Source organism: Flavobacterium franklandianum, from assembly GCF_007097365.1.
Lineage (GTDB): Bacteria > Bacteroidota > Bacteroidia > Flavobacteriales > Flavobacteriaceae > Flavobacterium > Flavobacterium franklandianum.
The window spans coordinates 1-57,671 of the sequence record NZ_VJZR01000015.1 but is presented as its reverse complement, the minus strand read 5'-3'; the positions used below and the strand labels follow the sequence as shown (position 1 = coordinate 57,671).

Sequence of the window (57,671 nt, the reverse complement as noted above, 5' to 3'; positions counted from 1 at the left end):
GACCTCGATTTGCCTTTATTAGATAAAGAAAAAGTTTACGAAAGTTATACCACGACACAAATCCTAACTATCGGGCTTCCACTGCTTATTTTAGGGCTTTTTGGGCTAGTTTTTACCTTTCTTAGAAAGAAAAAATATGCTAAGTAATGTTAATAAAAAAAGTTTTATTCTTACGATAGTTTACGATATATTTGTAGACTGTAGCGTACTTTGAATATAAAGACAAAGTAAATACCAAAAAATAAAATAAATATAATCTTCTTATGAAATTTATAGTATCGAGTTCGTACTTATTAAAACAATTACAGGTTTTAGGAAATGTGATCAACAGTAGCAATACGTTGCCTATTTTAGACAACTTCCTTTTTGAATTGGATCATAAAACATTAACGGTTTCGGCTTCGGATTTAGAAACTACAATGTCCGCCACCTTAGACATCGATTCTACCAGCAAAGGAAGTGTTGCTGTTCCTGCCAAATTGCTTTTGGAAATCCTCAAAACTTTTCCGGAACAACCTTTGACTTTCACTGTTCAAGAAAATAGCACCATAGAAATTAGTTCTAATTCTGGAAAGTATGCTTTGGCTTATGCTCCAGGAGAAGAGTTTCCTAAAGCAGTAAACTTAGACGAACCATCAGTAACTTTAGTTCCTGCCGATGTTTTGGCAACTGCCATTAGCAAAACTATTTTTGCTGCTGGAAACGATGATTTACGCCCGGTTATGTCTGGTGTTTTCTTTCAGTTTTCTCCACAAGGTTTGATTTTTGTGGCTACTGATGCTCACAAATTAGTTAAATATGCTCGTACGGATGTAACGGCTTCTCAAGTGGCCGATTTCATTATGCCAAAGAAACCTTTGACTATTTTGAAAAATATTTTAGGGTCTTCAGATGCCGAAATAAAAATTGAATACAACGATTCGAATGCTACTTTTTCTTTCGATAATTATGTACTAATGTGTCGTTTGATTGACGGAAAATATCCAAATTATGAAGCGGTAATTCCAAAAGAAAATCCAAACAAATTGATGATTGACAGAACACAATTCTTGAATTCAGTTCGTCGTGTTGCGATTTTCTCTAACAAAACTACGCACCAAATTCGGTTGAAAATTGCGGGTGCCGAATTGAATATTTCTGCCGAAGATATTGATTATTCGAATAAAGCCGAAGAGCGTTTGACTTGTGATTATCAAGGCGACGATATGCAAATAGGATACAACTCTCGTTTCTTGACAGAAATGTTGACCAACTTACAATCTGATATGATTATGCTCGAAATGTCATTGCCCAACAGAGCCGGAATCCTAACTCCAGTAGATGGATTAGAAGAAGGAGAAACGGTGACAATGCTGGTAATGCCTGTAATGCTCAATAACTAAGTGAACTAACCAAACCAATTTATATTTAAAAAGCCACGATTTCAATTGAAATTGTGGCTTTTTTTTTATGGTTAAATGATATTATTCGTGCATTGCCAAAACTGGAATGTTCAATCTATTTGAAAATTTCTGAGTTAAACTTGGTTTAAATAATTCAACGAAAAAATTTCTTTTGTATGTAAGCATCGCTAATACATCAAGGTCTTTGAATAAAATAAAATCTAAAATGGTGTCATGCACATCGTCACTTGGAATGATTGAAAACTGAATCGGCTCCCCTTCAAATTCATCTTCCCATTGTTTTATGGTAGCGGATGAAACATCGGAATCATTTGTTTTTACATATAAACATTTTACTTTTGCGTGTGTTTTTTTGGCAATTTTCAGCACTTCTTTAAGGGCTTTTTTGTCTTTAGCTCTGTATCGAGTGGTGAAACCAATAGTTTCAATTTTCTTGAATTCTGATTCTAATGGAACACTCAAAACAGGCACATCGACAGCGGTCAAAACATTGCCCGTATTGGTTCCCAAGAAAAAGGCTTCCCAACCAGTGGCTCCAGAAGTTCCCATCACAATAAAATCTATATTTTCTTCTTCGATGGCTTTTTTGATGTTGAAAATCAAACTACCGTCCATCAATCTGTGGCTCATTTTTATATGATCGAGATTTCGCCTTTCGGCAATAGCGTGAAGCTTTGGGATTTCGTCTTTAAACATTTCAAATTCGGACAATTGAAGCGAATCAAAAAGGACATTGTAATTTTCAGGAAAAAATTGGTTGTCGTAAACAGGCAATTCAAAGGTGTGCAATAAAACGAGTTCGGCATTCACAATTTTAGCAAACTCCAAAGCGTGAACAAAAGCATTGTCTGCAGCTTCGGAAAAATCGGTGGGAAACAAAATCTTTTTCATCTTTATGAAGTTTAAGTGATTTTATTCCTTAAAGGTAAGTATAAAACGAAAAAAATCAATGCCTATTAGGAGATGTTTATGATAACTTTAATACTACAAAAAGTTTAAGAGTTCAAGAGTTTAAAATGGATTATGAGTATAGAAAACCAATTCAAAAGAATTTGATATTAAATAACGCCCATTTTCCTCATCAAGAAAGTAGCGCTTTTGTTTTTACAAATACCATCCCGCAAAACGAAGTCAAAATGCAAGTCGTTGTTTCTTATTTCGACTTCAAAACATTTATTGATTAGAATGTCTGGGAATTCGTTTGTAGTTAAGCAAACTTCAATATCGTGCGTTGCAATGGCACCAATGGCTTTATTGGCAATCACTTTTTTAATCACTTCGATGGTGCCGTTTCTTTTATCATCAGAATTGGTGCCTCTTAGGATTTCGTCTAATAAAACAAATGCAGGTTGGTGGTCGAGTTCGTCCATGATTTGTTTCAACCGCTTGATTTCGGCAAAGAAATAAGATTCGCTATCCGACAAAGAATCGGCGAGGCGCATTGAAACTAAAACAGGTATTGGATGCACCTTGGCCTTTGTAGCACAGACCGCTGCTCCCATTCCTGTTAAAACCATATTGATGCCCAGACTTCTCAGAAAAGTACTTTTGCCCGACATATTCGAACCGGTCAAAATCATAAAAGATTGTGGTTGAAAATCGATGTCGTTCCCTACCCTACTTTTTTTAGCAAGCAACGGATGGCTCAAATTCGAGAACGAAATTTCATAATGATCATTCAAAACAGGGAAAACAAAGTCGGGATTGTTATAGGAAACATTCGCCAAACTGTTGAGCATTTCGAATTCGCCAATCACCACCAACCAATTTTCAAGTACTGCGGCGTGTTGATTTTTCCATACGATCAAGGCTTTAAAGATTTGCAGATTGAATAAAAATGTTCCGTTGAATATAACTCCTGTTATTAAATTTTGAATCGTATCCATACTCGAAAACAAACTGGCTAACTGTTTGAGATGAACACTGGCCTTTTCCTTTTGATAAGTCAACTGCTTTTGCAAATGAATTAATTTATCTGCTTTAAAGTCTTCATTTTCAATTTTTTGAAGCAACAATCCGTAGTCCGAAATGATTGTATCAATATTAGAGGAATGGGCGATTTCGACTTGCATTCTTTTCATATACCGACCTAAAAAACCTAGATTAAATACAAATACAAAGCTCAAGAAGTTTAAATATATTACATTCGATGTAATCCAATAAGACAATGCAAAACCCAGAAATAGGAAAGGCGAAATAATCGAAATCCCAACACTTACTTTCGACAATGGTGTGCTGTTGTGTGTACTCCATTTCAATACCGTTTCATAGGCTTGTTTTGTGTCCTGACTTATTTTGGCCAAAGCCAAAAACTCCTGACGCCAATCTAATTTATCGGCCAACTCCATTATAGCTTGCTGATTGCGCATGATTTCTTCGTTCGACAGCAAGTGTACACATTGATGGGCTAATGTTTTCTTACCAATATAAGTGGCGGTTCTGTTGTAATTTTGAAATAAGGAATGATTCCCAAAAATATCCAAATCATACCCATAAGGATGTTGAAAATCAATAAACTCCTCCCCGTTTTCAAAAGGAAGTTGGTTGTTTTCTAAATAATCCTTTTCGTTGGAATTTATGGAACGCAAGGCCTCCATCATTTTTATTTGAAAAAGCAACTTAGAATGCCATCGCATCAAGAGGAAAAAAGCGACCAAAAAGGAAATCGCAAGTACTAAAAGCAACATATTGCTTTCTTTAATGTAGTAATAGCCCAAAATTAAAAAGAGCAGAATACTCGCCAAGCGCAGCAAACTTATGGTATTGTATTGGGTTTTGGTTTTGGTTAATTCCTGCGAATAAGTAAGAATTCTCGATTGGTATGGTTCCATTTTTTTCTAATAATATACAAATATAGGGATTGAGCGGTATAATACCCATAGTTTATAACCAATAGTCCTATTGCATTGTACTATTTTTACATTGGATGGATCGTAAAGCAGAACCATTTAGAACCTTTAGGGTATAATTATTAATTTTTTAGAAATAGTAAAATTGAAACGCATAGAATCATAGAAAAAAAAGAGTTGGATAGCCCATTAATGGGTTCACATAGCAATGATTTACTATAGTCAAGCGAAGCGTCTTACTAAAATTACTAAAAACTATGTTTCTATGCGTTTAAAAAAAATGAATTTATCTAGGGCGATATTTAGACCCAAAACAACGTATTCATGTAGCATTGGTTTACGCCCAAAATGCTTTCAAATATTTTAAAATAGAAACTTCTACAGATTTAGTACCTTTGCCCCCAATACGAAATACTATGTTACACAACGATTCTATAGTGGCGCTTGCCACACCCTCAGGAGCTGGAGCCATTGCCATTATTCGGATTTCTGGCGAAGAAGCCATTACCATAGGCAATACGGTTTTCAAATCCATTAAAAACAAAGATTTAACCCAGCAAAAATCGCATACTTTGCATTTGGGGCATATTATTGATCATCAAAAAACCTTGGATGAAGTGCTGGTTTCCATTTTCAAAGGACCTCATTCCTATACAGGTGAGAATACCATCGAAATTTCCTGTCACGGTTCTACTTATATTCAGCAGCAAATAATTCAGTTATTGCTTCGCAAAGGCTGCCGAATGGCGAACCCTGGAGAATTTACCTTACGTGCTTTTTTGAACGGTAAACTCGATTTGTCGCAAGCTGAAGCTGTTGCCGATTTGATCTCTTCGGATAATGAAGCGTCGCACCAAATAGCAATGCAACAAATGCGAGGTGGTTTCTCTAACGAAATTGCCAAACTAAGAGAAGAGTTATTGAATTTTGCTTCCTTGATTGAACTCGAATTGGACTTTGCCGAAGAAGATGTATCCTTTGCCGACAGAACCCAATTTCGTGAATTATTGAATCGGATTGAGTTTGTGTTGAAACGCTTGATCGACTCTTTTGCGGTGGGGAATGTCATCAAAAATGGGATTCCTGTGGCGATTGTGGGCGAACCCAATGTGGGGAAATCGACTCTCTTGAATGCTTTGTTGAACGAAGAACGTGCCATTGTTTCGCATATTGCGGGAACCACTCGGGATACTATTGAAGACGAATTGGTGATTGGGGGAATTGGCTTCCGATTCATTGATACGGCGGGAATTCGGGAAACGGATGACCATATTGAAAGCATTGGCATTCGGAAGACTTTCGAAAAAATAGAGCAAGCACAGGTCGTTATTTATTTATTAGACAGTAGTTTGCAGTCGGCAGATGGCAGTTTGCAAATGAACCAAATAGAAATTGAAAAAATTAAGAATCAGTTTCCGTTGAAACCCTTACTTGTTGTTGGAAACAAATCGGATTTGCTTTCTGAAAAAGAGGCGGAACATCTGAAATTTGAAATACTGAACCTTAACTTAATTTCCGCCAAAGAAAATATTGGCGTTGAAGCGTTGAAAGAGCAGTTACTTTCCTTTGTGAATACGGGTGCTTTGCGAAATAATGAGACAATTGTCACCAATACAAGACATTACGACTCATTATTAAAAGCCTTGGACGAGATTCAGAAAGTAAAATATGGATTGGAAACCAACCTTTCCAGCGACTTAATGGCAATTGATATTAAAGAAGCCTTGTACCATTTTGGAATGATTACGGGTCAGGTTACCAATGATGAATTGCTGGGAAATATCTTTGCTAACTTCTGTATCGGAAAGTAGTAAAACAACACAAAACAACAAATAAACGAGTTAAAATACCCTCTGGTGATCATCTTTGACGAGTGCCTACTTTAATTAGAATTCAGTTCGAAGCGTTTTCAATGCTGTTTTTCTTCCAATTGTAACAACGCATTCAATTTATTAATTCGGATTATTCCTCAAAACTGTAATTAGTTTGCATTTTAGCAAATCAACAACAAACGATATTCCCCTTCTTTTTCTATTGGTGCTCTGTGAATACAAGGGAGCACCTGTTGTTCTGGATGATCCACCGCCAGACGCCAAAGATGTCCTAATCCTAAATTAATAGGGGTTGAATGAGGTTGGGCTTGATAATGCAAATCGAAATAGTTTTCCTTCAAAAAGTCTTCCAATTCCTCCGCTGAGCCGTTGTGTAGTGCTGTCAGTTTTTTTCGGATTTCAGGAATTAGTATTTTTTGTTCCGTTTGGGCATTAGCAATTATATCACTTGCCGCTCCGTGGTAGGTACACAAAAAAGTATCCGTTGCAATGGGCGAACGATCTATATGAAACGAATACACATCGGTGGAGATGAAATCGAACTCCTCATCTCGTTCGTAACACTTCAATAAATTAAGAGATGGTGAAGCTCCGAAATCGGTTAATAATTGGAAATCATTTAAGATTATTTCCCTTGCGCTATTCCCCTTTTCGGATAGTTGGAGTGCCAATAGGTCTTTAGGAAATACTTCGGTTATGTTTTCTTTTAATTGCAGTTGCTCAACAATCGCTGCAAAGTCGCCTTCCAAATTTCGGTACCAGCAAAGGGCATTCATTGCTTCCTTAAAATCGGTATGTACCAGTTCAGAAAAAGTGGAGACTATTCCGATTTGGCTGTTGCCAGAAAATGTATTTCTCATAGTAGGTAATCAAGAAGTTGGTTGCTTGATGTGGTACAAAATTAAGGAATTGTTGGGAGTTATGTGTTAATTGGTTAATCGTAGGGAGTTGTAGGTTGTGGATATTCGAACGCGGATAATGCCAAGTTGAATGCGTGATGTGATTTCTGGCCACAGTTTGCACAGATTTGCGCGGCTTTTTGATGGTGAGTTGTGAGTTATTGCATTGTTGATTTTTCAAAACAATAGTCCTAGCTGTCACTTAAAATTTTGCTATATCAAAAAATGATTGTAGCTTTGAAAAAAACGATTCAACTGCAATACTACAGCCCTATTTTATGAAAAAATACTATCTACACAACGGAACTGAAAGCAGCGGTCCTTTTGATATAGAAGAATTGAAAGCTAAAAATATTACCAAAACCAGCCCTGTATGGTTTGATGGTATGCTGCACTGGAAAACGGCTGGTGAAATCCCTGAACTCAACCAACTTTTTACCGTAAATCCTCCGGCCTTTCCACTCTTTGAAACTCCCGAACTGGCAACTAAAGTGGAGACCAATAAAGAAGCACGCAAAATTCTAGGCTTGTCTAAAAATGCCTTTTTAATAGTTTGTGCAACTGTTGTGATATTGATTGGCATCTCAGTTTTGAAAACCATTGAAGAAAATAGAAGCCGAGAGTTGAAAATCAAAAATCATAAAACCGAAATTGAAAATTATCAATTGGAATTGAAACAAAAACAATTGGAAGAAGAAAAAATTCAGGCGGTCATACAAGAGCAAATTGATGCCCGAAGAATGGCTAATACGAAAAAAGAAACTGCCAGCAACAGGCTTACGAAAATTGAGCAACTTATAGTAGAGTACCAAAACAATTTGGATGAAACAGAGAAAAAACTACAAAAAGCCGCTGGTTTCAAGCTTTTGAGATCTGCCTCAGAAAAAAAGAAACAAATGGATTTCTTGCAAAAAAATATTGATTCTTATAAAAACATCATAAACAAACTAAAAAACGAATCCGATCAGTTGAAATTGGAAATGGAGAAAATACCGAAATAGACACGAATGCAATGTGATGTAATTTAGGATTTGAACTAATTTTTGATAGTTTAGCCACAGATTTCATATTTTTTTATAAATAGAAATTTACGGATTTTAGTCCATACAAAGAGGTGACTTTATGATAGCTATACAAAAATATGGGCCACGAATACACGAATTATCATAAATTTACACCTACTACAATTTTTGATAAAATAAAAAGACATCCAAAAGGTGTTACTCCTTTTTGAACTTTCTGTTTTTTGTGAAAAAGTTGTTTTATTAGCAAACTTGCTTGTTTTTAATACAATTTGATTCAATTTGCGTTATTCTCAATATCGAAACCTAGAAATATCGATTTGGAGTTATTTCTACACAAATACAATTAATTATTATCATATAAATTCGATAATTAGTGATTTTTTTTCAATATTTGTATCTATCAAATCATGTTATAAAAAACACTTCCTTATGTCCATAAAAATAGCCATTTCACATAAAACAGCTTACAAATTTGATCGGAGTGTAAAGCTATTTCCTCATATTTTTAGGCTTAGACCAGCCTCTCATTCTCGAACTGTTATTGAAGGTTATTCCTTTAAGATTTATCCTGAAAATCATTTTATCAATTGGCAGCAAGACCCTTTTGGGAATTATCAGGCGAGAGTTGTTTTTAACGAACCTACAACCGAATTAAGGGTCGAAGTAGAAGTCATTGCCAAACTGAAAGTGATTAATCCCTTTGACTTTTTTGTCGAAGAATATGCCGAAACCTTTCCTTTTAGTTATGATAACAATTTGTTTAAAGAATTATTTCCGTATTTAGAAGTAAAAGAAAAAGGGGATAAATTTGATGCTTTTGTGGCGCAATTGTCTCAAGTAAAAGACTTAAAAACAGTTGATTTTTTGGTTTATGCCAATCAATTGGTATTTCAAACCCTGAATTACAATATCCGGCTCGAAGTAGGTGTACAAACCAGTGAAGAAACATTGGAAATACAAAGCGGTTCCTGTCGAGATTTTGCCTGGCTGTTGGTTCAAGCTTTGCGTAGTATTGGCTTGGCGACTCGATTTGTTTCGGGTTATTTAGTACAATTAACTTCCGATGTGAAATCGCTCGACGGTCCATCGGGTCCCGAAAATGATTTTACCGATTTGCACGCTTGGGTCGAAGTGTATTTGCCTGGAGCGGGATGGATTGGACTCGACCCTACTTCCGGACTTTTTGCTGGCGAAGGCCATATTCCGCTGAGTTGTACTCCCGATTATGAAAGTGCCGCTCCCGTAACGGGTGCTACTGAAATTTGTCAAGTAGAATTTGAATTTGACAATACGGTAACCCGAATTTATGAAGACCCAAGAGTGACCAAACCCTATACTGAAAAGCAATGGGAGGACATTATGGAGGTAGGTAATGTAGTCGAAAAAGACTTGATTGAAGGCGATGTCCGATTGACAATGGGGGGCGAACCTACTTTTGTTTCTATCGATGATTTTGAATCCCCTGAGTGGAATTCTACTGCCGATGGCCCTTTGAAACGCAAACTCGCTTACGACTTGGCACTCCGATTGAAAGGTCGTTTTGCCCATGGCGGTTTGCTGCATTTTGGTCAAGGAAAATGGTATCCGGGCGAATTATTTCCGCGTTGGCAATATGCTTTGTACTGGAGAAAAGACGGATTGCCATTGTGGAAAAATGACGCTTTGATTGCCAAAGAGGACGGCAAAAAATTTACTTTTCACGATGCCGAACGTTTTGCCATTGAACTGACAAAATACTTGGGCATTGATACCAAAAATATAAATCCTACCTACGAAGACCCTATTTATTGGGCTTTGGAAGAAGGGAAATTACCTGTCAATTTAGATCCGCTAACTGTTAATCTCAAAGATTCTGTTCAGCGCCATACTTTGGCTAAATTATTGGAAAAAGGATTGAACAATCCTTCAGGGTTTGTGTTGCCCTTAAAATGGATTCACGAAACCCACAATTGGGTCAGTTGTGTATGGGAATTCCGAAGAGGACAATGTTATTTGATTCCCGGGAACTCCCCTGTTGGCTTGCGTTTGCCGTTGGAATCGTTGCCCAAAGTGTCTAAAAACAAAAGAGAACAACCCGTTTCGAGAAGTTTATTCGAAGAGTTACCTCCATTGGGCGATTATCATCAATCTTTGGAAGAACGTTATGGAACCACATCAGCTGCTTACAAAGCGCACGTTGCTCCAAAATTAGAGGACGAAGAAGAAGAAGAAGAAGAAGAAGAGTCACTATTATTTGAAGTAGAAACTTTTTCGACAGCCATGTGTGTGGAAGAGCGGGATGGCATTATTTATGTTTTCTTGCCTCCAACGGATTATTTGGAAACCTATTTGGACCTAATAGCCTCTGTAGAAACGACTGCCGAAAAACTACAAATGCCCGTTCGTATTGAAGGTTACCAACCCGAAACTGATTACCGCATCGAAAAAATGATGGTGACTCCCGATCCAGGTGTTATCGAAGTGAATGTGCATCCAGCCAAATCGTGGCAGGAAATTGTAGATCACACCTCCGCTTTGTATGAAGAAGCTTTTCTTTCTCGTTTGGGAACCGATAAATTTATGGTCGATGGACGTCATACAGGAACTGGTGGTGGAAATCACGTTACGCTTGGAGCTTCCAAACCAGAAGACAGTCCGTTGTTGAGAAGACCCGATTTGTTGCGCAGTTTGATTACCTATTGGCAACATCATCCGGTGTTGAGTTACCTTTTTGCAGGGCCTTTTATTGGGCCAACGAGCCAAGCGCCCCGAATTGACGAAGGTCGTGACGAGCGTTTGTATGAAATGGAAATTGCCTTTGAACAAATTCCGAAAGACAAAGAAATTCCTTTTTGGATGGTCGATCGAATTTTTAGAAATCTACTCACCGACATTACAGGAAACACACACAGAACTGAATTTTGCATCGACAAATTGTATTCTCCCGATTCCCCAACCGGACGTTTGGGAATATTGGAATTACGTGCTTTTGATATGCCGCCTCACAAACATATGAACTTGGTTCAAAACCTATTGGTGCGTTCCTTGGTCGCCAAATTTTGGGCAACTCCCTACGAAAAAAAACTAGTGCGTTGGGGAACTGAATTGCACGATAAATTCTTGTTGCCGCACTTTGCTTATCTCGATATGATTGATGTGGTGAATGATTTGAAAGACGCGGGTTATGATTTTGACATCTCGTGGTTTGATCCCTTTTTTGAGTTCCGGTTTCCGCATCACGGAGGCATTACGGTTGATAATATCCAACTGGAAATTCGTTTGGGAATAGAACCTTGGCACGTTTTGGGAGAGGAATTATCCAGTAACGGCACAGCTCGTTTTGTGGATTCTTCATTAGAAAGGTTGCAAGTTAAAATATCGGGGATTATTCCAGATCGTCATATTTTATTGTGTAAAGGCTGTAGAATTCCGTTGCGAAGTACGGGAACGAAAGGTGAATATGTAGCTGGAATTCGCTATAAAGCTTGGAATCCACCATCAGCATTGCATCCTAATATTGGGGTTGATGTGCCGTTGGTTTTTGATATTGTCGATACTTGGAACAACAAAGTAATTGGCGGTTGTACTTATTTTGTTTCGCATCCCGGAGGACGAAGTTATGAAACTGTTCCTGTAAACAGTTACGAAGCCGAATCGCGGAAAATCAGTCGTTTTTGGGATTTTGGACATACTCCATCGGCCACCAAGGAACAAAGTGCACCTGTTATTGATACGCCGACGGTATCGCGATTTGTGGCTGAAAACAAAACCAATTTAAAACCCGATACACCAATAGAATTGATTAATCCTGAATATCCGAACACCTTGGATTTAAGGCATTATTGGGTGGCTAAGAAATAGTTTTTCGACACAGATTGCACAAATTTACACAGATAAAAATGAATAAATACTAATTAGTGGAGGGTAAAGTATCTAAAAAAGTTGCAAAGGAGATAGTTTATTTAATAGGACATTCGCTTTTAAAATAGAATAAAACTGTAAAGAATAAAACGCCACAGATTCACAGATTTTAAATAATAAAAATTGGTTTTAATATTATAGTTTTAAGCGTTTTTTAAAACCAAGAATTCATCTCATAAATTAATTTCTCTTTAAAATCTGTGAATCTGTGGCTTACTTTTTAAAAGCGAGGGTCCGTTTTATTTAATAATTAATTGTTGTTCCATTAAAAACTAGTATTTTGCAAGGCTAAAAAAAGAAATTCATTAAGATTAACAAATGATTCAAGATAATTCATTGGGATTACTCCAAACCTATAAAGAAAGCATCAATACTTACGACGAAGTTCTTGACCAAAATGGTCAAGTAAAGCCCTATTGGCAGGGTCTTTTTGATACTTTAGAAGATATAGGCATAGACGAACTAGAATTACGCAATCAGGAAATTGTAAAGAAATTAAAGGAAAACGGAGTTACTTATAATGTTTATGGTTCTAATAAAGAGTCGAATCGTGCTTGGAAACTGGATCCTATTCCGTTTCTGATTCACGAATCGGAATGGAAAACCATAGAAGAAGGTTTAAAGCAAAGAGCACGATTGTTGGATTTGATTTTGAAAGATCTTTACGGACCTCAATTATTGATTAAAAACGCCATTATTCCAGCCGAATTGGTTTTTGACAACTCGGGTTTTCTCTTACCTTGTTTTGACATTAGACAAAAACACGACAAACAATTACTCAATTATGCCGTTGATTTAGCTCGTGGTCCTGATGGAAAAATGTGGCTATTAGACAATAGAACCCAAGCTCCTTCTGGGGCGGGATATGCTCTTGAAAATAGAATTGTAATGAGTAAGGTGATTCCAGAGCTCAATAAAAAAACCTATAGAAAGCGACTTTCACCCTATTTTAGTCAATTGCAACAAACGGTTGACTCCCTCGGAAACAATAGCAATGAAAATCCAAATGTCGTTTTCCTGACTCCGGGACCTGGAAACGAAACCTATTTTGAACACGTGTACCTTTCTTCTTATTTAGGATACACACTTGTGCAAGGAAACGATTTGTTGGTTCGAGATGGTTTTGTATGGCTAAAATCGATTGACCAACTGGAACGAGTGGATGTTATTATCAAACGTTTGGACGATGAATGGTGTGATCCACTAGAATTGCGTAGAGATTCTTTGCTAGGAATTCCGGGTTTATTACAAGTAATTCGTTTAGGAAATGTTGCGGTTATGAATCCTCCTGGAACGAGTGTTTTAGAAAATTATGGATTGATGGCATTTATGCAAAATGCCTGTAAGTTTTTATTAAAAGAGCCTTTACTAATGAGCTCGGTGGCTACCTGGTGGTGTGGTCAAGCCAAAGAGTTGAAATTTGTTTTAGAAAATTTACCCAAGTTAATCATTAAGAAAACCAATCGGAAACAAGGGTTTAGATCCATTTACGGACGCTTGTTGACTATAGAAAAACTCGCCGAATTAAAAAATCTGATTCTTGAAAGTCCAAAAGATTATGTGGCGCAAGAAGAAGTGAGTTTATCGACAACTCCCTCCTTTATCGATGGAGTCATAGAACCTCGTTTTGCAGCTCTTCGCGCTTTTTTGATTGCTGATGGTACCGACTACAAAGTGATGCAAGGTGGTTTGACCCGAAGTTCCGCCGTAAAAGGAAAGTTTGAAATTTCGAACCAATTGGGCGGTATCTCAAAAGATACTTGGATTATTTCGGATACACCAACAGAATATTTAGAGAAACCGGTTGAACGAAAAAACACGAATAATCAACTCAATAACTCGTTGACGAGCCGAAATGCTGAAAATTTATTTTGGCTGGGGCGTTTGTGCGAAAGAACCATGGCGTTGCGTAGTTTTCTTAAAATAATTCTGAACAGACTCAACGAAAACGTAACCAAACACGGCAATAAACAGCCCGAATTTTTAGTAGTTTTATTAAAATCATTAACGCACTTGACTCAAACTTATCCCGGATTTGTTGGCAAAGAGCCAAAAAAAGGGGAAGAATTTGATAATGAAGCCATTTTTGAAGACCCCATTGCCGAACTATTGTTTTTGATTAATGATCCTACAAAACCGGGTTCGGTAGTCTATAATTTGCAATCGCTGCTTAACACCATTAATCAGGTGAGTGAAAAATGGAATCACGATACCCGACGCATCATCAACTTGGTCGAGGATAGTCTTTATGCTTTAAAAAACATCAATACCAACAACATTAATTATGTAAACCACGGTTTGGATAAATTACACATTCGACTGTTTTCATTTTATGGCAATATCAACGAAACTTTGCCTCGGGACAATGGATTTTATTTGTTGGAAGCAGGAAAAAATGTAGAGCGAATTTTATCTCTACTCTCTGTTTTTCGTTCTACTTTGAATTTTAAAAAAACCGAAGAAGAAGAGGCTCTTTTGATGGAAGCCATTTTAGAAAATCATCATTTATTGGCACAATATCGCAATATTTACAAATCACATTTGAGTTTGAAAGCCGTTATCAGTATGATTTTTTTAGAAAAAAACTTGCCTTACACGCTTTCTTATTTATTGGATACGCTTTCGTATTATCTTTCGAAATTACCCAAAACAAACGACACTCATCGATTGAGTATTGCCGAGAAATCAGCTTTGGAAGCCAGTACAATTGTCAAATTAATCGATGCCGATAATCTCATATTAGTCGATTCAGAAACTCAATTTCGCTTCGAATTAGACGAAACGCTCTCCAAAGTTTTTGAATTAATTTGCAATGTTTCCAACAATTTATCGAGTTTGTATTTCAACCATTCTGTGATGCAACATTCCGTTTTAGACACCATAGAAAACAACGACTCCGATGAAATATAAATTAAGACATCAAACTCTTTATACGTACGTAAATTCAGTACATAATTACCAAAGTATTCTGTGCCTTCAACCTCGAAATTCTGCCAAACAAATATGCCATAATTTCAAATTAGAGATAGAGCCAAAACCTGCAAAAATATATTCTCGCACGGATTATTTTGGAAACATTCAACATTATTTTTCGCTTCACGAATCGCATAAGTCACTAAAAGTTATTGTTTCGAGTGAGGTTGAAGTGCTTAACAATGCTGTACAACTTTTTAACACTATTACTTGTGAGGAAGCCAGAGAAAAATTTAAAACCGACATAGCCCTCAAAACCGAAGTTTTGCAATACCAATTGCCGAGTCAATACATTAGTTGGGATGAAGAAATTGTGGCTTTTGCCGAAACTTGTTTGCTTCCTAATGTGTCCCTTTTTGAAGCCGTTTGGGATTTAATCAAAAAAATATACACCGAATTTCAGTTTAAATCGGGTGCAACCAATGTCAATACACCACTAAAAACGGTGCTTAAAGAGCGAAAAGGTGTTTGCCAAGATTTTTCCCATTTAGCAATTGCCAGTTTACGAAGTGTTGGTATTCCCGCAAAATATGTAAGCGGCTATATCGAAACTTTGCCACCAAAAGGAAAAATAAAACTAGAAGGTTCCGACGCTTCACACGCTTGGATATCGGTTTACATTCCAGAGATGGGCTGGTGCGAATTTGACCCTACCAATAATATGATTCCGCAACAACGCCATATTGTTACGGCCTACGGAAGAGATTTTGCCGATGTGTCGCCGATGAAAGGAATTATTTTTAGTTCTGGCGATCATAAGGTGAAAGTTGAAGTGGATGTTATACCTTTGATTTAAATTTTATAAAATATTTCCCATCAAAAAAATCCCACTTTTAACGCCTAGAAAAGCTTCTGTAATAGATTTGGAAACTGCCAACATTCTATTTGCTGAAATTATGCAATTGGAATTACCATTTGGGTATCAGCAAGCCAATTGCCATAATATTTCACATTATATCCGAACTTATTTAGAAACTAAAGGCTATCAATGTGGCAAAATATGGGCCTTTGCGCCGATGGTGTATTCAATGAATAGCTCCCGTTTGATCTCATTTACCGATAAAAAAAATATTACCCCGACCGGAAAAATCGATTGGGGTTATCACGTGGCGCCAATTCTTCAAGTTCGAATTGGTAATAAAGTACGCAAAATGGTTATTGACCCAGGATTATTTCCTAAAAATATAGTGCGTTATAGGACTTGGCTTGCCAAACTCAGAACCCGAAAACTCATTTATTTGATTATGGATTCGGACTGGTATTTGTACAATTCCTCGATGATTCCCAATTCGCAAATTCAAAACCATTCGAATGGTTCTTCTACGGCCATCCAACCCAATGTTCAGCTACCCGATTGGTTTTCGGACAAGTTGATTACGGATTTTTTCAAATACGAAGATGCCGCTTTAGAGCAACATTGGATCGAACAAGGATTGGCTGTAAACGAAACCGCTATGGCTTTTTATAATTCTGAAATTAAGCCGTTACTTCATTCAAAAATCAATTTAGATTTGGTTGATGATTATAAAATGTTGGTGGGCAATGTCTTCAATTTTGAAACCATTTTCAGGGACAATAATTGGAATTACGAAATGAATAACGACTTTCAATTCAAACATCAAAATATCATCACCAAATACCGAGAACTTTATTTTTTGAATCTCAACAAATGGCAAGCCTCTCTCGCTTCCTTAAACGAAATCATCAACAATAACAGTAAGTAATTTGGGTATTATTGCTGGGACAATACAATTAATACAATCGCTATTAAAGCCAAAAACAAACCCACATAATTCATTTTGGAAAGTTTTTCTTTAAAAATAAAGATGCCCGTTAAGCTGCCTAGGATGATTACACCCATATTCATTCCCGCAAAAACAGTCGAAGGATTTTCGGCAAAGGATTGATGTGCTTTCAAATAGAACAGAATATTGCCAAAATTGAAAACACCTACCAAGCTTCCAAAAAGCAGGTTTTTAGGATTTAATTTTGCCTCTTTGAAGCCCATTTCGAATGCAACAACCAAGACCATTATTGTCAAAGCCATTGTAAAAACGACAAACAAGGAAGTGGTATAGGGCAAATTCGTAAATAAGGCAATTTGTTTGAACAGAATGTCAATCAATCCGAATCCAAGTAAAACCAAGGCCGGATAGATCCATTTGTTTTTAGTATTGTCTGTAGGTTTGGTTAAAATAAGGAGCAAGGCAGGAAAAGCAATCCCAAAAGCGGTTATTTTTAGGGCATTGAATTTTTCTCCAAAAATTAGCCAAGCTGCCAAAATAGGAATGAATAACGAAAGGCGTTGTGCCGCATCGGTTTTTACAATTCCCAAATGTTTTATGGAAGCCGCCAAAACAAGGAAAATGGACGGCAACAAAATCCCCAATGTTATATATATTGCCCAAGGAGCATTGGTTCCAACGGTAGTAAGGTCTGGACTGAAAAAGAAGTAACAAAGTGCCAATGCAAAGAAATAATTTGTAGCAACAATTTGCGTAACATTAATGGAATAATTGCGTGCTACTTTAAAGATTGCTCCAACACTCACACTGCAAATAATACTTAAAATCAGGAATACCATAGATTGATAATTTCCTGGTAAAATTAGTATTTATATGAATACGCCTTACTATTATAACAAACGCTTGAGTTATTTTTTACCTCAGATTGCTTTGTCTGTTCGCTACCGCTCGGGCAATATCATTAATTTCAACTTTATTTGTCATTCTGACGAATGAGGACTCGAGCGAAAGCGAACAGGCGAAGCAATCTCGTGTTAGTTGCTCACGTTTGTTGAGATTCTTCCTTCGTCAGAATGACAAAATCATCAACAAAATCCCTTAACTTAATGACATTGACCGCTAGGGTCGCAGATTTTTTTAAACTTAATTTATTTGATTATTCGAGAAACTAAAAAGGGTTTGGAACACAACCAAACCCTTTATATAATTTACAATTTACTAATATAACTGCCATACAAATCCTTGAACTGATAGCCTTCGGACACCCGGTCTTTGCTTAATTTTTTATATTCTACTAAGCTCCAAAGAATAAATTCCTTCATAAAATAACTGTCTTCTTTTGCTAATTGAGGGTGGTATTTTTTAATTAAAATTTCTAATGGAGCAATTTCATCCAGAATATTTTTGTATTCCTTGTCCGAGCTATCGTCCAATAATTCGAAACCACTTTCGGCAAAAAACCATTCTAAAGTGTCTGAATATGGCGTTTTTTCATCTGGTTTTTCCAATTTTTCTATTTTTGGAAAATAGGCTGGGAAGAAGGTGTGAATCGCATTACCAATTAAATGTTGCGCAACAACCGCTGCTCCCTCCTGCTCTCCTTCATAAACTAATTCTACTTTTCCTGTAATCGCTGGAATAATTCCCATAAAATCAGACAAACGTAAAACGGTTTTGTCCACTCCAGATTTCAAAGCACGACGTTCGGCGGTACTTAATAAATTTTCGAAAGCGGTTATACTCAATCGGGCACTTACGCCACTTTTGTTGTCGATAAACTCGCTTTCACGGGCTTCAAAACTGATTTGTTCTAATAAATCTCTGGCTAATGAAGGAACGTACACCAAATCACTTTGGACAACATCCAATTTAGCTTCCTGCTCTGTAATCGTTCTTGCTATTTTGATAGTTTCCGGATAATGTGTAAGGATTTGAGAACCAATTCTATCTTTTAATGGTGTTACAATACTACCCCGATTGGTATAATCTTCAGGATTTGCGGTGAAAATAAATTGCATATCGAGTGGCATTCTTAGTTTGAAACCCCGAATCTGAATATCGCCTTCTTGTAAAATATTGAACAAAGCTACTTGAATTCTTGCTTGCAAATCAGGTAATTCGTTGATGACAAAAATACTGCGATTCGCTCTTGGAATCATACCGAAATGAATCACTCGATCATCGGCATAAGATAGTTTTAAATTAGCCGCTTTTATTGGGTCAACATCGCCTATTAAATCGGCAACGGTAACATCTGGCGTTGCTAGCTTTTCGAAAAAACGTTCGCTTCGGTGCAACCAAGATATTGGAGTGGCATCTCCTTTTTCAGCAATTACATCTTTAGCAAAACGAGAAATTGGATGCAACGGATCATCATTAATTTCAGAACCCGTTACAAACGGAATGTATTCGTCTAACAATTCAATCATTTTACGCGCCAATCGGGTTTTGGCTTGACCGCGAAGTCCCAATAAATTGATGTTATGACGTGATAATATAGCGCGTTCCAACTCTGGAATTACCGTGTTTTCAAAACCGTGAACACCTTCGAATGTGGGGTGTCCCGATTTGATTTTCTCTCGTAAATTATGACGCAATTCGTCTTTGATACTTTTGCTTTGGTATCCTGATTTCTTTAATTCGCCTAGTGTGTTTATGTTGTTCATTGATTGTTTTTAATTGAAATTGTTATTAATGTTTAAAATATGTTTTGAACAACAGGTTTTTGAAAAAACACAACCCAGCCCCTCTCAAGAGGGGAGCTAGGACTGCATCTAAATAATAGTCCGTTATTTTATAATTTTATTGCAATTGATTTATTGTTAAAGTTTGCGTTCGGGATAGAAGTGGAAATCCTTTTTGAGGCTTTTCGCCGAAAAAAGATTGAAACGAATAGCCCGACCCTTGTGGTAACGCCCAAAATTATTTTATTCTTTTTTTCCTGTTGGTTTCATAATCTTCGAAAATCATTTCGCCCAGACCTTTCAATCCGGTATAAAATGCTTTTCCTTGGTTGGCTTCGGTAAACTTATTTACAAATTGCTGTAAATACGGGTCTTTGGCAATCATAAAAGTGGTGATGGGAATGTGCAATTTTCGGGCTTGTTGGGCTTCGTTGTAGCATTTATCGACAATGTATTCATCGAGGCCGTTGCTGTTCATATAATACGAACCGTCTTTTTCTCGAACGCAACTCGGTTTGCCGTCGGTAATCATAAAAATTTGCTTGTTGGTATTTCGTTTTCTGCGGAGTAAATCCATTGCCAATTGCAAGCCCGCCACGGTATTGGTATGATAAGGACCTACTTTCAGATACGGTAAATCCCGAATGGCAATTGTCCAAGCGTCGTTACCGAAAACGAGAATATCCAAAGTATCTTTGGGATAACGCGTCGTGATTAATTCGGCCAGTGCCATTGCGACTTTTTTGGCTGGGGTGATTCGATCTTCGCCGTACAAAATCATACTGTGGCTGATGTCAATCATCAAAACCGTGCTCATTTGGGATTTGTATTGAGTTTCTTCGACCACCAAATCGTTTTCGGTTAGCATAAAATCGGCTACTCCGTTATTGATTTGAGCATTGCGTAAACTTTCGGTTAAGGAAATTCGTTCCAATCCGTCACCGAAATGAAATTCCCGAAATTCTCCCGTATGCTCATCGCCATTTCCGGCGTGTTTGGTTTTATGATTGCCACTTCCTGAACGTTTAAGATTTCCGAAAATATTGTCTAAAGCTTGTTGACGAATGGCTCTTTCCGTCTTGGCAGTAATTCCTGTTCCTGTAGTTCCATCGTCTTTGAGTTCGTCGCGGATGTATCCTTTTTTCTTTAAATCTTCGATAAAATCATCTATGGTATATGCGGAATCCGTGAGTTTGTATTCTTTGTCTAATTCCCGTAACCAGTCGATAGCTTCATCAAAATCTCCCGAAGTATGCGTGATTAACTCCTTGAAAATCGCAAAGAGTTTCTCAAACGGAGACTGAAATGGCGCTTCGTATGTCTTGAAATAAAATCCTTTTTTGATGGTATCTTTCATATTTTTTAAAATTACATTATTTTAAAAAGAACTGAAGCCAAACATATATTAATTTTTAGTTAAAAGGGAATGATTGGTGATTTTAGATTGCAAATTTTAGTCCCGAAGTTTCGGGAGCAAATTTGCTAGTCGCTGAAAACGAAACAATTTTCTTTATACAAAAATTTAAAATGCTTCGCCAGTTCGTCCGCAGGCTGGGACTCGGGTCAAGAATTGTTAATCTATAATCAAAAATCTTTTAATAAAACTTACCATCCACATAAAACCAAGTTCCGTTTTCTTTTTTGAAAGTAGAAAATTCGTGATGAATTTGGTTTAGTTTGTTTTCATCCAAATAATAGGCTTTAAATTCCACCGTATTTTCTGTAGCGGAAATAATTTCGAGTTTTTGCCACTCATTGGCTGTAGCCCACTGCGAAATATCGGTTTTGGAATAGAATTTTCGCTGTGAACTATGAGTTGTTTCCCATAAATAATCTGCTTGATTCGTGGCATAAGCAGAATATCTAGATTTCATTAATGCTAAAGCGGTTGAAGTTTTCTCCCTTCCATCGATATGTTTTTGACAACAAGCTTGAAAAGAAATTGCCGAACCACAAAAACAAAGCGCTGAATTATTCACCTTCTACTTCTTCTGGATTGATTTTTTGAAACAATTGATTTAGCAAAACTTGGTATTTACTAATTTCGATTAGATCCTCGTCTTCGTCTGAATGATCTAAGAAATCATCGAGTTTTTCGCTGATTTCCAATAGTTTATTGTTGGCTGCTTTATTGTGTTTGGCCACTATTAAATCTATAATTTCCTGAACCCCGTTTTTTAATTCTTCAAACTGACTCTTTTCCATAAATTAATTATTTTCCGATGATTTATCTTCATTGAATTTTTTCACGATTAGCTTCAATTTTTCTTTGCGCAATACTTTGGCCGCTTTTACTTTATCCTGTTCTTTGTGCAACTTATCGTTGTGTATTTTGATATTTCTTTCGTTATTTCTTCCCATTATAGTTCTCTTTTTATTTCGTCCAAGGTTTTATTGGTGTAAATCAATTGTTCTATTATTTCTTTTCTCAAGTCGACTAAATCGTCATATTCAAAGTATTTTGCCCAAGACGTTAATGTCAATAAATTCCGGATTTGCTTGATTTTTTTGGTTGTCTCAAAACTAGTTCTGAGTATGGCTTTATAATTGTAATTCGGATTATTTTTGTGTTGGTAATTGACCGTGTTTTTGCTGTAATTCGCTTCTAAATAATACAATTCTTCATCGGCATTGTCGGGATAAAATTCGTTCCAGGCAGCATAACCAATTTTAAATTTAGAATCTGTTTCGGGTTCCATCGGCTCCAATCTCCATTTGCTATTAGCCAATCTTCCCCAATGATTTGACCATCGAAACATTCCTTCTTTGGTATAAAAATATTTACTACCCGATTTACTGTCGTATTGCAGTTTCAAATTTTCAATTTGGATAGGAAGCACTTCTTGGAAAACACAAAAGGTGTTTTTAAAAGAATTAGGACATGGTCGAAATAGTTGCTCCATTGGGCAAAGATAATCAGAATGTGCAAAACTATGCAAGACAAACATTAATTGATTAACTTTGCAACCAAGAATTTCATTAAAACATATTGATTATGACCAAGTCTTCAGAAGAAAAAATGATGCAAAAAGGAGTTTATACCGGAATAATGGAACAAGACGAAAACAATAACTTTTTTTGTGGCGAATATTTATTGGATTATAAAATGGCGGTGGCCAATCACAAACTTGGCGACTTGATTACCATTAAATCAGTTATTGAAAATCCAAGCGACATCAACTACAACAAGTATCCAAAAAAGTCTAAGAACTTCGATAAAGCCAATAATAAACCACAACAATAGTTTTTTGTTTTAACTGTTTTAGGCTTCTAAAATCATCCCGAAAAATTCTAATTACTGTTTTTTTTTAAGTCAAAAATTGAAAACTTAAAAAAAAGTGTACCTTTGCAAAAAATTGTCGATTTTGAACCTTTATTGTATTGGTTTCACATTAAAAGACAACAAGTTACCCTTTTATGAAAAAAATAGTTGAATACCGAAAGCTACTAAATGTAGAAAAAACTGTAGAATTAAAAGATTTGAAAACCATATATCGCAATGCGATGAAAGATGCACATCCAGATAAATTTCAAGGTGATGATGAGGGTTTGAAAGCTGCCGAAGAAAACAGTAAAAAAATTATTGAAGCCTACCACTTTTTGGTCAGTATCAATCCTGAAACTACCAAATCAAACTTACCAGAATACACAGAGACTATCTCAACATCGACCATTACAGATTACAAATTTGTTGAAGGGCGGTTGATTATTAATTTCTCTAATGGTAGTGTTTATGAGTACATTAGTGTGCCAAAAGCTACTTATGTAAAAATGGTAAACGCCGATTCACCTGGAAGATTTGCAAAAAGACACATTTTAAATGCATTTACTTGGAGAAAAACACTTAACCAAGATTAGTTTTTATAATTAGATTTAACAAAAAACACTCCTTTTAGGGGTGTTTTTGTGTTTTCTGTCGAAAATTTAACATTAGAATTGGGTAGGATATTTATTTTAAGTAAGTTAGCAATCCAAAAAATATAAAGATATTGTAATTATGAAAGATCCTTGTACCTTATATAAATCGCAACGGCAAAAAGCAAAAGACGTTTTAGAAATACTCGAAAAACAAAGAGATGAAATAAACGAGAAGCTCAAATTGAATGAATCGAGTGCCAGTTTACATAAAGAACTTAGAACTGTAAATTTGGACATTAAAATTACCATAAATGAAATTGATCACGCTGAATACAATATTCAAGAATGTGAATCAAAAAATAGTTCAATCTTGAACTAATCTAATTCATTTTTATTTCTATTCCCTCTGCATTTAATTTATGGATAAATCTATTTATGCTCTATCTATGAACATTTTTTACTAAATAATTAATCCCACATTAATTATAACAAAAATTTAAGTCATAAAATTACAGATATTTTAATTATTTAAATACTTTTGCAGACTTAAATCAATTAACTAAAACATAATGAAAAAAATAATTTTATTATTATCGGCTACAGTATTTTTAATTTCTTGTAGCAAAACCAAGTACACCATATCAGGAACTGCAACAGGAATTGAAAACGGAAAAACTATAATTTTGGAAGTCCAAGATGCAGTTGGGGGATTAATTCCAATTGATACCGTAAAAGTAGAAAACGGAAAATTTGAAATAACAGGAAAAGCAACAGAGCCTGCTTTCCATTTGTTGCAAGTTGAGGGAGTACAAGGAAAATTTCCATTTATATTAGAAAATGGAGATATAACAATCGTTATTAATAAAGATAGTATCAATAAATCTAAAGTTTCAGGGACATACAATAATGATGAATTTGTAAAATTCAATGAAGAACTTATTGCAGTTCAAAAAGGGGTAATGGATTTTCAAAAGAAAAACACCCCAATAATGACTCAAGCCCAACAAACTAATGATACTGCTACCATCAATAAATTAATGAAGGAATATAGTACGCTTCAAGAAGGAGTGAATACTGAATCTAAAAAGAAATATAATGATTATGCAGAAACTCATTCTAAATCATTCATCAGTGTATTAATTTTACAAGGAATGTCGAATGACCCAACAATTGATGTCAAAAAAGTTGAAAAAATCTATTCAAGTCTAGACGAATCTTTAAAAACATCAAAACCAGGTAAAGCGATTGAGTTAAAAATTAAAGAAGCAAAATCACCCTCAGTTGGAGCTAGTGCAACACCAGCAGCTCAAGCACCGGCAAACAGTAAATGAAGGTCTGATTTTTCAGCACCAAATCCTGAAGGAAAAACTGTTAGTCTGAAAGAAAGCTTAGGAAAAGTAACAATTGTCGATTTTTGGGCCTCTTGGTGTGGTCCTTGCAGGGCTGAAAATCCAAATATGGTAGCTTTATACAAAGAGTTTCATTCAAAAGGATTAAATATCGTTGGGATATCTTTAGATAAAGATGCTACAAAATGGAAAGAAGCTATTGCAAAAGATAAATTGACTTGGACTCATGTTTCGAATCTTAAATTTTGGGAAGAGCCCATTGCAATTCAATATGAAGTTCAGTCTATACCTGCCACTTTTATACTTGATGCTTCAGGAAAAGTTGTTGCAAAAGATTTAAGAGGTGAAGAACTTAAAGCGAAAATAGCAGCACTTCTGTCTAAATAATTTCTACATTTATACAAATGAAAAAATCTCCCTCGTGGAGATTTTTTTATTTAATTCAATACCAACACATTAAAAACTAATGAAAAATTTAGTTCAAATAATATTTGGAAACCTAAAAACTGTTGTTATATTTGCAAGCGCTTACCACAAATAGTTGTGGATTTGGGGAGATACTCAAGCGGCCAACGAGGGCAGACTGTAAATCTGCTGTGTGAACTTCGCAGGTTCGAATCCTGCTCTCCCCACTATAATAAAAAAAACACATTTTTAAGAAGCCTTCTTCATTAAAAATGTGTTTTTATTTTTATACAAGGTTTCCTTCCTCTCAAGGATCATTGAAAATAATCTGATTTTTTTTAATAAATCTGTCTTTAGCAACCGTAAATTATAAAACTTGTCGACACAAAATAATTGACACAAAAAAAGTCCTGAAAATTTTCAGGACTTTTTAATTTTCAAACGGTCTAAAATCTATTCCAAAATAAAACTTACACTAACATTTGCAATAATTTCTATTTCGCCAATGGCCAAAGTTTCTCTTGGAGCTGATTCTACTTTATCCATCGACATAGACTTCATTGCGTACATCCTAGGCTGTGGAATATAAGATTGTGAATTATCGGATATCACTATCGCTTTACCTACTTTTTGTCCTAAAACGGAAACAAAATCTTCGGCTTTTGATTTTGCATCTTTTATGGCTAATTTTCGAGCATCGGATTGCAGTGGTAGCATTTTAGAAGATTTGAATTCTACATTATCAATTCTGTTGATTCCTTCATTCACTAAACCCTCCATTAGCGTATCATATTTAAACAAATCTTTCAATAGAATTTGAACGGTTTGAGTGGCTATATAATTGTATTTCTTTTTCTCATAATCATAATTTGGATTCAAAGAAATGCGTTGCGTTTGGAAATCGTCTGGAGCAATATTCGACTTTTTGATGAATTTTAATATAGCATCCATCTTTTTGTCATTTTCCCGTTTCACGTCTTCCGCTTTTGTTCCTTTAGTTTCAATCGAAATTGAAATTAACGCTTGGTCGGGGGCTACCTTTACTTTGCCCTCGCCCGATACATTAATCATTGGAACTTGCTTGTGATCTTGTGCATACGAATTTGCCATAATTACTAAGGCAAGAATTAAAATTACTTTTTTCATTTTATAAAAATTTTATATGTTTAAAAATCAGTAGTCAAATCTTGTGCCAATTATAGTTTCCCCAATTTAGACATAATAAAAAGGATTACAATTGGAATTGCCAAAAGCAACACCATAAAAGTATTATCAGTAAGCATTGCGGGTTGTTTTATTATTGTTATCAAATACCCTCCAATTGCACCTCCAAAATGAGCCGTATGACCAATGTTGTCGTTCTTGGCTTTCATTCCATAAATAGAATACAATAAATAACCAATGCCAAAAAGATAAGCTGGAATGGGAATTACATAAAACAACCCCAACATCATATCAGGTTGCAATAAAATCGCCGAATAAATAATTCCAGTTACCGCCCCTGATGCTCCAATGGCTCTATAATTATAATCATTTTTGTGCATTAACAATGTCAATAAACTACCAAAAACAAGGCTAATCATATAAATTAAGAAAAAAGAAGCCTCCCCAAAATAGTTTATCACAACAGGCGCAAACATATAAAGTGTGAACATATTGAAAAATAAATGCCCCAAATCAGCATGTAAAAAACCTGAAGAAATCATTCGGATTTGTTCACCAGCTCGAATACTACCTACATGGAATTCATATTTTCGAAAAAATAGTAGATCATTAAATCCTTTATAACTGAATAAAACAGTTACGGCAATAATAAAAATTGTACTCATAAATAATTTGGATTTTATTAAAAATGTAAATCTAATTAATATTTATGGTTATAAAACGCATCAAGAGTTCTAAACTAATCACCGAACGATTTATTTAAATTATATTTGTTGAAAATATTTAGTTAATGCGTTTCATTATTTACCTTATAGTTTACCCTTTTTTATGGTGCATCTCGATGTTGCCTTTTAGATTATTATATCTTTTTTCCGATTTCATATACTTAATAGTTTACTATATAATTGGTTACAGAAAAAAAACTGTTCGCAAAAATATAGCATTGGCATTGCCTCATCTGTCAGATCAAGAAAGATTAATCATCGAAAAAAAATCATTTCAACATCTATGCGATATGTTTCTCGAAATGATCAAAACTATGACCATATCAAAAAATGAAATAAGCAAACGTTTTGTATTTACCAATCTAGAAGTATATCAAAAACTTGAGGGGCAAAATAAAAGTATTGCAATGATGATGGCACATTATGCTAGCTATGAATGGGCAATTTCTATGAATACTTATGTTAAATTTAGTGCTTTTGCCATTTACAAAAAATTAAGCAACCCCTATTTTGACAAACTAGTTCGTAATATTAGATCCAGATTCAAAGCTACTCTTATTACTACTAAAGAAACTATTCCATTAATCATTGAAAATAATAAAAATAAAAAATTAGCTCTTTACGGTTTTGCAAGCGATCAATCTCCCAGAGTATCAACTGCTTTTCATTGGCAAAAATTTATGGGAATAGAAGTTCCTGTTCATACTGGCGCAGAAATGCTTTCAAAAAAATACAATATGTTCATAGTTTTTTTAAAAGTAAAAAAAGTAAAACGTGGTTATTATGAAGCCAGTTTTGAAGTTCTTTCAGAAAATGCATCAGCAGTTCCAAACTATGAGATTACCGATAAATTTCTAAAATTAGTTGAACAACAAATTCATGAAGCTCCAGAACATTATTTATGGACTCATAATCGTTGGAAACATAGGAGATAGTAGTCAGTGGTCAGTGGTCAGAGATCAGTGGTCAGTGGTCAGTGGTCAGTGGTCAGAGATCAGTGGTCAGTGGTCAGTGGTCAGTAAATAAAATTTGATTAAAGAAAACTATTTAAACCATTCTTCAACCAAATTTTTCTCGAATGATTCTGCCTTTTTATGAATAAATTCATTGGTGTTTTTATCATAAAAATAGTCTTTCGCCCAATCTAGATGATTCTTTGCCAATGATTTTATGCTTTCGCAAACGAACTCTATTTCTTCATTTGTAGTTGTCGGATGAATGGACATTCTTATCCAACCTGGCTTTTTCAATAAATCCCCCAAGGTAATTTCGTCGATTAGCTGGTGCGAAGTTTCCTGATCTACATGCAATAAAAAATGACCGTATGTTCCCGCGCAACTACAACCACCACGAGTTTGAATTCCGAATTTGTCATTCAATATCTTTACGCCCAAATTAAAATGCAATTCGTCAATGTAAAACGAAATTACTCCAAGTCTTTCTTGATGTTGCGCTGCTAAAATTTTGATATTTGGAATATTTCCTAGGTTCGAAAAAATATAACCTACTAGTTCATTTTCGCGTATTAGTATATTTTCAATTCCCATTTTTTCCTTTAATTGGAGCGTCAAAGCCGTTTTGATGACTTGCAAAAAACCTGGCGTTCCACCATCTTCCCTATCTTCGATATTGTCAATGTATTTGTGTTCGCCCCAAGGATTTGTCCAAAAAACGGTTCCACCGCCTGGATTATCAGGAATCAGATTTTGGTATAATTTTTTATTAAAAACCAAAACCCCCGATGTTCCTGGACCTCCAAGAAATTTGTGTGGTGAAAAGAAAATCGCATCCAAGAAACTTTCCGAATCCTCTGGATGCATATTAATTTCGACATAAGGACCTGAACATGCAAAATCAACGAAACAAAGTCCGTTGTTTTGGTGCATCAATTTGGCAACTTCATAATAAGGAGTTTTAATTCCAGTAACGTTCGAACAGGAAGTAATAGAAGCTATTTTGAAACTTCGGTCTTTATATTTTTCCAATAAAATTTTAAGGTTTTCAAGGCTGAATAAACCATCCTCGGTTGATGGTATCACCTCTACATCGGCAATGGTCTCCAACCAAGAAGTTTGGTTCGAATGATGTTCCATATGCGAAATAAAAACTACCGGCTTCTTATGTGTAGGAATGTTGATAAAATCTTTCAGGTTTTCAGGGATTTTCAGACCCAAAATACGTTGAAATTTATTGACTACACCTGTCATTCCGGTTCCATCATTTATAAGAATATCATCTTCATTAGCCTTGACATGCCGCTTTATAATTGTCCTAGCTTTGTAGTAAGCTATGGTCATTGCTGTTCCTGAAACCGTAGTTTCGGTATGTGTATTGGCTACAAAAGGACCGATTTCGTTGATTATTTTTTCCTCAATAGGACGATACAAACGACCACTCGCGGTCCAATCCGTATAAATAATTTTTTGTTTTCCGTAAGGTGAAACAAATTCCTGATCTATTCCTATAATATTCTTGCGAAATTGCTGGAAGTAGTGTTCTAATTGAGTTGGCATTTCTTTGGTGGTCATTGTATTGCGAATTTGATTCAAAGATACCTAATTTCATTATTTGGCACACAGAAAATAGTACGTAGATTTGTATGAGTCATATTTAACAAAAACACAAGAATAACTTTCCAAAAATGGATTCAATAAATTTTACTTTTGTTAAATGGTCAACAATACTTCTCCACATATTTTAACTACATCGGCAAATCTTTTAGGATTTTGTCTTTTTATTATTACTTCATTACATATTTCAAACAAAATAGAAATACACATCATTGATGAGTTTACTTCAGTTATAGCCATTTTGCTTACATGCTCGTGTATTTTTTCTTTTATTTCTATTTAACCACCTCGGGGCAGAGTCACAGAGGCATTAATAAAATATCAGCCGTAGATTCACCGATTTTCAAAAATCATTTTTAATCTGTGACTCGAGCAATAGCGAACAGGCGAAGCAATCTGTGGCAAAAAAAAACGAAGCAGATCTTCGAAGAATTAAACCTAAAGTATAGACCGCGAAATTAAATTTGAAACTATTGCCGATTACTTTTTTATAACTGGACTCGTGGGAATCTTGGTTGTTCTCTTACTAATAACCATGAACTACATTAAATAAACAGCTGTTTTTAAACGATTTGACACCTACAAGGTCAAAAAAAAACGTTTCTGAACTAGAAACGTTTTAATATTTTTTTTTATCTTATAAATCAATACCAATAGAAAACTGCCAAACTCGGTTGTATGCTTTGCTATTATCATATAAATCGCCTAAACCTAAATGATAATGCACCTCAAAACTGATACCAGAATCTGTTTTAAGTCCACCGCCTAAGTTTACTCCCCAATCAAAATTATTAGGATCATATTCTTGTGAACTATTAAAAAGTCCTTCGTATTCCTCTTTGTGCGTAATGGCCAATCCTATTTGCGGACCAGCTTTTAAAAATAAATTTTTAGAAGGATATGCTTTTAGCATTAAAGGCAAATTAATATAATTCAATTTTTGAGTAAACGTTCCGCTACTATTTGTAATTACATATCCTTGTTGCGAATACACTAGCTCCGGTTGAATTGCAAAGCTATCACTCAGAAATTCTTCCCCATAAACCCCGATATGAAAGCTATGACGTTGTTCAGTTTCTCCTTGTCCATCAAAATTTACTGCAGCCAGATTATAACCGCCTTTTATACCTGCATTCGATTTATGTGTCCTATTTGCTTGTGCGCTTATTGAGAATACCATTCCCAAAAATAAGGCTATTGTTAGATTTATCGTTTTCATATTTCATTTTTTTAATAAATTATTTTCCGCCATTTGCACGAAGATCTGCAAGACATTGCGCATCCAATTGTGGAGCCGAACCACTAGAAACCATATTGCCAATACCATGACCGGTTTCGGATGACCAGTACATTAAGCAACTTTCTACATTACAATGTTTTGGATGTTCAGTGTCTTCGTGACTACTTTGCAAAGCTGTCCCTAAGTTGGTAAGTCCTAAAATATGCCCAAATTCATGGTTAATAATAGTAGTTTCTAATACGCTTCTATTCGGTTCAAATGTGCTATTACTCAAACCATGAACTGTTTCCTCATAAATGACCATAGAGGTATTTCTGTAAGCTGTACCCAAGACAACTGAAGTACTGGTGTTGCTTGAAGATTTCCCATCAGTAAAAAATAACCAAACAGCAATTTGATTTGAAGTATTAAATTTTGTTCTGTTTGCATCTTCAATCTCTGCTATTTCTGCATTGGTAAAAGTTGCTTTCCCAGTAGATGGAATGGCTCTTTTTACAATACTTATTCCGTTTGGTTTATAGGTTCTCGCAGTTAGAAAAGCCACAAAATTATTAATAGCAGTGGTAGAGGGTTCAAAACCTTGAACATAGACTACTTCTACAACCATGCTAGAAAACTTTTTGTCCGACAATAAATCATTAGACGAACTTCCTGTTGCTTGTTTATTTGTATTCGGATTTATACTATCTCCAGAAGTAGTCGCATCGTCTTTGGTACAAGACACAAATAAGAACAAACCCAATGTTAGAAATACAATTATTTTTTTCATTTTTGTTTTAATTTTAATATCAATTCATTTTCAAGAACAGTTACTTAAAATAGGCAACTGTTCTAAAAAATGTATGCCAAATTATAATCTAAATTTGTTTTAAGACTAAGGTAACAGCTGCATTAGTTGAACTTTGCATTGTTATTGTTGATGAAGTAAAACTAGTTACTTTCCAGGTATTGTTCAATAAAATAAACGATGCGTTTCCTGAAAAATTGAGTTTTAGTAAAACATCTATTTCAGAGCTAGCAGCATAAGTTCCGTTTACAGTTGTATTTAAAACAGTAACGGCAGTTACAGCTAAATTATTAGCAAAATACAAAGTATACTCTTTATAATTTGTAGCCGAGTTCACCCCTGCGCTTATAAATGAATCTACTTTGAACTTTCCATTAACCAAGATTGTTTCTAATTTTTTAGAATTTTCGGCGGCAGCTGCTTTGGCTGCTTTTACCTTAATTGCTGCATCTATAGTCGATTGAAACTGTGCATCGCTATTTACGGTTGATTTTGATTCTCCTTCAATTGTAGTCGAAATTGGATATTTTACAGAATAAAATTCAGTACTGCTTACATTAGACATATACGCATACAATTCCTGTTTGGATGTAATAACAACACTTCCTGTTTGAACTAAAGTCGCATTATACGTTAAAATTGTTATTGGAAAGCTGATATCTACGGTAGAGACAGCATCTTGACTACCACTTTGAGCTGATGAACATGCATTTAGAATCGCATTATACTCGCTTTGGTTATTCGCCGTTACCTCAGTATAATTACTTAATTTCACTCTTAAAGGAAATTGAAGCACCACAGTATCTTGATTCGTATTTGATTGTCCCAAAATTGAAATTACTTGTTGGTAATTTAATTGCGTTAAAATAGAGACCTGAACACCATTAACTTTAGCAACTGCTGGTAATACGATTGAAGAACATGATGCTCCATCTAAAAAATCATCAGATGAACCATCGTACATCGAAGCACGTTTTAGATTAGTAGTTGTTGTTGAGTTCGCAGAATTTGTATTTGGATTATCTCCTTCAACGTTATCAATTTCACTTTGGCATGATGTAAAACCTAAGATAGTCATCAATGCAATTCCAGTAATAATTTTTAATTTTCTCATAATTTCAAATTTAATGTTTTTTTTATATTTACAAGCGATGTTTTTAAACGCCTTTCTGTTAGTAAGACAACCCACTTTATTTTTTCCCTACAGAAAATTTAAAAAAAACGTGAAAATTTAAAACATAATTCACAACATATTAGATACCAATTAATTACAAATAAGATATTTTTCAAATAATTCAAATACTATTATTCTAATTGCAATTTGTAAAAATATTTTACTTTTACAACTTACAAAAAACGAATTAATTCTAAATGAGCGACGAAAACAAAAACCTTTGCGACGAAAATCACTTTAGGATTTTTTACCTAAAACAGGTTCAATCTGCAACAAATTTTGCTTATTACAAATGTGGGGATAGTGATGCCGCACTCGATTTGGTACAAGATGCTTTTACTAAAATATGGGAGAATTGCTCCAAAATTGACCTTACTAAAGTAAAAACCTATTTATTTACCAGCATTAATAATTTATTTCTAAACCGCATCAAGCATCAAAAAGTGGTTTTGAAGTATGCTAAAGACGCTCCTAATTTAGACATCAACAATCAAAGTCCCGAATATTTATTGGAAGAAGAAGAATTCAAACAAAAACTGACTAACGCAATTGCTTCTTTGAGTGAAGTACAACGTCAAGTGTTTTTATTAAATCGAATCGAAGGAAAAAAATACAGAGAAATTGCTGATTTGCTTGACATTTCTCAAAAAACAGTCGAAAAAAGAATGTCTGGAGCATTAAAGATTTTAAAAGCTCAAATAGAGAACCTATAATTAGTTATTGAACTGTAGGGTAATTATAAAGTTAGTTGTCTTATTAACATAGAGATATCAAATGAAAAATGAAAAAGAAATATTAAAATGGCTAAACCATGAGCTTACAAGTGAAGAAATCGATGATTTGAAACAATCTGAAAATTCTAAAACACTTGAAAAAATTGCTCATTACGCATCACAATTAGAAACTCCAAAAGTAGATATCCAAGCTGCTTTGGATGCTTTTTATGCCAGAAACCAATCTAAAAAGAAATCTAAAGTTAGAACTTTAGACCTAAAACCATTGTATAAAATAGCTGCGATTTTTGTTGTAATGCTCACCACAGCCTATTTTTTATATTTCAATGCCACCACATCATTTGAAACTCAAATTGCACAAACAAAAACAGTTTTGCTTCCGGACAACTCAGAAGTGATATTAAACGCTACTTCAAAATTATCTTTTAACGAACGAAAATGGGCCGATAAAAGAGAGCTAAGATTAGATGGAGAAGCTTATTTTAAAGTACAAAAAGGAAAAACCTTTAGCGTAAACTCAAATTCTGGAATTGTAAAAGTTTTGGGAACACAATTTAATATAAAAGAGCGTAAAAACTATTTTGAAGTGCATTGCTACGAAGGTTTAGTGAGTGTAACTTTCGACAATAAAACCATCAAACTACCTCCTGGAAAAACGTTTAGAGTTATCAATGGAATGATTGAAAATCTCGAGGATTATAATGCCAAAAACCCTTCTTGGATCGAAAAAGAATCCAGTTTTAATAGCATTCCGTTAGATCAGGTAATCGCAGAACTGGAACGTCAATATAATATAAAAATTAAAACGGAGGGTATCAATACATCCAAACTATTTACGGGAAGTTTTACCAATACAAATAAGGAAATAGCGCTACAAGCCGTTACAATTCCACTTCAATTAAGTTTTAGAATTCAAAAAGAAACCGTCATTTTATACAATTATGGCGTTAAATAAAGGAATCATTTTTCTGCTACTCTTTTTAGGAAGTATTTGTTATGGACAAAATACGGCTAAGAAAGTGGCACTTACAAAAGTTATTGTTTCCATTGAAAAACAATTTAATGTGAAATTTTCGTATGCCGTTGAAGATGTTGCTGCCATTACAATTGAAAAACCCAATGCTGCCTTTACTTTACAACAAACAATAGATTATCTCAACTCGAAAACCCTATTAAATTTCAAAGCCCTAGACAATCGATATGTTACCGTTTCGGTGATAAACAAAACAATTTCAGTTTGTGGCATTGTTTTATCCGATGAAAATAAAACACCTCTAATTGGTGCTTCTGTACTTGTAAATGGAATTGAGAAGAGTACTCTTACTGATAAAAACGGCCAGTTTACATTCGAAAACATCCCTTTAAACTTCATTATAAGCATATCCTATTTGGGATTTGAATCCAAACAAATAGCGGTTTATGAATTGTTTTCAGCGCAAAATAATTGCAATGAAATAATTCTTACAACTAAAAACGAAGAGTTAAATCAGGTGTTAATCAACATCTATTTAACCCCTGGATTACAAAAATATTTAGATGGAAGTACCGTTTTAAACACAAAAAAATTCGGCATACTTCCTGGACTAATTGAACCCGACATTTTACAATCTATTCAGGTGTTACCCGGTGTTGAAAGCAACAATGAGAGCATCGCAAATATTAATGTTCGGGGCGGAACAAATGATCAAAATTTAGTGCTTTGGGATAATATCAAAATGTATCACTCTGGTCATTTCTTTGGATTAATTTCTGCTTACAATCCCAATCTCACGAACAAAGTAATCGTTAGCAAAAACGGAACAAGTGCTGAATATAGTGATGGCGTTTCGAGCACAATTAATATGCAAACCAAAGACAATGTTACCAATGTCTTTTCTGGTGGAGCGGGAATTAATCTAATCAGTTCGGATGCCTTTTTAGAAATTCCGATAACAAAAAAATTAGAATTTCATATTTCAGGACGTCGTTCCATTACCGATTTATATCAATCTCCTACCTATACCAACTATTTTGAAAGAAGTTTTCAGGATAGTGAAATCAATACAAATAATGACCAGAAGGATACTTCTTCAGATTTTTACTTTTATGATTATACCGCAAAACTACTTTATGATATAAATGAAAATCATCAATTTAGAGCAACTATTATTGGAATCAATAACGCTTTAGATTATTCAGAACTCCATACTATAAACTCAAATGAAACCGAATCTAAAATTAGCAATTTATCACAAAAAAATATTGGCTATGGCGGGAATTGGAAAGGACAATGGACGCCTAAACTAAGTACAAATCTTATTACTTATTTTTCTAAATACAATATAGACGCTACCGATTACAGAATAGAAACAGATCAGCTTTTAACTGAGGCCAATGAAGTTCTCGAAACTGGAATAAAATTTAATAGCAATTATAAACCAAATGATAATTTAAATCTCTTAGCTGGATATCAATTCAATGAAACCGGAATGTTGAACCAAACTACCGTTAACAACCCCAAATATACTAGTACAAAAAAAGACGTTCTATTGAATCATGCCTTATTTTCAGAAGTTGAATACCATAAAAAAAACACCTATTTAAGATTAGGATTGCGTTTGAATTATTTTCAAAAATTCGAAAAACTTATAGTTGAACCTAGAATAAATATTAGACAAAAAATATCTAATCAATTTGCTTTAAAGCTAGAAGGTGAATATAAAAACCAGTCCACTACTCAAATTATTGATTTTGAAGATGATTTTTTAGGGGTTGAAAAAAGACGTTGGGTTTTAGTCACCGATAAAGACATACCCATTGCGACTAGCAAACAAGGTTCTTTTGGGGTTGAATTCAATCAAAACAAACTAAATATTGAGGCTACAGGGTTTTATAAAATTGTTGATGGAATTACAGCTTCTAATCAGGGGTTTTATAACAGCTTTCAATACGCTAACGCAAATGGAAGTTACAACGCTAAAGGATTAGAATTTTTAGCCAATAAAACAGATTATAAATATAGTTTTTGGCTAAGTTATACTTTCAGTACAAATCAGTATGAATTTGATTCTTTTACACCTTCAACTTTTCCCAATAATGTTGATATAAGACATTCAGTATCTTTGGGTTTTTACTACAATCTATTTAAAAATCTAAAAATTGCAGTAGGTGGTATTTGGAGAAATGGTCAGCCGTACACAAAACCAGTTGAAGGCAATGAAACCGTACAAAACGGAAATAGTACAATGGTAAATTATGGCATACCAAATAAAGAAAACCTTGATGATTTTATGCGTTTAGACGCTTCACTAAATTATAGTTTCAATCTTTCTCCAAATATTAAAGCTGTATTTACAGCTGGCGTAATAAATGCTACCAATCATGAAAATAGTATTAATCAGTATTACAAAGTCAATCCAAATGACTCTAATAAAACGATTCAAGTAGATAATAAATCACTTGGTTTAACCCCAAATATCAGTTTTAGAGTGAATTTTTAATGCTGTTTTAAAATAATTTTTAAAAAGAAAAACCCTTTCTAAAATAAATTATGAAAGGGTTTTATACTTTAAAAAGAAAGCTCTTAAATTCCAGCTATTGTTTTTATTTCTTCAATAATCCGTAATGCCAAAACATCGGCTTTTTCTTGAGATGCTGCTTCGGTGTAAATACGAATAATTGGTTCGGTATTCGATTTCCTAAGGTGTACCCAGTTTTCTGCAAAGTCAATTTTTACCCCGTCAATGGTAGTGATGTCTTCGTTTTTATATTTTTCAGTCATTGCCACAAGAATCGCATCGACATCTATTTGTGGCGTCAATTCGATTTTATTTTTGCTCATATAATATTCTGGATACGAAGCGCGCAAAGCAGAAACAGTCATCTTTTTGTTGGCTAAATGCGTCAAAAACAAAGCTACTCCCACCAAACTATCGCGACCGTAATGCAGTTCCGGATAAATAATTCCGCCATTTCCTTCGCCACCAATAATGGCATTATTTTTTTTCATCAATTCCACTACATTCACCTCGCCCACTGAGCTGGCTTCGTAATTTCCATTATGCAAATTGGTCACATCACGCAAAGCACGAGAAGACGACATATTCGAAACTGTATTTCCAGGCGTTTTACCCAAAACAAAATCGGCACAAGCCACCAAAGTATATTCTTCGCCAAACATTTCACCGTCTTCACAAACAAATGCCAAACGATCTACATCGGGATCAACCACAATTCCTAAGTCCGCTTTTTCCTTGACTACTAATTCCGAAATATCCGTTAAATGTTCTTTCAAAGGTTCTGGATTGTGAGGGAAATGTCCGTTGGGTTCGCAGTATAATTTCACCACTTCAACGCCCATTAATTCTAATAATTTTGGAATAATAATACCTCCTGATGAATTCACTCCGTCAACAACTACCTTGAATTTTGCCGCTTTTACCGCTTCAATATCTACCAATGCCAAGTTCAATACTTCATCGATATGAATGTCCATATACGCATCATTTTCAATGATTTCGCCTAAATTATCTACATCTGAAAAATCGAATGCTTCGGCTTCGGCAATTTGAAGGATTTTCTCTCCTTCGATACCATTCAAAAACTCTCCTTTTTCATTCAACAATTTCAAGGCATTCCATTGTTTTGGATTGTGTGAAGCTGTCAAAATAATGCCCCCATCGGCACTTTCCAAAGGAACAGCAACTTCAACGGTTGGTGTCGTCGAAAGTCCCAAATCGACCACGTCTATTCCTAAACCTATTAATGTATTTACTACTAGATTATGAATCATTGGTCCCGAAATACGAGCATCACGTCCTACGACTACTTTTAACTTTCTTCCCGCTTCTAACTTCCCACTTCCCGCTTTTAAAAAAGTTCCATAAGCCGAAGCAAATTTTACCGCATCGACTGGCGTTAAATTATCGCCTACTTTTCCGCCAATAGTTCCTCGAATTCCTGATATCGATTTAATTAAAGTCATTTGATTTTTGAATTTTGAATTTTGAATACAAATATAACAAACGCAGTTTATAATAATCATTTAAAATTCCTATTTTAGACGAATGAATTTTCTAGCACACATCTATCTTTCTGGAGACAACGATTTGTTGAAAATCGGCAATTTTATGGCCGATGGCATTCATGGGAAAAACTTTGATGCTTTTCCATTGGACATTCAAAAAGGAATTATTTTGCATCGTGAAATAGACACTTTTACTGATGCACATCCTATTTTTCGTCAAAGTACCAAACGATTGCATGCCAATTATCATCATTATTCTGGAATTATCGTTGATATTTTTTACGACCATTTCTTGGCAAAAAACTGGAGTAAATATTCGGATGAAACATTAGCCGATTTTACAGAACGTTTTTACCAATCATTGAGAGATAATTACGATCTTCTGAATGAGAAGACCCAAAAAATGGTGCCTTACTTGATACAGCAAAACTGGCTAATGAGTTACCAAACGATAGAAGGGATTGCATTTATTTTAGAAAAAATGGACAATCGAATGAAACGTGATTCGATTATGCGACTTTCTGTTTCCGAATTAAGAACATTTTACGCTGAATTTGAAGCTGAATTCACAGCGTTTTTTGCAACATTAATAGTACATTCGAATTTGAAAATACAGACTTTATGAATAAAACAGCCCTTAATATTTCCCTATTCTTCTTTCATTTATTTTCAATACTAACCCTAGCACAAACAGGTCTTGTTACTCAAAAAGCAATAGTCGTTTCAGCGCGGGAAGAAGCTTCAAAAATTGGTGTTGAAATTATGAAAAAAGGAGGCAATGCCTTTGACGCTATGGTTGCCACCGAATTGGCTTTGGCGGTAGCTTATCCGGTTGCGGGAAATCTTGGCGGTGGCGGATTTATGGTGTACCGAAAAGCGAATGGCGAAATAGGTTCTTTGGATTATCGCGAAAAAGCACCTTTGACAGCTTCCAAAAATATGTTTCTGGACGAAAAAGGAAATGTTATCAAAGGAAAAAGCACAGAATCTCCGCTTGCTATTGGAGTTCCCGGAACTATCGCGGGTGTTTTTGCAGTACACAAAAAATTAGGTTCTTTACCCATAGAAGAAATTTTGAAACCCGTGATTGCCTTAGCCGAAAGAGGTGTTATTGTCACCAAAAAGCAAGAAAATCAATTAAAAAATTACCACGAAGCCATTGTAAAAGTAAATAGCGCTAACTCTTTGTTTTCTATTCTATTCAAAGAAAATGACACGGTAAAGTATCTAGCTTTAGCAGCGACTTTGAAACGGATTTCAAAAAATGGAAGAGACGAATTTTACAAAGGTGAAACTGCTCAACTATTAGTTCATTATTTGCAACAAAAAGGTGCCCTCATCACAATGGAAGATTTGGCAAAATATGAAGCCAAATGGAGAACACCAATCACTTTTAAATACAAGGATTTGAAAATCATTTCGATGCCACCACCTAGCAGCGGAGGAATTTGTTTGGCCGAAATTCTCAAAATGATTGAACCCTATGATATCGCCCAAATGGGACATAATTCAACCGAAGCGATACAAGTAATTGTCGAAGCCGAACGAAGAGCTTATGCCGATAGAAGCGTTTATCTTGGTGATCCCGATTTTGTAAAAATTCCAATAAAAGGGCTGATTTCCAAAAAATATTTAAAACAAAGAATGTCGAATTTTAGTTTTGAGAAAGCTACTTTATCTTCGGATGTTAAGGAAGGAAAAGTAACTTATAAAGAAAGCACCGAAACTACTCATTATTCTATTGTAGATCAATTTGGCAATGCAATTGCAGCAACTACAACCCTAAATGACGGATTTGGTTCTAAATATTATTGTGATGAATTGGGCTTTTTCTTAAATAATGAAATGGATGATTTTAGCGTGAAACCGGGTACGCCCAATATGTTTGGATTAGTTGGGAATGAATCAAACAGTATTGCTCCACAAAAAAGAATGCTAAGTTCGATGACTCCAACTATAGTAGAGAAAAAGGGCAAATTATTTATGGTTGTGGGAACTCCGGGTGGTTCCACTATTATCACCTCGGTTTTGCAAACTATTTTGAATGTTTCGCAATTCAAAATGAGTATGCAAGAAGCGGTGAACGCACCCCGATTTCACCATCAATGGTTGCCAGATATAATCACTTTTGAACCGAATACTTTCGACACCAAAACCTTTGAAAACTTGAAAGCCAAAGGTTATATTATCAACGAAAAAATAACTCCAGTAATTGGAAAAGTAGATGCTATTTTGATATTACCCAATGGAAAATTGGAAGGCGGAGCCGATAAAAGAGGAGATGATACGGCGGTGGGATTTTAGATTGCAGATTTCAAATTGCAGATTGCAGATTTCAGATTTCAGATTTTTTTTGCCATTGCCATTGATTTTGTCATTCTGAGGAAGGAAGAATCTCAACAAACGTGAGCAACTAACACGAGATTCTTCCTTCGTCAGAATGACAAATAAAGGGTAACTTAATGACCTCGCTCTAGCCTCCGAAGGAAGAATCTCAACAAACGTGAGCAACTAACACGAGATTCTTCCTTCGTCAGAATGACAAATAAAGGGTAACTTAATGACATCGCTCTAGCCCCCGAAGGAAGAATCTCAACAAACGTGAGCAACTAACACGAGATTCTTCCTTCGTCAGAATGACAAATAAAGGGTAACTTAATGACATCGCTCTAGCCCCCGAAGTGGGAATTATAATTTTTGTAAATATGATTTTTATATCCTCTTTAGAAACCGCTTTTTATAAAGAAAGCCATCCTGAAAATGGGTTGGCGATGGCAAAATATATGCGGAATCATTTTTCATTTTTTGGAATAAAAACGGAAGATAGAAGACAGATTTTCAAGACCCTTTGCAAAGAAAACCAACTGGAAATTTTAGAAAATGCAAGAGCAATAGCATTGGAACTTTTCGAAAAAAACGAACGTGAATTTCACTATTGCGCTATAGAAATCCTAATCAAACAACTAAAAGGAAATTACAAAAAAGAAGACATTCATCTTATTGAGAAATTGTTAACCACCAATTCTTGGTGGGATAGTGTGGACACGATTGCCAAATATATTTTAGGCGAATATTTATTAGAATTCCCATTAGAAACCAAAAAAGTAATTGAGCGCTTTTCGAATTCCGAAAATTTATGGCTCAACCGAAGTGCTATTCTTTTTCAATTGGGTTACAAACAAAAAACCAATTTCGATTTACTAAAATCCGAATGCGAAAAACATAAAAATTCCAATGAGTTTTTCATTCAAAAAGCCATTGGTTGGGCTTTGAGAGAATATGCAAAAACAAATCCTCAAGCGGTAAAAAACTATGTCAGCAACACCAATTTAAAACCATTAAGCACAAAAGAAGCGCTAAAAAATATAATTTGAGATTAAAATTGTAGTAGTTTTGCATAACTCTTAAAAAGAAAAATGCTCAAAAAAATCATCCAGAAACTTGAATATTTTACCATATTAGCTCAAAACAAACTTACTAGCAAGCAGTTTATTTTTGTTTCAAGCGTTTTGGTTGGAATTTTATCCGCTTTTGCGGTAATAGTTTTGAAAACTTTTGCACATTGGGTATTTGTTTTTGCCACTTATCTTACTAGTAATACTAGTCTTTTTAAATTTGGATACATCAAAGTACTTTTGCCAGTTATCGGTATTTTACTTACCGTTTTTGTAGTCAAAAGAGTTTTGGGCGGAACTATCGAAAAAGGGACTTCTCAAATATTATATGCTGTTGCCAAAAAAGCCAGTATTATTCCAAAAAAACAAATGTATGCTCAAATCATAACAAGCTCTCTTACCGTTGGTCTAGGCGGATCGGCAGGTTTAGAAAGTCCTATTGTAATAACGGGTGCAGCATTTGGCTCCAACTATGCGCAACGATTCAAATTAAGCTACAAAGACAGAACTTTACTCATAGGTTGTGGTGTTGCCGCAGGAATTGGAGCGGCTTTTAATGCGCCAATTGCAGGCGTTTTATTTGCTATCGAAGTGTTATTGGTCGATGTGAGTATTTCTGCCTTTACTCCTATTATGATTGCAGCTGCAACAGGCGCTTTAGTATCTGTAGTTGTCTTAGACGAGACGGTTTTATTGTCCTTCAAACAACAACAAATTTTTGATTATCATAACATTCCGTATTATGTATTACTCGGAATTTGTACAGGATTTGTTGCTGTATATTATTCTAGAAATTTTCAAAGAGTGGAACATTATTTTGCCAGACTCCGATTTACCCCCTACAAAAAAGCTTTTTTTGGGGCTTCGATTTTGGCCATAATGATTTTTATTTTTCCAACATTATTTGGTGAAGGTTACGAAAGTATTAAAATATTATCCGAAAGTGACCCAGGCAAATTACTTGAAAACACTTTGTTCAGTAGTTTTAGAAACAATAGTTGGGTGCTTCTACTGTTTGTAGGATTAACAATGTTACTCAAAGTATTTGCAACCGGCATCACATTAGGAAGCGGAGGAAATGGAGGAAACTTTGCTCCCTCTCTATTTTTAGGCTCTTATGTTGGCTTTTTCTTTTCCAAATTTTTAAATTTAACTGGACTTACAGCTTTACCGATAAGCAATTTTACATTGGTAGGAATGGCGGGAATTCTTAGCGGATTGTTTCACGCTCCATTGACCGCTATCTTTCTAATTGCCGAAATTACAGGTGGTTATTCGCTAATGATTCCTTTAATGATTGTAGCCTCTATTAGTTTTGCCATTTCAAAAAGATTTGAAAAACATTCGCTGGATACAAAAAGTTTAGTAAAAAAAGGAAACGTTTTTACCAGCAACAAGGACACCAATATTCTTTCGACTTTAGACACTAATTCTATTATTCAAACCGATTATTTAACCGTTTTGCCAAATGAAAATTTGGAGAAATTAGTAGATTTGATTTCGCATTCCAATCAGGTAATTTTTGCGGTTATTAATGAAGAAAACAAAATGCTTGGTGTGGTACATTTCAATGATGTTAGAGGAATTATTTTCAATCAATATCGGGTAAAATATACTTTGATCAAAGAAATTATGAGAAAACCAATCGATGTTATCTACCCCACCGACAGTATGGAAACGGTGATGAACAAGTTCGAAAAAACAAAAGTTCACTTTTTGCCTGTTATCAAAAATGGAGACTATTTTGGGTTTATTTCTAAATCAATTGCACTTGAAGCCTACAGAACCAAACTAAAATCGATGACCATAGAATAATTTAGAATTAGTAATAATCAATATGCCAACAATAGAAACCCTTTTTTCGAAGCTCGACAACTCAAAAGTCATTGACGACTCCATTCCCTATTCGCAATATACCCCTATTGATTTATCTGTTTCAAATTCAGAATTATCTGAAGTTGACTTGAGAAATCCAAATGCTTTTGAAACTTTTATCGAAGACCACCTTCGCAAAAACAAGGCAAAAGTGGCTTTTGGAGGATATAATGAGGTGCGAAATTTATACAAACAAAAAGCTCTTTTTAATGATGAGCAAGCCAGCGAACGAAACATTCACATTGGGATAGATTTGTGGATCAAAGCCGGAACAGCAGTTTTAGCAGCTCTTGACGGAACCGTTTATGGTTTTGATTATAATACGGGAGCTGGAAATTATGGGCCAACAATTATCTTGAAACACAGTCTTGAAAATCAAACTTTCTATACTTTATACGGGCATTTATCAGCAGAAAGTATTGAAGATATTGAAATTAATACGTTTTTCAAAAAAAAACAACAACTAGCCACTTTGGGCGACTCGTCTGTAAATGGTGGTTATGCACCGCATTTGCATTTTCAAATTATTAAAAATATTGGCAAAAATTTTAGCGATTATCCCGGGGTTTGCAGCAAAAATGATTTGGAATATTATTTAGAAAATTGTCCCAATCCAAATTTATTATTGAAAATACAATAACAAATGTTCATTACTAGATTTCAAAACCAATTGAAGTGTTCTTAAAATTCGATTAAATACTTATTTGATTACTAAAATTAGACACCAAAAAAATATTTTTGTAAAATCTAAAATAAATTATTAGTTTTACTTACACATATTTTTTAAAGATGACTCCAAACGAAACCACCATAAATAAATTTTACACCGCTTTTTCAGATGGAGATGCTGAACAAATGTGCGAATACTATCATCCAAACGTACAGTTTAGTGATCCTGCATTTGGTCAATTAAAAGGCGAAGAAGTGCGTCAAATGTGGAAAATGCTTATCGAAAGAACCAAAGGAAACTTAAAAATTGACTTATCCCAAGTAAAAGCGAACGAACATCTAGGTTCCGCTTTTTGGATTGTAAAATATAATTTTAGCAAAACTAATCGCAAAATAGAAAATTCTATTTCAGCAAAATTCCTGTTTAAAGATGGCTTGATTATTAAACATACCGATGATTTTGACATTTGGAAATGGTCCAAACAAGCACTAGGAATCAAGGGATTTCTTTTGGGTTGGACTGGATTTATGCAAAATAAAATTCAAAATCAGGCTCGAATGAATCTAAAAAACTACAGTCAAAAAAAGATTCAAATTTAGAATAGTAAAGCTTACCTAAACCAAGCATATTTTTTATATCTACAGTACTTTTTTATAATTCCATTCACTGTCAAAATTATTAAAAAACCACTATAATTTTAAGAATAATTGCTTAAATTTGATAAATAATAAGTATTAACCATTGTATAATGTCGTGTTTTAAAATTAGACATAATAGTGTAACTAATTGATTTTGAATCGATAACCCTAATATTTATTCTTTTGACTATAAGACTTTTAAACTTTCGACTTACTCAGTTATTAGTTTTGAGTTTTAATTCAAATCTATTTTATTCTTTAATTTAATAATAGTATTGCTAGATGAAAACAGATAAAAATAAAGTGGAAGAACTTTCGATTTCAATACCATCTGAAATTTTCAAGCCTAATAATAGTGGAAATACTGATTTTCCTATAGTTGCGATTGGTTGTTCTGCTGGTGGACTCGAAACATTAGAACAGTTCTTTACTAATATCCCTGATGATAACGGAATGGCATTCATAATCATTCAACACCTTGACCCAAACCACATAGGTATGATGCCCGAGTTGTTGCAAAGAATGACTTCTATGACCGTTTCTCAGGTTACGGATGGTCAAAAAGTAAGACCAAACTGCGTTTATGTGATTCCTCCTAACAAAAGCATGTCGATTCTTAATAGCAAATTATATTTATTTGCACCAGTAGTAACCCACAGCATTCGCTTACCTATCGATTTTTTCTTTCGTTCGCTGGCCAATGACAGGCAGGAAAATAGTATTGGAATTATACTTTCCGGAATGGGTTCTGATGGCAGTTTAGGAGTAAAAGCCATCAAAGAAAAAAACGGAATCGTTCTCGTACAAGAACCTACTACTGCAAAATTCGATAGTATGCCAAGTAGGGCAACTGAAGCAATAGTTCCTGATATCATTGCTCCTGTAGAAGAATTACCTACTAAACTAATAGAATTTCTTAAATTTATGCCGCAAGCCAAAATAGATTTAGAATTAGATATAAAAAATAAAAGCAACCTTGACAAAATTATCATCTTACTCCGAGAACAAACGGGTCACGATTTCTCGATGTACAAAAATAGCACCTTGTTTCGCCGTATCGAAAGACGCAAAGGCATTCATAAAATAGACAAAATCCAAAATTATGTCCGATTAATGCTCGAAAACCCTAAAGAAACCGAAATACTTTTTAAAGAATTACTTATTGGCGTTACCAGCTTTTTTCGTGATCCTGAAGTCTGGAAAAAGCTAGGAGAAGAAGTACTTCCGGAAATGCTTGAAAAACTACCAAATGGGTATACATTAAGAGCTTGGGTAACGGGCTGTTCAACAGGTGAAGAAGCGTATTCGTTAGCTATTGTTTTTAAAGAAACATTAGCAAAAGTTAAAAGCCATAAAAACCTAAGTTTGCAAATATTTGCAACTGATCTTGACTATGAGGCTATAGAAAAAGCTCGAAAAGGTGTTTTTCATCAAAACATAGTTACAGATGTTTCACCTGAACGCATTTCCAAATTTTTTATTGGGGATAATGAAGGCTATCGTGTGAACGCTGCTATTAGAGAAATGATAGTTTTTGCACCACAAAACGTGATAAAAGACCCGCCTTTTACCAAACTCGATATCCTCACTTGTCGCAATATGTTGATTTATATGGAATCTGAATTGCAAAATAAATTGATGGCCCTTTTTAATTACAGCCTTAACCAAGGAGGAATTATGATACTGGGCTCAGCCGAAACTCTAGGTAATGGTAATGAAGGTTTTGAAGTTATTGACTCAAAATTAAAACTATTTAAACGTTCTTTGATACCAAGAGAATCGAGACTACTTGATTTTCCAAGTTCTTTTTCAATAACAAACAAAACAACGCCAAAAATGAAGTCGCCCCAAAAAGTTGTCGAAAATATACAAACACTCGCTGATCAAATTTTGCTTCAGCAATTTACGCCTGCCAGTGTTATGGTCAACGATAAAGGCGATATTATATACATTACCGGTCGAACTGGCAAATATCTGGAACCCGTTGCCGGAAAAGCAAACTGGAATATTTATGCCATGCTTCGTGAAGGTTTACGAATAGTATTTCCAGCAAATTTTCAAAAATCTTTAAAAACGTATGATCCAGTAAAACTGAAAAATGTAAAAATAGAAAATAGCAAAAATCAATTTGTAGACATTACAATTCAACGACTGGAAAAACCAGAAGCCATAAAAGATATGATTCTAGTTGTTTTTAATGACGTTTCTGAAATAGTAGAATCTAAAGTAGCAAATAATCTTAAAACAGCTAACCTAAGCACTTCCTCAAACAAGATAGAACTGGAGCTGGAGCTGGAGCTCAATCAATGCTTTGAAGACTTGCAAACAGTTCGTGAAGAAATGCAAACTTCGCAAGAAGAGTTAAAATCTACTAATGAGGAACTGCAATCAACAAATGAGGAATTACAGTCTACTAACGAGGAATTAACAACATCCAAGGAAGAAATGCAGAGTCTCAATGAAGAATTACAAACTGTAAACAGCGAACTTCAAAATAAGGTAGCCGATTTTTCACGGTCAATCAATGATATGAAAAACCTCCTTAATAGTACTGAAATAGCAACACTTTTTCTTGACAAAGAACTAAATATTCGCCGATTTACTGATCCAATTACTGAAATATTTAAAGTACGTGCCTCCGATATTGGAAGACCTTTTACCGATTTGGTTACCGACTTAAAATATCCAGAAATAGGAACAAACGCAAAATTAGTTATCAAAAACCTGACTTCAATAGAAAACGAAATCGAAACAATTGATGAAAGATGGTTTAATATAAAGATTATGCCATACCGCACTATTGATGATCATATTGATGGATTAGTGTTCACCTTTAATAATATTACAAAGTTTAAAAAACTAGAATTAGAACTAAAGAACGCTAATAAATCATTAGAGTTAAATAGAGAAACACAATATCGTCACCTATTCGAATCCGCCAAAGACGGAATTCTTATGCTGGATGCTGATACTGGAAAAATTACTGATGTAAATCCTTTTTTAATTAAACTTTTGGGCTATTCAAAAGAAGAATTTCTTGAAAAAGCAATTTGGGAAATTGGATTTCTCAAAGACATCATTGCCAATAAAGAAAACTTTACTGAATTACAGAAAAAAAGCATCATTCGATATGAAAACTTGCCACTAGAATCTGCTAAGGGAAAAAAGATTTATGTAGAGTTCATTAGTAATCAATATAAAGTAGATAATCATAAAGTAATTCAGTGTTTTATTCGTGATATCACAGAGAAAAAACTGGCAGAAGATATCCTCAAAAAAAACAATACAATTTTATAATTTATACACAAGTATCCCAAAAATAATATTTCAAAAAATAGTATCTGTTTATGAAAGATAAAGCAACCCCATCAGAAGCAGACATCCTTCGTCAAGAAGCCGAAGAACAACTTAAAAACAAGTCGATAAAAAAAGTTAAACCTATTTCTGATATCGAAATTCTTAAACTTATTCACGAGCTTGAAGTACACCAGATCGAACTCGAAATGCAGCACGATGAACTGCTTTTGGCAAAAAAGAAAGCAGATACTGATGCCGAAAAATACACAAATTTATATGATTTTGCTCCCTCTGGATATTTCACACTTTCGAAAGATGCAGAAATTAAAGAACTCAATTTCAGATGTGCAAATTTGTTGGGAAAAGAACGTTCGCTATTATTAAACAAACGTTTTGCCCTTTTTGTGTCTGACCAAACTAGACCAATATTCAATATATTTCTCGAAAAACTATTAGAGACTAAAACAACACAATCTTGTGAGATATCGTTGACTAATCTCTCTTTTTATGTAAATCTTTCAGGAATCAGTAGCGAAGATGGAGAACAATGTTTGGTTACTATGCAAGACATTAGCCAACTCAAAAAAGCAGAAATTCAAATAAAAATTAGTGAAGAAAAATACCGTGCTCTTTTTGAATCGAACAGAGATAGTATCACCATATTTAGACTAGATTCTGATGGTAATCCAGGTAAATTCATTGAAACAAATAAAGCTACAACTGAAATTTTTGGTTATTCTAAAGCGGAGTTTTTAACTCAGAGTATTAAAGATATTGAAATTGTAACCGATAAAAGAATTGAAACTTACAAGTTTAAAGAAAAAATAAATTTTGAAACAATTATCAAAGACAAAGAAGGAAACCAGAGAAATGTTGAGATAGAAGCCACTTTAATTAGCTATCTTGATGAACCTGCGGTAATGTATATTATACGAGACATTACAGAGCGTAAACTATCTGAAGATAAAATTAGAAAAGTACAAGAGAATTTGGCTACCATCCTTGAATCTATACCTGATATTTTATTTGAAGTTGGGATTGACGGAAAGATATATCATTATCAAACCCATGACGAAGATCTGCTTGCCCTTCCACCATCAAAATTTATGGGTAAAACATTTCAAGAAACTCTACCTGCAGATGTTGCAAAAACGTGTATGGAGGCAATTGAGGAAGCCGACAAAAAAGGCTGGTCTGCAGGAAAACAATATGCTCTAGACTTGAAACAAGGAAGATTTTGGTTTGAAATTTCTGTTTCACCAATAAAAGGTAAAAACATTCTTGATACACACTTTATTTTAATCGCCAGAGATATTACTAATCGCAAAATGGCTGAAGAAAAATTGAGAGATGAAAAAGAACGCATTCGAACTATTTTAGAATTGGCCGGAAATCCAATATTTCTCAAAGATAACGACCACAGGATTACCTATGCCAATAGCGCTTTTAATAATTTATTTGGTTTTGATAAAGAAAGTGTAATTGGCAAAACCCTAGTCGAAAACATTACTAAAGATGAAATAGAGCTTTGTTTCAAAATAGACAGAGATGTACTTGATACAGGCATTCCAGATAGTAGAGAGGAAAAAATTACCGTGAAAGGAGTAGAACTCACCATCATTGCAAGCAAGACCCGATTTATAGAAGAATCAGGAATCAAGTCGCTGGTAGGTTCTATCTTTGACATTACAGACCGAAAGAATGCAGAAAAAGCTTTGGAAAATGAAAAACGCAGATTGGCTGTAATCCTAATTGGCACTGGAGCAGGAACTTGGGAATGGAATATTCAAACTGGAGCAACAATTTTCAACGATCAATGGGCCAAAATAATTGGTTACACCTTAGAAGAACTAGCTCCCGTTTCTATCGAAACCTGGACAAAATATACCCATCCTGATGATTTAAAATGTTCTAATGAAAAATTAGAAAAGCACTTCAAAGGAGAGCTTGATTTTTATGAGAACGAAGCTAGAATGAAGCACAAAAACGGAGATTGGATTTGGGTTCTCGATCGTGGTAAAATAAATGAATGGGATTTAGAGGGCAAACCACTATTAATGTCCGGAACGCATCTGGATATTACAGAAAAAAAACAAGCAGAAAAAGCTAAGGAAGTAGTATTAAATCTTTTCAATACTATTACTAGCCACCTGCCGGGAGTCGTTTACCAATATTTGTTGCGCCCTGATGGGAGTTCCTGTTTTCCTTTTGCCAGTGACGGAATCGCTGAAATTTTTGACCTTACCCCCGAAGAAGTCCGTGAAGATGCCAGTAAAGTATTTGCAACTGTTCATCCGGATGACTACGAGGCGTTAGTAGCTTCTATTCAGAAATCTGCAAAATACTTGACCCCTTGGAAACACGAATATTGTATCAAGGTAAAAGATGGTGAAGTTCGTCATCTTTACGGTAATGCAAAACCTCAAAAGCTTGATGATGGATCAGTGCTTTGGCATGGCTATATACTTGATATCTCTGAAAAGAAAATTAGTGAAAATTCTTTAAAAGAAAGTGAAGAAAAATACCGTAGTCTGGTAGAAAACTCACCTGATGGTGTTGTGATTTATATAGACGATAAAATTGCTTTTATCAACAGTGAAGGCGTTCGAATGTTAGGCGCAAAAAGTAAGGAAGAAATTATAGGCAAACACGTTTTTCAATTTGTACATCCTGCTAGTATTAAAGAGCTAACCCAAAGAATGAAAGAAATCGTTGCAGATAATTATATATCAACAACTGTCGAGGAAAAATTTATAAGAGTAGATGGAACTCCATTTGATGTGGAGGTTAAAGGAATTCCCACCTTTTTTGAACATAAAAAAGCGGTTCAAATTATTGTTCATGATATTACTTTACGCAAGCAAACCAGTATAGAATTATATAAAATCAATCGGGTTTATGCTTTAATTAGCCAAATCAATAATTTAATTATCAGAACACATAATCAAGAAGAATTATTTCAGGAGATATGCAATATTGCTGTTAATTTTGGAAAATTCCGAATGAGTTGGATTGGGTTACTCAATGATGATAATAAAATACTTACAGCAGCATATAGCGGATATGAAAATGGATACTTTGCAAAAAGTAATATAACTATAAAACAAGATGTTCCCGAAGGAAGAGGCCCAACAGGAATTGCAATGCGTGAAAGAAGAACTGTGATTTGTAATGATATTGCAAAAGATAAAATGATGAAAATCTGGCGTAAAGATGCGCTAGAACGGGGGTATTATTCGGTAATTTCGATTCCTATAATCGTTCGCAACAAAATAATTGGTGCGTTCAACTTGTATTCTGATGAAACCAACTTTTTTTCGTCAGAGCAAGAAATTTCATTACTCGAAAAAATTATTCTAAACATATCCTTTGCTCTTGAAAAAATTCAAATAGAACAGGATCGCAGAATAACCGAAGAAAAAATTCGACAACTCTCGCAGGCGGTAGAGCAAAGTCCCGTTACGATTGTGATAACAAATACGAAAGGCGAAATTGAATACGTCAACCCAAAATTTGTCGAGACCACCGGATATACTCTTGAGGAAGTAGTCAGTCAAAATCCAAGGGTTTTAAAATCAGGTTATACCTCGACTGACGAATATAAAATGTTATGGAATACTATAAGTAAAGGCAAAGAATGGCATGGCGAATTTCATAACAAGAGAAAAAACGGAACACTGTTCTGGGAATCCGCTTCGATTTCTCCGATTGTAAACATCGATGGCCAAACAACTCACTTTATCGCCATCAAAGAAGACATCACCCATCGCAAAGATGCGGAAAAAGAATTGGTCAAATCAAAAGAACGTGCCGAAGAAAGCGATCGTTTAAAACTAGTTTTCCTTGCTAATATGAGCCACGAAATTCGCACGCCTATGAACGGAATTCTGGGCTTTACTGAGCTTTTAAAAGAACCATACTTATCCGGTAAAGAACAGCAAGAATATATTGAAATTATTGAAAAAAGTGGCAAGCGAATGCTAAATATTATCAATGACATCATAAGCATTTCAAAAGTAGAATCAGGACAAATAGAAGTTTCCTTGTCAGAAACCAATATTAATGAACAAATACAATACATTCAAACTTTCTTTAAACCTGAAGCTAAACTAAAAGGAATTGAACTTTATATTTCGAAACAATTAGCATCAGAGGATGCTTTAGTAAAAACAGATCGAGAAAAAATCTATGCTGTTCTGACCAATCTAGTTAAAAATGCGCTAAAATTTACTAATGAAGGTTCGATTGAATTTGGTTGTGAAAAAAAAGGAAATCACTTAGAATTTTTTATTAAAGATACAGGTTTGGGAATTTCAAAATCACAGATAAAAATAATTTTCGAAAGATTCAGGCAAGCCGATGAAACCATTAGCCGAACTCATGAAGGTTCAGGATTGGGATTGGCAATTTCAAAAGCTTATATTGAAATGCTAGGCGGAAAAATATGGGTTGAAAGCAAACAGGGAAAAGGAAGTACTTTTTATTTCACCATTCCTTTGAATGTTGAAAACAAATCCGAAAAAATAATTGCGGTAGAAAAAGAGGTTTCTGTAGTAAAAGAGAGCAAATCTATTAAAAACCTGAAAGTATTGATTGTAGAAGACGATGCCATATCTAAATTACTGATTATCATTGCCGTAAAACCATACAGTAAAGAAATTTTAAAAGTGAACAACGGCCTCGAAGCCATAGAAGCCTGTCGCAATAATCCTGACATCGATCTGGTTATGATGGATATAAATATGCCAGAAATGGGTGGTTATGAAGCCACGAAAAATATCCGAAAATTCAACAAAGACTTAATTATTATTGCGCAAACAGCAAACGGAATGAAAAGTGACCGTGACAACGCCATTGCAGCAGGGTGTACAGATTATATTTCGAAACCAATAGATATAACCTCATTGGGGAATTTGATACAAAAATATTTTAGCAAATAATTGATTCTAAATGTTGGTATAATGTAGGTTGTTTTAATTGGGTAATTGAAGTCCTTTTATGGACATTTTATTCAAAAGTGTATATTAGAAATAATCAAAATAAAAAAATTAAATTTTTATATGGAGACAAAAAAAATTACAAACGAAACTATACCTGCTAACTATGATAAGTATCGTATTTTTTTCGATTCAAATAGAGATAGTATTACCTTGTTTAGATTAGATTCTGAGGGGAAACCCGGTAAATTTATAGAAGTAAATCCAGCTACTACAGCACTTTTTGGTTATACCAAAAGAGAGCTCTTGTCATTGAGTATTTTAGATATTGAAACAATACCAGATCCAATACGAGAAGAGAGAATCAATGCTTTATTAGCACAAGGAAAAACAGCTTTTGAAACTACCATCAAAGACAAAAAAGGCAATGACAAATTTGTCGAAATAGAAACCATTATAATCAATTATGAGAATAAACCTGCTGTGATGAATATTACTAGGGACATTACAGAGCGCAAAATAGCTGAAAATGAATTGCAAGCAAACAAAGATAATTTACAATCTATTTTTGATTCAGTTTCAGAAGCGATTTATGTTATTGACGAAAATGGAACCTTTATCGATGTAAACAAAGGAGCCGAAAAAATGTATCAATATTCTAGAGAAGAACTCATAGGAAAAAGCCCTGAAAGTGTGTCAGCACCCGGTCTTAATAATCTAGAAGAGGTAAATAGAATCTTGCAATCGGTTTTCGAAAATGGAATTCCAATATCACTTGAATTTTGGGCGGTACGCAAAAATGGTGAAATTTTTCCAAAAGATGTGGTTACTAACAAAGGAAAATATAAGGGCAAAGATGTTCTAATTGTAACTGCTCGTGATATTTCCAATCGGAAAAAAAATGAAAAGGCACTAAAAAAGACTCAAGAGAAACTAAATAAAATATTCAACCTAGCCAATTCAGGAATTGTTTTAGCCGATACAGATGGAAATTTTTTGGAATTCAACAATTGGTGGTTAAAAATGACTGACTATTCTCAAAAAGAGTTTGGTAAAATGAAAAACTTTAGCTTTACCCATCCAGATGATATAGAAAAAAGCCAGATGTGGTTGGATAAAATAAACAGTGGTGAAATTGATAAATATCAAATAGAAAATCGTTACTTAAGAAAGGATGGAACTGTTTTTTGGGGCGAATCATCCGTCTCAGCCATTAAGGATAAAGACAATAAAATTACAAATACAATTGGGATCGTAACCGATATAACCGAGCGAAAACAAGCCGAAGAAGCATTGCGAGAAAGCGAAGAAAAATATCGAGGATTAGTAGAAAACTCTCCCGATGGAATTGTTACCTATGTTCAAGACAAAATCACTTATGTAAATAGTGAAGCGCTTCGAATAGTGAGAGCAAATAGTTACGACCAAATTATTGGAAAAAGCGTTTTAGAATTCATTCATCCAGAAAGCAAAGACAGTGTCATTCAAAGAATGAAAGATTTGGTTTTGGGCAATATTGCGTCTCAAATTGTCGAAGAAAAACTCATCACAATATCGGGAGAAACGGTATATGCAGAACTAAAAGCAATACCTACCCTCTTCGAATATCAAAACGCAGTTCAAGTCATTATTCATGATATTACAGAACGCAAACGTACTCAAGAAAAAATCAAACAACTGTCACAAGCGGTTGAGCAAAGCCCAGTGGCTATTATGATCACGAATACATTAGGAATTATCGAATATGTCAATCCAAAGTTCCTAGAAACTACTGGTTATTCCTATAACGAAATTATTGGAAATAATCCTCGTATTTTAAAATCAGGACATACCTCTTTTTCTGAATACAAAAATCTATGGGACACTCTAGTCTCTGGAAATGAATGGTTTGGAGAATTCAACAATAAGAAAAAAGATGGCACGCTCTATTGGGAATCTGCCTCTATTTCCCCTATTTTAAATTCTCAAGGAATAACAACACATTATATTGCTATCAAAGAAGATATTACAGAACGCAAACTTATCGAACAACAATTAATCAAAGCCAAAGAAAAAGCGGAAGAAAGTGACCGCTTAAAATTAGCTTTCCTTGCCAATATGAGCCACGAAATTCGAACCCCAATGAACGGAATTCTGGGCTTTACTGAACTCCTGAAAGACGAAAATCTATCAGTGGAGGTACAACAAGAATACATAAAAATTATTGAGAAAAGCGGGAAACGAATGCTGAATGTTATCAATGATATTATCAATATTTCAAAAGTAGAATCAGGACAAATAGAAGTAACCGCATCTGAAACTAATGTAAATGAACAGTTTGATTATTTACTAACGTTCTTTAAACCTGAAACTACTCATAAAAACATATCGCTTTTATTGACCAAAGAATTGTCTTCAAAAGATACTTATATCAAAACAGATCGTGAAAAATTGTATGCCATTCTCACCAATCTCATAAAAAATGCCATCAAATTTACAAATGATGGTTCCATCGAATTTGGTTGTGTAAAAAAAGGGAAGTTCCTAGAGTTTTTCGTGAAAGATTCGGGTATAGGTATATCCGATTCTCAGAAAAAAATAATTTTCGAAAGATTCCGGCAAGCCAATGACACCACAAGCCGAAGCCACGAAGGTTCTGGCTTAGGTTTAGCCATTTCCAAAGCATACGTAGAAATACAAGGAGGGAAAATATGGGTCGAAAGCAAAGAAGGCCTTGGAAGCACTTTTCATTTCACATTACCTTTCCATTCTGAATATGAACTTAAAGATAAAATGGTTGCCAATAATATAAAAATAAGTATCAAAGAGGAAAACGAAATTAATAATCTAAAAGTACTCATAGTCGAAGACGATTCAATCTCAAAACTACTCATCACCATTGCCGTAAAACCCTATAGCAATAATATTATGAAAGTAAGTACAGGCTATGAAGCCATCGAAGCTTGCCGAAATAATCCGGATATCGATCTTGTAATGATGGATATAAATATGCCAAAAATGGGAGGTTATGAAGCCACAAAACAAATAAGAAAATTCAATAAAGACATCGTGATTATTGCCCAAACTGCTAACGGAATGCAAAGTGACCACGACAAAGCACTTGCTGCTGGATGTACAGATTATATCTCAAAACCTGTAAATATTACCACATTGAGTAAGATGATTTGTAAATATTTCAAAAAGTAACCTAGTAGTATAGTCATTGCGAGACCCGTGGCAAAGCAATAAACTACCTCGGGGTAGAGACCCAGAGATTGTAACGAAATAATAGTCAATGATTACTTCGTCTATTCGACCTTTGATCTCGGGTCACAGATTTCCAATAATAAAAATTCCGATTATCCCGAACGTATCCCGCTTGAAAATCAAATAAAACGGAATAATCGAATTATTTTTGAAATCTAAAAAACATCAAAATCAAAGGTCCAATCCAACTCCTTTTCATACCACAATTGACCTTGAGAAACGAGCAACGGACAATCAAAATTATTGGTATATAAAGCTCCTGTTCCAAGTCCTTGTGGCATATAATTCTGTTGTAAAAACGTCCATTGTGCAATGGCATTTAGTCCAATATTAGACTCTAAAGCCGAGGTAATCCACCATCCAATATTGTATTTTTCAGCGAGTAAAATCCACTCTTTTGTCCCTCGAAAACCACCCACAAAACTAGGCTTCAAAATGATGTATTGGGGTTTTATTTTTTGCAATAAAGCTTCCTTTTCTTCCAATAAAAAGACACCAATCAGCTCTTCGTCCAAAGCTATGGGAATTGGAGTAATTTTACACAACTCTGCCATCCTGTCAGTATTGTTTTTTTTTATTGGCTGTTCTATGCTATGTAATTTAAAACCAGTTAATTGACTTAACTTATCTAAAGCTAAAGTTACATCAAAAGCACCGTTAGCATCGACCCTAATTTCGACTTGTTCTGGGGTGAAATGTTGCCGAATAAAACGCAATAATTGCAGTTCTTTATCAAAATCTATAGCGCCGATTTTGAGTTTTACACATCGAAAACCATCGGCTAGTTTTTCCTCTATTTGTTGCTTCATAAACGACTCCTCGCCCATCCAAACCAAACCGTTTATTTCGATGCTTGTTTTTCCATTTGTGAAGTCCGAAGGAAAGAGTAAAAAAGGGTTTTCACTCCTCAAAGATTGGAACGCCATTTCGACTCCAAACTGTATCGAAGGGAACTCGATTAAGAATTCCCAAAGTTGGTTTTCACCAAGCTCAATATTATCACAACTCCATTGTAATTTGGCTTCATAATCAGGTCGGTCGTCTGCGCTTAATCCTCTCAAGATGCCACACTCGCCTATTCCCTTTTTACCGTCCTTTTCTAGAATGATAAACCAGGTTTCTTTCACGGTCATCACACCGCGAGACGTTCCCGAAGGTTGTTTAAAATTGAGAATGTATTTGTGGTAAGTTGCTTTCAAAAGTTAGAAGTTAGAAGTTAGAGGTTAGAGGTTAGAGGTTAGAGGTTAGAGGTTAGAGGTTAGAGGTTAGAGGTTAGAGGTTAGAGGTTAGAG

General features: G+C 34.7%; 43 protein-coding genes, 1 tRNA gene and 1 pseudogene (1 of these 45 running past the window's edge). 27 read left to right on the top strand and 18 right to left on the bottom strand.

The genetic code is table 11. The features are described from left to right. Together gldG and dnaN are read left to right on the top strand one after the other, a co-directional pair. On the top strand, positions 1-147 hold the final stretch of the coding sequence (gldG, locus tag FNW17_RS14000; protein WP_143391397.1) for a gliding motility-associated ABC transporter substrate-binding protein GldG. Its footprint begins 1,539 nt before the window's first position; only the last 147 of its 1,686 coding nucleotides appear in the window; its start codon lies beyond the left edge, outside the window; it ends in the stop codon at positions 145-147. A 116-nt stretch (positions 148-263) separates the two neighbouring features. Continuing rightward, positions 264-1,382: a DNA polymerase III subunit beta gene (gene dnaN, locus FNW17_RS13995; protein ID WP_143391396.1), complete on the top strand. Its 1,119-nt coding sequence runs from the start codon at positions 264-266 to the stop codon at positions 1,380-1,382. Between the two features lie 81 nt (positions 1,383-1,463). On the opposite strand, the gene FNW17_RS13990 is transcribed toward dnaN, so the two are convergent. Then, complete coding sequence (locus tag FNW17_RS13990) at positions 1,464-2,294, bottom strand: universal stress protein (RefSeq protein WP_144071974.1); 831 nt, start codon at positions 2,292-2,294, stop codon at positions 1,464-1,466. 167 nt (positions 2,295-2,461) lie between these two features. Continuing rightward, on the bottom strand, positions 2,462-4,234 hold the full coding sequence (locus FNW17_RS13985; RefSeq protein ID WP_144071973.1) for a MutS-related protein: 1,773 nt from the start codon (positions 4,232-4,234) through the stop codon (positions 2,462-2,464). 434 nt (positions 4,235-4,668) lie between these two features. Here FNW17_RS13985 and mnmE point away from each other — a divergent pair, with 434 nt between their 5' ends. Further along, on the top strand, positions 4,669-6,063 hold the full coding sequence (gene mnmE / locus FNW17_RS13980) for a tRNA uridine-5-carboxymethylaminomethyl(34) synthesis GTPase MnmE (RefSeq protein WP_144071972.1): 1,395 nt from the start codon (positions 4,669-4,671) through the stop codon (positions 6,061-6,063). A 182-nt stretch (positions 6,064-6,245) separates the two neighbouring features. Here mnmE and FNW17_RS13975 read toward each other — a convergent pair whose 3' ends face one another. Beyond that, positions 6,246-6,944, bottom strand: a complete 699-nt coding sequence (locus tag FNW17_RS13975; RefSeq protein ID WP_143391392.1) for a DUF1826 domain-containing protein — start codon at positions 6,942-6,944, stop codon at positions 6,246-6,248. Positions 6,945-7,261: 317 nt separating this feature from the next. On the opposite strand from FNW17_RS13975, the gene FNW17_RS13970 reads away from it, so the two are divergent. The 5 genes from FNW17_RS13970 (at position 7,262) to FNW17_RS13950 (ending at position 16,605) form a co-directional block, all read left to right on the top strand. Beyond that, entirely contained in the window at positions 7,262-7,984 is a 723-nt protein-coding gene (locus FNW17_RS13970; protein ID WP_144071971.1) for a GYF domain-containing protein, read from the top strand. 453 nt (positions 7,985-8,437) lie between these two features. Further along, complete coding sequence (locus FNW17_RS13965) at positions 8,438-11,848, top strand: transglutaminase family protein (RefSeq protein WP_144071970.1); 3,411 nt, start codon at positions 8,438-8,440, stop codon at positions 11,846-11,848. Positions 11,849-12,226: 378 nt separating this feature from the next. Continuing rightward, positions 12,227-14,818: a circularly permuted type 2 ATP-grasp protein gene (locus FNW17_RS13960; RefSeq protein WP_143391389.1), complete on the top strand. Its 2,592-nt coding sequence runs from the start codon at positions 12,227-12,229 to the stop codon at positions 14,816-14,818. Beyond that, positions 14,808-15,677, top strand: coding sequence for a transglutaminase family protein (locus FNW17_RS13955; RefSeq protein WP_143391388.1), 870 nt, complete (start codon positions 14,808-14,810; stop codon positions 15,675-15,677). The genes FNW17_RS13960 and FNW17_RS13955 overlap by 11 nt, the downstream gene beginning before the upstream one ends. 67 nt (positions 15,678-15,744) lie before the next feature. Then, positions 15,745-16,605: a protein-glutamine glutaminase family protein gene (locus tag FNW17_RS13950; RefSeq protein WP_143391387.1), complete on the top strand. Its 861-nt coding sequence runs from the start codon at positions 15,745-15,747 to the stop codon at positions 16,603-16,605. Positions 16,606-16,613: 8 nt separating this feature from the next. On the opposite strand, the gene FNW17_RS13945 is transcribed toward FNW17_RS13950, so the two are convergent. The 7 genes from FNW17_RS13945 to FNW17_RS13920 form a co-directional block, all read right to left on the bottom strand. Next, positions 16,614-17,465: an EamA family transporter gene (locus FNW17_RS13945; protein WP_143391386.1), complete on the bottom strand. Its 852-nt coding sequence runs from the start codon at positions 17,463-17,465 to the stop codon at positions 16,614-16,616. A gap of 369 nt (positions 17,466-17,834) precedes the next feature. Next, positions 17,835-19,292 carry an AAA family ATPase gene (locus FNW17_RS13940; protein ID WP_144071969.1) on the bottom strand — a complete coding sequence of 486 codons (1,458 nt, stop codon included), beginning with the start codon at positions 19,290-19,292 and terminating at the stop codon, positions 17,835-17,837. Positions 19,293-19,548: 256 nt separating this feature from the next. After that, positions 19,549-20,667: a vWA domain-containing protein gene (locus FNW17_RS13935; RefSeq protein ID WP_144071968.1), complete on the bottom strand. Its 1,119-nt coding sequence runs from the start codon at positions 20,665-20,667 to the stop codon at positions 19,549-19,551. A gap of 238 nt (positions 20,668-20,905) precedes the next feature. Then, the gene (locus tag FNW17_RS13930; RefSeq protein WP_143391383.1) at positions 20,906-21,289 is read right to left on the bottom strand and encodes a YchJ family protein; all 384 of its coding nucleotides are present in this window, start codon (positions 21,287-21,289) and stop codon (positions 20,906-20,908) included. Beyond that, the gene (locus tag FNW17_RS13925; protein WP_144071967.1) at positions 21,282-21,515 is read right to left on the bottom strand and encodes a hypothetical protein; all 234 of its coding nucleotides are present in this window, start codon (positions 21,513-21,515) and stop codon (positions 21,282-21,284) included. Before FNW17_RS13925 ends, FNW17_RS13930 begins: the two co-directional genes overlap by 8 nt. A gap of 3 nt (positions 21,516-21,518) precedes the next feature. Beyond that, entirely contained in the window at positions 21,519-21,671 is a 153-nt protein-coding gene (locus FNW17_RS16390) for a hypothetical protein (RefSeq protein ID WP_185964836.1), read from the bottom strand. Further along, positions 21,671-22,213: a hypothetical protein gene (locus tag FNW17_RS13920; protein ID WP_144071966.1), complete on the bottom strand. Its 543-nt coding sequence runs from the start codon at positions 22,211-22,213 to the stop codon at positions 21,671-21,673. Before FNW17_RS13920 ends, FNW17_RS16390 begins: the two co-directional genes overlap by 1 nt. Before the next feature lie 92 nt (positions 22,214-22,305). On the opposite strand from FNW17_RS13920, the gene FNW17_RS13915 reads away from it, so the two are divergent. From FNW17_RS13915 to FNW17_RS13890, 6 genes and pseudogenes are all read left to right on the top strand, one after another. Then, positions 22,306-22,554: a hypothetical protein gene (locus FNW17_RS13915; RefSeq protein WP_143391380.1), complete on the top strand. Its 249-nt coding sequence runs from the start codon at positions 22,306-22,308 to the stop codon at positions 22,552-22,554. Between the two features lie 173 nt (positions 22,555-22,727). Beyond that, on the top strand, positions 22,728-23,168 hold the full coding sequence (locus tag FNW17_RS13910; RefSeq protein ID WP_143391379.1) for a KTSC domain-containing protein: 441 nt from the start codon (positions 22,728-22,730) through the stop codon (positions 23,166-23,168). A gap of 139 nt (positions 23,169-23,307) precedes the next feature. After that, positions 23,308-23,547, top strand: a complete 240-nt coding sequence (locus FNW17_RS13905; protein WP_143391378.1) for a hypothetical protein — start codon at positions 23,308-23,310, stop codon at positions 23,545-23,547. A 190-nt stretch (positions 23,548-23,737) separates the two neighbouring features. Then, the gene (locus tag FNW17_RS13900) at positions 23,738-24,499 is read left to right on the top strand and encodes a DUF4369 domain-containing protein (protein WP_143391377.1); all 762 of its coding nucleotides are present in this window, start codon (positions 23,738-23,740) and stop codon (positions 24,497-24,499) included. 18 nt (positions 24,500-24,517) lie between these two features. Then, positions 24,518-24,904 (top strand): annotated as a pseudogene (locus FNW17_RS13895) (TlpA family protein disulfide reductase); the annotation flags it as partial. Positions 24,905-25,068: 164 nt separating this feature from the next. Further along, positions 25,069-25,149: transfer RNA gene (locus FNW17_RS13890), tRNA-Tyr, on the top strand. A gap of 226 nt (positions 25,150-25,375) precedes the next feature. On the opposite strand, the gene FNW17_RS13885 is transcribed toward FNW17_RS13890, so the two are convergent. Together FNW17_RS13885 and FNW17_RS13880 are read right to left on the bottom strand one after the other, a co-directional pair. Further along, entirely contained in the window at positions 25,376-26,068 is a 693-nt protein-coding gene (locus tag FNW17_RS13885; protein WP_143391375.1) for an SIMPL domain-containing protein, read from the bottom strand. 50 nt (positions 26,069-26,118) lie between these two features. Next, positions 26,119-26,751, bottom strand: a complete 633-nt coding sequence (locus tag FNW17_RS13880; protein WP_144071965.1) for a rhomboid family intramembrane serine protease — start codon at positions 26,749-26,751, stop codon at positions 26,119-26,121. Between the two features lie 125 nt (positions 26,752-26,876). Here FNW17_RS13880 and FNW17_RS13875 point away from each other — a divergent pair, with 125 nt between their 5' ends. Then, entirely contained in the window at positions 26,877-27,746 is an 870-nt protein-coding gene (locus FNW17_RS13875; protein ID WP_143391373.1) for a lysophospholipid acyltransferase family protein, read from the top strand. Between the two features lie 108 nt (positions 27,747-27,854). On the opposite strand, the gene FNW17_RS13870 is transcribed toward FNW17_RS13875, so the two are convergent. The 4 genes from FNW17_RS13870 to FNW17_RS13855 all read right to left on the bottom strand — a co-directional run bounded on the left by FNW17_RS13870 (position 27,855) and on the right by FNW17_RS13855 (position 32,522). Beyond that, complete coding sequence (locus FNW17_RS13870; RefSeq protein WP_144071964.1) at positions 27,855-29,339, bottom strand: aminotransferase class V-fold PLP-dependent enzyme; 1,485 nt, start codon at positions 29,337-29,339, stop codon at positions 27,855-27,857. A 679-nt stretch (positions 29,340-30,018) separates the two neighbouring features. Then, positions 30,019-30,600 carry a porin family protein gene (locus FNW17_RS13865; protein WP_144071963.1) on the bottom strand — a complete coding sequence of 194 codons (582 nt, stop codon included), beginning with the start codon at positions 30,598-30,600 and terminating at the stop codon, positions 30,019-30,021. 19 nt (positions 30,601-30,619) lie between these two features. Beyond that, positions 30,620-31,390, bottom strand: a complete 771-nt coding sequence (locus FNW17_RS13860; protein ID WP_143391371.1) for a membrane metalloprotease — start codon at positions 31,388-31,390, stop codon at positions 30,620-30,622. Between the two features lie 88 nt (positions 31,391-31,478). Beyond that, positions 31,479-32,522 (bottom strand): hypothetical protein, encoded by a 1,044-nt coding sequence (locus tag FNW17_RS13855; RefSeq protein ID WP_144071962.1) that lies wholly within the window; start codon positions 32,520-32,522, stop codon positions 31,479-31,481. 257 nt (positions 32,523-32,779) lie between these two features. On the opposite strand from FNW17_RS13855, the gene FNW17_RS13850 reads away from it, so the two are divergent. The 3 genes from FNW17_RS13850 (at position 32,780) to FNW17_RS13840 (ending at position 36,795) form a co-directional block, all read left to right on the top strand. After that, positions 32,780-33,295 (top strand): RNA polymerase sigma factor, encoded by a 516-nt coding sequence (locus tag FNW17_RS13850; RefSeq protein ID WP_144071961.1) that lies wholly within the window; start codon positions 32,780-32,782, stop codon positions 33,293-33,295. A 61-nt stretch (positions 33,296-33,356) separates the two neighbouring features. Beyond that, on the top strand, positions 33,357-34,271 hold the full coding sequence (locus tag FNW17_RS13845; protein ID WP_144071960.1) for a FecR family protein: 915 nt from the start codon (positions 33,357-33,359) through the stop codon (positions 34,269-34,271). After that, positions 34,258-36,795 carry a TonB-dependent receptor gene (locus FNW17_RS13840; protein WP_144071959.1) on the top strand — a complete coding sequence of 846 codons (2,538 nt, stop codon included), beginning with the start codon at positions 34,258-34,260 and terminating at the stop codon, positions 36,793-36,795. The genes FNW17_RS13845 and FNW17_RS13840 overlap by 14 nt, the downstream gene beginning before the upstream one ends. 83 nt (positions 36,796-36,878) lie before the next feature. Here FNW17_RS13840 and glmM read toward each other — a convergent pair whose 3' ends face one another. Continuing rightward, positions 36,879-38,279: a phosphoglucosamine mutase gene (glmM, locus tag FNW17_RS13835; RefSeq protein WP_143391366.1), complete on the bottom strand. Its 1,401-nt coding sequence runs from the start codon at positions 38,277-38,279 to the stop codon at positions 36,879-36,881. 82 nt (positions 38,280-38,361) lie between these two features. On the opposite strand from glmM, the gene FNW17_RS13830 reads away from it, so the two are divergent. The 9 genes from FNW17_RS13830 to FNW17_RS13790 all read left to right on the top strand — a co-directional run bounded on the left by FNW17_RS13830 (position 38,362) and on the right by FNW17_RS13790 (position 56,319). Continuing rightward, on the top strand, positions 38,362-38,946 hold the full coding sequence (locus FNW17_RS13830; protein ID WP_144071958.1) for an acyl carrier protein phosphodiesterase: 585 nt from the start codon (positions 38,362-38,364) through the stop codon (positions 38,944-38,946). Further along, the gene (gene ggt / locus FNW17_RS13825) at positions 38,943-40,625 is read left to right on the top strand and encodes a gamma-glutamyltransferase (protein WP_144071957.1); all 1,683 of its coding nucleotides are present in this window, start codon (positions 38,943-38,945) and stop codon (positions 40,623-40,625) included. The genes FNW17_RS13830 and ggt overlap by 4 nt, the downstream gene beginning before the upstream one ends. Before the next feature lie 401 nt (positions 40,626-41,026). Further along, positions 41,027-41,695, top strand: a complete 669-nt coding sequence (locus FNW17_RS13820; RefSeq protein ID WP_144071956.1) for a DNA alkylation repair protein — start codon at positions 41,027-41,029, stop codon at positions 41,693-41,695. Positions 41,696-41,737: 42 nt separating this feature from the next. Then, positions 41,738-43,531: a chloride channel protein gene (locus tag FNW17_RS13815; protein ID WP_144071955.1), complete on the top strand. Its 1,794-nt coding sequence runs from the start codon at positions 41,738-41,740 to the stop codon at positions 43,529-43,531. Between the two features lie 22 nt (positions 43,532-43,553). After that, positions 43,554-44,231, top strand: coding sequence for a peptidoglycan DD-metalloendopeptidase family protein (locus tag FNW17_RS13810; RefSeq protein ID WP_144071954.1), 678 nt, complete (start codon positions 43,554-43,556; stop codon positions 44,229-44,231). A 149-nt stretch (positions 44,232-44,380) separates the two neighbouring features. Beyond that, positions 44,381-44,860 carry a nuclear transport factor 2 family protein gene (locus FNW17_RS13805; protein WP_143391360.1) on the top strand — a complete coding sequence of 160 codons (480 nt, stop codon included), beginning with the start codon at positions 44,381-44,383 and terminating at the stop codon, positions 44,858-44,860. Positions 44,861-45,181: 321 nt separating this feature from the next. After that, complete coding sequence (locus tag FNW17_RS13800) at positions 45,182-48,196, top strand: chemotaxis protein CheB (RefSeq protein ID WP_144071953.1); 3,015 nt, start codon at positions 45,182-45,184, stop codon at positions 48,194-48,196. Positions 48,197-48,246: 50 nt separating this feature from the next. Further along, positions 48,247-53,136, top strand: a complete 4,890-nt coding sequence (locus FNW17_RS13795) for a PAS domain S-box protein (protein ID WP_144071952.1) — start codon at positions 48,247-48,249, stop codon at positions 53,134-53,136. Positions 53,137-53,256: 120 nt separating this feature from the next. Beyond that, positions 53,257-56,319: a PAS domain-containing hybrid sensor histidine kinase/response regulator gene (locus FNW17_RS13790; protein ID WP_144071951.1), complete on the top strand. Its 3,063-nt coding sequence runs from the start codon at positions 53,257-53,259 to the stop codon at positions 56,317-56,319. A 215-nt stretch (positions 56,320-56,534) separates the two neighbouring features. Here the strand turns inward: FNW17_RS13790 and FNW17_RS13785 are convergent, their stop codons facing one another. Next, complete coding sequence (locus FNW17_RS13785) at positions 56,535-57,578, bottom strand: o-succinylbenzoate synthase (RefSeq protein WP_144071950.1); 1,044 nt, start codon at positions 57,576-57,578, stop codon at positions 56,535-56,537. Between the last annotated feature and the right edge of the window lie 93 nt (positions 57,579-57,671).

Bases quoted from the DNA above. Each gene is read 5' to 3' on its own strand.
- FNW17_RS13885 (WP_143391375.1), bottom strand. From the start codon at position 26,068: ATGAAAAAAGTAATTTTAATTCTTGCCTTAGTAATTATGGCAAATTCG.
- mnmE (WP_144071972.1), top strand. From the start codon at position 4,669: ATGTTACACAACGATTCTATAGTGGCGCTTGCCACACCCTCAGGAGCT.
- FNW17_RS13850 (WP_144071961.1), top strand. From the start codon at position 32,780: ATGAGCGACGAAAACAAAAACCTTTGCGACGAAAATCACTTTAGGATT.
- FNW17_RS13990 (WP_144071974.1), bottom strand. From the start codon at position 2,294: ATGAAAAAGATTTTGTTTCCCACCGATTTTTCCGAAGCTGCAGACAAT.
- FNW17_RS13880 (WP_144071965.1), bottom strand. From the start codon at position 26,751: ATGAGTACAATTTTTATTATTGCCGTAACTGTTTTATTCAGTTATAAA.
- FNW17_RS13960 (WP_143391389.1), top strand. From the start codon at position 12,227: ATGATTCAAGATAATTCATTGGGATTACTCCAAACCTATAAAGAAAGC.
- FNW17_RS13955 (WP_143391388.1), top strand. From the start codon at position 14,808: ATGAAATATAAATTAAGACATCAAACTCTTTATACGTACGTAAATTCA.
- dnaN (WP_143391396.1), top strand. From the start codon at position 264: ATGAAATTTATAGTATCGAGTTCGTACTTATTAAAACAATTACAGGTT.
- FNW17_RS13855 (WP_144071962.1), bottom strand. From the start codon at position 32,522: ATGAGAAAATTAAAAATTATTACTGGAATTGCATTGATGACTATCTTA.
- FNW17_RS13870 (WP_144071964.1), bottom strand. From the start codon at position 29,339: ATGACCACCAAAGAAATGCCAACTCAATTAGAACACTACTTCCAGCAA.
- FNW17_RS13900 (WP_143391377.1), top strand. From the start codon at position 23,738: ATGAAAAAAATAATTTTATTATTATCGGCTACAGTATTTTTAATTTCT.
- FNW17_RS13860 (WP_143391371.1), bottom strand. From the start codon at position 31,390: ATGAAAAAAATAATTGTATTTCTAACATTGGGTTTGTTCTTATTTGTG.
- FNW17_RS13935 (WP_144071968.1), bottom strand. From the start codon at position 20,667: ATGAAAGATACCATCAAAAAAGGATTTTATTTCAAGACATACGAAGCG.
- FNW17_RS13790 (WP_144071951.1), top strand. From the start codon at position 53,257: ATGGAGACAAAAAAAATTACAAACGAAACTATACCTGCTAACTATGAT.
- FNW17_RS13905 (WP_143391378.1), top strand. From the start codon at position 23,308: ATGAAAGATCCTTGTACCTTATATAAATCGCAACGGCAAAAAGCAAAA.
- FNW17_RS13840 (WP_144071959.1), top strand. From the start codon at position 34,258: ATGGCGTTAAATAAAGGAATCATTTTTCTGCTACTCTTTTTAGGAAGT.
- FNW17_RS13970 (WP_144071971.1), top strand. From the start codon at position 7,262: ATGAAAAAATACTATCTACACAACGGAACTGAAAGCAGCGGTCCTTTT.
- ggt (WP_144071957.1), top strand. From the start codon at position 38,943: ATGAATAAAACAGCCCTTAATATTTCCCTATTCTTCTTTCATTTATTT.
- FNW17_RS13975 (WP_143391392.1), bottom strand. From the start codon at position 6,944: ATGAGAAATACATTTTCTGGCAACAGCCAAATCGGAATAGTCTCCACT.
- FNW17_RS13910 (WP_143391379.1), top strand. From the start codon at position 22,728: ATGAAAAAAATAGTTGAATACCGAAAGCTACTAAATGTAGAAAAAACT.
- FNW17_RS13805 (WP_143391360.1), top strand. From the start codon at position 44,381: ATGACTCCAAACGAAACCACCATAAATAAATTTTACACCGCTTTTTCA.
- FNW17_RS13920 (WP_144071966.1), bottom strand. From the start codon at position 22,213: ATGGAGCAACTATTTCGACCATGTCCTAATTCTTTTAAAAACACCTTT.
- FNW17_RS13940 (WP_144071969.1), bottom strand. From the start codon at position 19,292: ATGAACAACATAAACACACTAGGCGAATTAAAGAAATCAGGATACCAA.
- FNW17_RS13845 (WP_144071960.1), top strand. From the start codon at position 33,357: ATGAAAAATGAAAAAGAAATATTAAAATGGCTAAACCATGAGCTTACA.
- FNW17_RS13945 (WP_143391386.1), bottom strand. From the start codon at position 17,465: ATGGTATTCCTGATTTTAAGTATTATTTGCAGTGTGAGTGTTGGAGCA.
- FNW17_RS13830 (WP_144071958.1), top strand. From the start codon at position 38,362: ATGAATTTTCTAGCACACATCTATCTTTCTGGAGACAACGATTTGTTG.
- FNW17_RS13800 (WP_144071953.1), top strand. From the start codon at position 45,182: ATGAAAACAGATAAAAATAAAGTGGAAGAACTTTCGATTTCAATACCA.
- FNW17_RS13965 (WP_144071970.1), top strand. From the start codon at position 8,438: ATGTCCATAAAAATAGCCATTTCACATAAAACAGCTTACAAATTTGAT.
- FNW17_RS16390 (WP_185964836.1), bottom strand. From the start codon at position 21,671: ATGGGAAGAAATAACGAAAGAAATATCAAAATACACAACGATAAGTTG.
- FNW17_RS13875 (WP_143391373.1), top strand. From the start codon at position 26,877: ATGCGTTTCATTATTTACCTTATAGTTTACCCTTTTTTATGGTGCATC.
- FNW17_RS13925 (WP_144071967.1), bottom strand. From the start codon at position 21,515: ATGGAAAAGAGTCAGTTTGAAGAATTAAAAAACGGGGTTCAGGAAATT.
- FNW17_RS13820 (WP_144071956.1), top strand. From the start codon at position 41,027: ATGATTTTTATATCCTCTTTAGAAACCGCTTTTTATAAAGAAAGCCAT.
- FNW17_RS13915 (WP_143391380.1), top strand. From the start codon at position 22,306: ATGACCAAGTCTTCAGAAGAAAAAATGATGCAAAAAGGAGTTTATACC.
- FNW17_RS13810 (WP_144071954.1), top strand. From the start codon at position 43,554: ATGCCAACAATAGAAACCCTTTTTTCGAAGCTCGACAACTCAAAAGTC.
- FNW17_RS13865 (WP_144071963.1), bottom strand. From the start codon at position 30,600: ATGAAAACGATAAATCTAACAATAGCCTTATTTTTGGGAATGGTATTC.
- glmM (WP_143391366.1), bottom strand. From the start codon at position 38,279: ATGACTTTAATTAAATCGATATCAGGAATTCGAGGAACTATTGGCGGA.
- FNW17_RS13815 (WP_144071955.1), top strand. From the start codon at position 41,738: ATGCTCAAAAAAATCATCCAGAAACTTGAATATTTTACCATATTAGCT.
- FNW17_RS13985 (WP_144071973.1), bottom strand. From the start codon at position 4,234: ATGGAACCATACCAATCGAGAATTCTTACTTATTCGCAGGAATTAACC.
- FNW17_RS13795 (WP_144071952.1), top strand. From the start codon at position 48,247: ATGAAAGATAAAGCAACCCCATCAGAAGCAGACATCCTTCGTCAAGAA.